This is a genomic window from Ralstonia sp. UBA689 (assembly GCF_002298975.1).
In the GTDB taxonomy this organism is placed as follows: Bacteria; Pseudomonadota; Gammaproteobacteria; order Burkholderiales; family Burkholderiaceae; genus Ralstonia.
In genome coordinates this window covers 1-41,264 of record NZ_DBMV01000003.1, presented here as the reverse complement: position 1 = coordinate 41,264, position 41,264 = coordinate 1, and the positions used below count along the sequence as shown (strand labels likewise).

The 41,264-nt window shown below is 62.6% G+C and carries 40 protein-coding genes and 5 pseudogenes; 18 read left to right on the top strand and 27 right to left on the bottom strand.

The annotated features are described in order from the left end of the window. Nucleotides 1–175 precede the first annotated feature (175 nt). Together B4F51_RS02725 and B4F51_RS02720 are read left to right on the top strand one after the other, a co-directional pair. Nucleotides 176–1,210, top strand: a complete 1,035-nt coding sequence (locus B4F51_RS02725) for an IS110 family transposase (protein WP_296223555.1) — start codon at nt 176–178, stop codon at nt 1,208–1,210. A 262-nt stretch (nt 1,211–1,472) separates the two neighbouring features. Next, nucleotides 1,473–1,853 (top strand): annotated as a pseudogene (locus B4F51_RS02720) (transglutaminase-like domain-containing protein); the annotation flags it as partial. A 15-nt stretch (nt 1,854–1,868) separates the two neighbouring features. Here B4F51_RS02720 and B4F51_RS02715 read toward each other — a convergent pair. Both B4F51_RS02715 and B4F51_RS02710 read right to left on the bottom strand, forming a co-directional pair. Beyond that, a complete protein-coding gene (locus tag B4F51_RS02715) occupies nt 1,869–2,129 on the bottom strand; it encodes a hypothetical protein (protein ID WP_296223554.1) in 261 nt (86 codons plus the stop codon). A 510-nt stretch (nt 2,130–2,639) separates the two neighbouring features. Then, entirely contained in the window at nt 2,640–3,104 is a 465-nt protein-coding gene (locus tag B4F51_RS02710; RefSeq protein WP_296223553.1) for a hypothetical protein, read from the bottom strand. 270 nt (nt 3,105–3,374) lie between these two features. On the opposite strand from B4F51_RS02710, the gene B4F51_RS02705 reads away from it, so the two are divergent. Then, complete coding sequence (locus tag B4F51_RS02705; protein ID WP_296223552.1) at nt 3,375–4,664, top strand: NRAMP family divalent metal transporter; 1,290 nt, start codon at nt 3,375–3,377, stop codon at nt 4,662–4,664. Nucleotides 4,665–4,759: 95 nt separating this feature from the next. Here the strand turns inward: B4F51_RS02705 and B4F51_RS02700 are convergent, their stop codons facing one another. The 6 genes and pseudogenes from B4F51_RS02700 to B4F51_RS02675 all read right to left on the bottom strand — a co-directional run bounded on the left by B4F51_RS02700 (nt 4,760) and on the right by B4F51_RS02675 (nt 8,221). After that, the gene (locus tag B4F51_RS02700; RefSeq protein ID WP_296223551.1) at nt 4,760–4,975 is read right to left on the bottom strand and encodes a hypothetical protein; all 216 of its coding nucleotides are present in this window, start codon (nt 4,973–4,975) and stop codon (nt 4,760–4,762) included. A gap of 699 nt (nt 4,976–5,674) precedes the next feature. Continuing rightward, the gene (locus B4F51_RS02695; RefSeq protein WP_296223550.1) at nt 5,675–6,562 is read right to left on the bottom strand and encodes a slipin family protein; all 888 of its coding nucleotides are present in this window, start codon (nt 6,560–6,562) and stop codon (nt 5,675–5,677) included. A 90-nt stretch (nt 6,563–6,652) separates the two neighbouring features. Next, on the bottom strand, nt 6,653–6,910 hold the full coding sequence (locus B4F51_RS02690) for a hypothetical protein (RefSeq protein ID WP_296223549.1): 258 nt from the start codon (nt 6,908–6,910) through the stop codon (nt 6,653–6,655). A 72-nt stretch (nt 6,911–6,982) separates the two neighbouring features. Continuing rightward, on the bottom strand, nt 6,983–7,141 hold the full coding sequence (locus B4F51_RS02685) for a DUF3309 family protein (RefSeq protein WP_080693786.1): 159 nt from the start codon (nt 7,139–7,141) through the stop codon (nt 6,983–6,985). A 273-nt stretch (nt 7,142–7,414) separates the two neighbouring features. Further along, complete coding sequence (locus tag B4F51_RS02680; protein ID WP_296223548.1) at nt 7,415–7,609, bottom strand: hypothetical protein; 195 nt, start codon at nt 7,607–7,609, stop codon at nt 7,415–7,417. A 21-nt stretch (nt 7,610–7,630) separates the two neighbouring features. After that, nucleotides 7,631–8,221 (bottom strand): annotated as a pseudogene (locus tag B4F51_RS02675) (BPSL1445 family SYLF domain-containing lipoprotein). Between the two features lie 372 nt (nt 8,222–8,593). Between B4F51_RS02675 and B4F51_RS02670 the strand changes: the two are divergent. After that, nucleotides 8,594–8,776: a CsbD family protein gene (locus B4F51_RS02670; protein ID WP_296223547.1), complete on the top strand. Its 183-nt coding sequence runs from the start codon at nt 8,594–8,596 to the stop codon at nt 8,774–8,776. Nucleotides 8,777–8,849: 73 nt separating this feature from the next. Here B4F51_RS02670 and B4F51_RS02665 read toward each other — a convergent pair whose 3' ends face one another. The 3 genes from B4F51_RS02665 to B4F51_RS02655 form a co-directional block, all read right to left on the bottom strand. Next, nucleotides 8,850–9,569: a Crp/Fnr family transcriptional regulator gene (locus tag B4F51_RS02665; RefSeq protein ID WP_296223546.1), complete on the bottom strand. Its 720-nt coding sequence runs from the start codon at nt 9,567–9,569 to the stop codon at nt 8,850–8,852. A gap of 78 nt (nt 9,570–9,647) precedes the next feature. Continuing rightward, entirely contained in the window at nt 9,648–10,700 is a 1,053-nt protein-coding gene (locus tag B4F51_RS02660) for an AI-2E family transporter (protein ID WP_296223545.1), read from the bottom strand. Between the two features lie 45 nt (nt 10,701–10,745). After that, nucleotides 10,746–11,267: a hypothetical protein gene (locus B4F51_RS02655; RefSeq protein ID WP_296223544.1), complete on the bottom strand. Its 522-nt coding sequence runs from the start codon at nt 11,265–11,267 to the stop codon at nt 10,746–10,748. A 378-nt stretch (nt 11,268–11,645) separates the two neighbouring features. Here B4F51_RS02655 and B4F51_RS02650 point away from each other — a divergent pair. Beyond that, nucleotides 11,646–11,744: pseudogene (locus tag B4F51_RS02650) on the top strand (transposase); the annotation flags it as partial. A 58-nt stretch (nt 11,745–11,802) separates the two neighbouring features. Further along, a pseudogene (locus tag B4F51_RS02645) lies at nt 11,803–12,063 on the top strand (transposase); the annotation flags it as partial. Between the two features lie 261 nt (nt 12,064–12,324). On the opposite strand, the gene B4F51_RS02640 reads toward B4F51_RS02645, so the two are convergent. From B4F51_RS02640 to B4F51_RS02630, 3 genes are all read right to left on the bottom strand, one after another. After that, a complete protein-coding gene (locus B4F51_RS02640) occupies nt 12,325–12,618 on the bottom strand; it encodes a transposase (RefSeq protein ID WP_296223543.1) in 294 nt (97 codons plus the stop codon). A 4-nt stretch (nt 12,619–12,622) separates the two neighbouring features. Next, a complete protein-coding gene (locus B4F51_RS02635; protein ID WP_296223542.1) occupies nt 12,623–13,378 on the bottom strand; it encodes a helix-turn-helix domain-containing protein in 756 nt (251 codons plus the stop codon). A 261-nt stretch (nt 13,379–13,639) separates the two neighbouring features. Continuing rightward, nucleotides 13,640–14,296 (bottom strand): BON domain-containing protein, encoded by a 657-nt coding sequence (locus B4F51_RS02630; RefSeq protein WP_296223541.1) that lies wholly within the window; start codon nt 14,294–14,296, stop codon nt 13,640–13,642. Nucleotides 14,297–14,810: 514 nt separating this feature from the next. On the opposite strand from B4F51_RS02630, the gene B4F51_RS02625 reads away from it, so the two are divergent. The 4 genes and pseudogenes from B4F51_RS02625 (at nt 14,811) to B4F51_RS02610 (ending at nt 16,879) form a co-directional block, all read left to right on the top strand. Further along, on the top strand, nt 14,811–15,029 hold the full coding sequence (locus B4F51_RS02625; RefSeq protein ID WP_296223540.1) for a hypothetical protein: 219 nt from the start codon (nt 14,811–14,813) through the stop codon (nt 15,027–15,029). Between the two features lie 193 nt (nt 15,030–15,222). Beyond that, nucleotides 15,223–15,504, top strand: a pseudogene (locus tag B4F51_RS02620) (hypothetical protein); the annotation flags it as partial. Nucleotides 15,505–15,590: 86 nt separating this feature from the next. Continuing rightward, nucleotides 15,591–15,965: a hypothetical protein gene (locus B4F51_RS02615; protein ID WP_296223539.1), complete on the top strand. Its 375-nt coding sequence runs from the start codon at nt 15,591–15,593 to the stop codon at nt 15,963–15,965. Between the two features lie 374 nt (nt 15,966–16,339). Beyond that, complete coding sequence (locus B4F51_RS02610; protein ID WP_296223538.1) at nt 16,340–16,879, top strand: PadR family transcriptional regulator; 540 nt, start codon at nt 16,340–16,342, stop codon at nt 16,877–16,879. 4 nt (nt 16,880–16,883) lie between these two features. Here B4F51_RS02610 and B4F51_RS02605 read toward each other — a convergent pair whose 3' ends face one another. The 7 genes from B4F51_RS02605 to B4F51_RS02575 all read right to left on the bottom strand — a co-directional run bounded on the left by B4F51_RS02605 (nt 16,884) and on the right by B4F51_RS02575 (nt 22,955). Beyond that, the gene (locus tag B4F51_RS02605) at nt 16,884–17,888 is read right to left on the bottom strand and encodes an NAD(P)H-dependent flavin oxidoreductase (protein ID WP_296223537.1); all 1,005 of its coding nucleotides are present in this window, start codon (nt 17,886–17,888) and stop codon (nt 16,884–16,886) included. 52 nt (nt 17,889–17,940) lie between these two features. Continuing rightward, nucleotides 17,941–18,384: a nuclear transport factor 2 family protein gene (locus B4F51_RS02600; protein ID WP_296223536.1), complete on the bottom strand. Its 444-nt coding sequence runs from the start codon at nt 18,382–18,384 to the stop codon at nt 17,941–17,943. Nucleotides 18,385–18,499: 115 nt separating this feature from the next. Beyond that, nucleotides 18,500–18,967, bottom strand: coding sequence for a universal stress protein (locus B4F51_RS02595; protein WP_296223535.1), 468 nt, complete (start codon nt 18,965–18,967; stop codon nt 18,500–18,502). A 91-nt stretch (nt 18,968–19,058) separates the two neighbouring features. Next, nucleotides 19,059–19,958, bottom strand: a complete 900-nt coding sequence (locus B4F51_RS02590; protein WP_296223534.1) for a LysR family transcriptional regulator — start codon at nt 19,956–19,958, stop codon at nt 19,059–19,061. Nucleotides 19,959–19,986: 28 nt separating this feature from the next. Next, the gene (locus B4F51_RS02585; protein ID WP_296223533.1) at nt 19,987–20,298 is read right to left on the bottom strand and encodes an AtuA-related protein; all 312 of its coding nucleotides are present in this window, start codon (nt 20,296–20,298) and stop codon (nt 19,987–19,989) included. Nucleotide 20,299: 1 nt separating this feature from the next. After that, entirely contained in the window at nt 20,300–21,652 is a 1,353-nt protein-coding gene (locus B4F51_RS02580) for an acyclic terpene utilization AtuA family protein (RefSeq protein WP_296223532.1), read from the bottom strand. 4 nt (nt 21,653–21,656) lie between these two features. Then, entirely contained in the window at nt 21,657–22,955 is a 1,299-nt protein-coding gene (locus B4F51_RS02575; RefSeq protein WP_296223531.1) for a CitMHS family transporter, read from the bottom strand. A gap of 198 nt (nt 22,956–23,153) precedes the next feature. On the opposite strand from B4F51_RS02575, the gene B4F51_RS02570 reads away from it, so the two are divergent. Further along, complete coding sequence (locus B4F51_RS02570) at nt 23,154–23,702, top strand: RBBP9/YdeN family alpha/beta hydrolase (protein WP_296223530.1); 549 nt, start codon at nt 23,154–23,156, stop codon at nt 23,700–23,702. A 46-nt stretch (nt 23,703–23,748) separates the two neighbouring features. Beyond that, nucleotides 23,749–26,100, top strand: coding sequence for a heavy metal translocating P-type ATPase (locus B4F51_RS02565; RefSeq protein ID WP_296223529.1), 2,352 nt, complete (start codon nt 23,749–23,751; stop codon nt 26,098–26,100). Between the two features lie 821 nt (nt 26,101–26,921). On the opposite strand, the gene B4F51_RS02560 is transcribed toward B4F51_RS02565, so the two are convergent. The 4 genes from B4F51_RS02560 to leuA form a co-directional block, all read right to left on the bottom strand. Then, complete coding sequence (locus B4F51_RS02560) at nt 26,922–28,481, bottom strand: DUF4139 domain-containing protein (protein ID WP_296223528.1); 1,560 nt, start codon at nt 28,479–28,481, stop codon at nt 26,922–26,924. Nucleotides 28,482–28,638: 157 nt separating this feature from the next. Beyond that, entirely contained in the window at nt 28,639–29,127 is a 489-nt protein-coding gene (gene cadR / locus B4F51_RS02555) for a Cd(II)/Pb(II)-responsive transcriptional regulator (protein ID WP_296223527.1), read from the bottom strand. A 17-nt stretch (nt 29,128–29,144) separates the two neighbouring features. After that, nucleotides 29,145–29,531, bottom strand: coding sequence for a four-helix bundle copper-binding protein (locus B4F51_RS02550; RefSeq protein WP_296223526.1), 387 nt, complete (start codon nt 29,529–29,531; stop codon nt 29,145–29,147). 127 nt (nt 29,532–29,658) lie between these two features. After that, on the bottom strand, nt 29,659–31,371 hold the full coding sequence (leuA, locus tag B4F51_RS02545; protein ID WP_296223525.1) for a 2-isopropylmalate synthase: 1,713 nt from the start codon (nt 31,369–31,371) through the stop codon (nt 29,659–29,661). 579 nt (nt 31,372–31,950) lie between these two features. On the opposite strand from leuA, the gene B4F51_RS02540 reads away from it, so the two are divergent. The 4 genes from B4F51_RS02540 to B4F51_RS02525 all read left to right on the top strand — a co-directional run bounded on the left by B4F51_RS02540 (nt 31,951) and on the right by B4F51_RS02525 (nt 35,829). Next, nucleotides 31,951–32,409, top strand: coding sequence for a (2Fe-2S)-binding protein (locus B4F51_RS02540; RefSeq protein ID WP_296223524.1), 459 nt, complete (start codon nt 31,951–31,953; stop codon nt 32,407–32,409). Between the two features lie 20 nt (nt 32,410–32,429). Then, a complete protein-coding gene (locus B4F51_RS02535; protein WP_296223523.1) occupies nt 32,430–34,673 on the top strand; it encodes a xanthine dehydrogenase family protein molybdopterin-binding subunit in 2,244 nt (747 codons plus the stop codon). 125 nt (nt 34,674–34,798) lie between these two features. Then, on the top strand, nt 34,799–35,233 hold the full coding sequence (locus B4F51_RS02530; protein ID WP_296223522.1) for an organic hydroperoxide resistance protein: 435 nt from the start codon (nt 34,799–34,801) through the stop codon (nt 35,231–35,233). Continuing rightward, entirely contained in the window at nt 35,233–35,829 is a 597-nt protein-coding gene (locus B4F51_RS02525) for a nucleotidyltransferase family protein (protein ID WP_296223521.1), read from the top strand. The genes B4F51_RS02530 and B4F51_RS02525 overlap by 1 nt, the downstream gene beginning before the upstream one ends. Nucleotides 35,830–36,140: 311 nt before the next feature. On the opposite strand, the gene B4F51_RS02520 is transcribed toward B4F51_RS02525, so the two are convergent. Continuing rightward, nucleotides 36,141–38,831: a putative bifunctional diguanylate cyclase/phosphodiesterase gene (locus tag B4F51_RS02520; protein ID WP_296223520.1), complete on the bottom strand. Its 2,691-nt coding sequence runs from the start codon at nt 38,829–38,831 to the stop codon at nt 36,141–36,143. Nucleotides 38,832–38,950: 119 nt separating this feature from the next. After that, nucleotides 38,951–39,322, bottom strand: coding sequence for a hypothetical protein (locus B4F51_RS02515; RefSeq protein WP_296223519.1), 372 nt, complete (start codon nt 39,320–39,322; stop codon nt 38,951–38,953). 462 nt (nt 39,323–39,784) lie between these two features. Here B4F51_RS02515 and B4F51_RS02510 point away from each other — a divergent pair, with 462 nt between their 5' ends. Together B4F51_RS02510 and B4F51_RS02505 are read left to right on the top strand one after the other, a co-directional pair. After that, nucleotides 39,785–40,075 (top strand): H-NS histone family protein, encoded by a 291-nt coding sequence (locus tag B4F51_RS02510; RefSeq protein ID WP_296223518.1) that lies wholly within the window; start codon nt 39,785–39,787, stop codon nt 40,073–40,075. Nucleotides 40,076–40,166: 91 nt separating this feature from the next. Continuing rightward, nucleotides 40,167–40,895 (top strand): GntR family transcriptional regulator, encoded by a 729-nt coding sequence (locus B4F51_RS02505; RefSeq protein ID WP_296223517.1) that lies wholly within the window; start codon nt 40,167–40,169, stop codon nt 40,893–40,895. Nucleotides 40,896–41,264 lie beyond the last annotated feature (369 nt).

The window sequence follows — 41,264 nt, the reverse complement described above, 5'->3', positions numbered from 1 at the left end:
GCGCGGCCTGCGCGCGATGATCTGGCGACGCAGCGCGATCGAGCCGGCCATCGGGCAATGAAGGCTGACGGCAAGCTCGACTGGAATTAATGGAATGGACGCCCCCACCCGAACCGGCATCAGTGTGCCAAAGTGGAAGTGTTATGCGACCACTTAAACGAGGAGAGCGCCCAACATGAAGATTACGACAATCGGCATCGACCTGGCGAAAACCGTCTTTGCAATTCATGGCGTGAACGAACATGGTCGAGTGGTACTGAAGAAGATGCTCAGACGTGATCAGATGGCAGCGTTCTTTGCCAACCTACCGGTGTGCCTGATCGGAATGGAGGCGTGTGGTAGCGCCCATTACTGGGCGCGCAAGCTGCAGAGCATGGGGCATACGGTGCGGCTGATCGCCCCGCAGTTCGTGAAACCGTACGTGAAGACGAACAAGAACGATGCGGCGGATGCAGAGGCGATCTGCGAGGCCGTCGCGCGACCGAACATGCGCTTCTTGCCGGTAAAGAATATGGAGCAAAAGTCGGTGCTGTCACTACATCGTGTTCGGCAAGGCTTCGTGCGGGCGCGTACCGCTCAAGCCAATCAGATCCGTGGTCTGCTGAGTGAGTTCGGGCTTGTCGTTCCACAGGGAATCACGCACATCGCCGGCAGAGTCCCGGCACTCATCGAGGATGCAGCTAACGAGTTGGCGGGATCATTTCGACTGCTGATCCAGCGCCTGATTGAACACCTCAAGGAGCTCGACCGGCAAGTCCGAGAACTCGAGATGCAGATCCAGGTCTGGCATCGAGAGAACGAAGCTAGCCGCAGGCTTGCTGGCATACCGGGCATCGGACCAGTCACGGCGAGTGCTCTGGTCGCATCCATCGGTAATGCTCGAAGCTTCGCAAATGGACGGCAACTCGCTGCCTGGCTTGGTCTGGTGCCCCGGCAAAATTCCAGCGGTGGCAAAAATGTGTTGCTGGGCATAAGCAAGAGAGGTGACAGCTATTTGCGAACGTTGCTGATCCACGGTGCTCGATCGGTTATACACGCAGCTACCCGTCGAGAACAGAAGACTGGCTGGCTGTACAACGTGCTTCAGCGACGAAATCGGAACATCGCAGCAGTGGCGCTCGCCAACAGGAATGTCCGAATCGTCTGGGCACTCTTGGTTCATGGGCGCGAATTCCAGCCCGATTACATGGCGGTACCGGTGACGGCGTGACATAGTAGCGACCCGCACCATCAGGCAAGCAGCAGGAACCTTCATCAGATTGCTCAGGCGATCATGACGTGATGGCAAGACAGGTAAGACTGTGGTCAAGAAAATCTGCTTGAGCCTGTGTGCAGAAGAGCACGCAAAATTGACGAGATCTTGACCAGCAAATTCCATCAGGGACCGCCGGCCACGCCGGACATGAAGTCCGGATGCATGGCTGCAATCTTTACCTTCACACCATCGCAATTGAGAGCTTGGCAAACCGGGGGCGTCCATGCATGAACGCAAGGGTGTGTGCCGCGACTATGCGCACCTCATGATTGCCTTGTGCCGCGCGCTGAGCATTCCCGCGCGCTTTTGCAGCAGCCTCGACTACGGTGCCGACCCCGGCTTGGGGCCGGCAGACTACCACGCGTTCGTGGAGGTGTTCGTGGGGCAGCGCTGGTACCTCGTCGATCCGTCCAACGCCGCGGTGCCCATGGAGCTCTTGCGGATCGGGACGGGGCGCGACGCAGCCGATATTCCCATCGCCATGGTCTTCGGCAACGTGACGCCATCGAGACCGCTGGTGCAGATCGAGGCCGTGGCGAGCATTGCGCCGGGGTTCAGCATGCCGGTGGACACCGCGCAAGGCATCAGCACCTGGTAACGGCGTGGCTCGGGCTCACCACTCGTCAGTGGACGGCTCCTCTTCCTGTACGCCAAGGATGACGTCGATCGCCGCCCGTCCTGCTAGCTCGCCAACGAGGTGCGCCCAGCGCCGTGAGAAAGGCCCACCGTGAACCTTGATGCGCTTACCGATGGCCGCGACGCCCACAGGCTGCGTCGGGCCCTCGATGGAAAACCACAAGTCGAACATGTCCTTGGATCGGCCCACGAGTTCCATGTGGATCTGGTAACCACGGTAGTCGATCGTACGTGTCATTGATGACGTCTCTGGTGTGTCGTGATCGTGCTCCAAGGGTGGGGCCATGCGCGACAGACGCAATGCGTTTCATGGAAAGCTCCAGGATCTTTCTGCCGCTGACTGCTGCCCTGAACCGGCAGCCGCGACCGCAACCTTGTGCGGGCAGTGATCTTCACGGTTGAGGCGTAGCGCTCAACTTTCCAGCAGCGGAATGCGAGCCTCGAACTATGGCGTTCGAATGTCCAAGGCTGAGGCGAGACCCTCGGACAGTGAAGCGTCGACTCTGCAAGCGTGAAGTGCGAAGCGTTGTCGGTGCGACTCGATGGTCCGCCCGTGACGTTTGATACCTGGCTCGTCGAAATCGATAGTCAGAGCGTCGGACGCGACTCTCAAAGCGTGAAGCTTCAGCGTCTGCGTGTCGAGCTTGACCCGCGGTGGGTGAGGTTCGGGGATTTGAGGGTGGAGCCGATCGCTCTTGCAGCGTGCCACGCGAAGCAGAAGTTGACCGAGGGGGGGCTGCAACGGGCGTCACCCTGCAAAGGACTTGGCAAGGCATTCCACGACCAGGTCACGCAGAGTGTTCGCGGCAAGCTCCCGCAGATCAAAGGTTGTTTCCGAGCTGGATACCATACCACTATGGTTGGAAACGACCATGTGCGCGTGAATCTTCTGGTCCAGTGCGTCGCCGATCAGGGTGATCTTCGGGTATTGGGCGGCCCGTTCCGAAAGAGATGCCGGCTGTTCTTTGGCGTCGGGAAACACATGGAGCGTCGCGCTGAGGGCGGTCATCTCGACCTTGAAGCCGTGGCCGCGTTTTTGCAGGTGTGCGCCGATATCCTCAAACACAGGATGCACTGTCTTCGTCCGGAACGCCGCAAACTCGGCCCGGAATGTTTCCGCTGCACTCTGCTTGTCTGCAGCCTCTTCCTTGTCCTCGGCTTTGCGCTTTTCGAAGGCATTCAGTGCGGCATCAAGCTTGTCGTAAGCGCCCATGTTGTCTCTCGGTAGAGAAGCGGTGGCGTCCAGAGCGCGCGCCCGTTCCTAGTAAAGAATAGTGGGATTAGATGCGCGTTCCAAGCGCCATATCGCAGACAATGTCGGAAGCAAGACCACAGTCCGGCGATGCTGCGCATCACCTCCGCTTGTCTGGGGAAACCCCCATACGCTGATACATGAGCAAGACGCAAGCCGCCCCAGGATCCGGTACCAGAACATCGCGACGATCAACTCCAGCCCAGCGCTGGTGGACGAGAGGAAGCAAAAATGGACGGCAACGGAGAGGCCCGGCCCAATCTGTATCGCGCTTTGCGGGCGCGCTTGAATGCACATCCGTTGTCCCATGTCGGGCCCGGGCTGATCACGGGCGTAGCCGACGACGATCCGAGCGGAATCGCGACCTATTCGCAGGCGGGGGCACAGTTTGGCCTGGAGATGCTGTGGACGATGCCGCTCACGTTTCCGTTGATGGCGGCCATGCAGTCCATGTGCGCAAACATGGGACGCGTCACGGGGAAGGGACTTGCGGCCAATATCAAGGACGTCTTCCCGCCGATTGTGTTGCGCGTCGTCGTGTTGCTGTTGCTGATCGCCAATACGCTGAATATTGCCGCTGACGTTGCGGCGATGGGCGAGGTCGCTGAACTCGTTTCCGGGACCGACCGTCATGTCATGACGGCGTTGGTGGTGTTCGGCACCCTGGCACTGCAGATATTCGTTCCTTACCACCGATACGTATTCTTTCTAAAGTGGCTGACAGCGTCTTTGCTGGCGTATGCCGCAGTCTTGTTTACCGTACACGTGCCGTGGAGCCGCGTGGCGCTGCACACGGTGTGGCCCACTGTCAGGCTCGATGCCAGTGCCGCGTCCATGGTGGTTGCCGTGTTCGGTACCACCATCAGCCCCTACCTCTTCTTTTGGCAGGCCTCCGAAGAGGTTGAAGATATGCGTACGCGCCCGTCGTTGAAAGCCGATGGAGCCAAGGCCCGCACCGAGCTCCGTCGCATTCGCTGGGACACCTGGAGCGGCATGCTTTACTCCAATGCGACCGCCTATTTCATCATCCTGGCTACAGGCGTGACCTTGCATGTTTCTGGCGTGACCGACATCACGACCGCGGCGCAGGCGGCCAGTGCATTGCGACCGCTTGCAGGAGACTTTGCGTACGTGCTGTTCACCGTCGGGATCCTGGGGGTGGGGCTGATCGGTGTGCCTGTGCTCGCAGGCTCAGGCGCCTATGCCCTCTCCGAAGCGATGGGCTGGAAGGAAGGGCTGGAGCGCAAGGTGAGCGACGCCCGTGGCTTCTACAGCATCATCGCCTTGAGCGTACTCGCAGGGCTGGCAATCCAGTACTCGCCGATCCGACCGATGAAGGCGCTTTTCTGGAGCGCGGTCATCAATGGTGTGGTGGCGGTCCCGCTGATGGCGGTCATTATCCTGCTCGTGTCGAAGCCCGCGGTGATGGGTCCCTATACCGCAAGCCGGACATTGATCGTCTTGGGTTGGTCTGCTACGGCAATCATGGGTGCTGCCGCCATGGCGATGTTTCTGCTGTAGGTATCGGCACGCAGGCAGGGTGCCTGCATGCCGATGTTGACGTCATGCAACGGTGCGGCGGCGTAGTCCCCTCGGATGGCACCGCCTTGTCTCCTTCACAAGGCGAGCTCCGCGCATTGTTGCCCCAGGAGTATCCCGGCGCTGAATGCCAGGCCGGAGGAAACGAATCCCTCCGGGATGGCAGCCGCTTCCCAGTCGGTGCCGCCTCCTTCACTGGACGTGAAGCGATACTCTGAAAACCATCGCCGGTCACTACGCTGCAGTGTGCGGATTTCAAGCGTTCCGTTTGGGAGGTCGAGCGAACTGATCATAGATATCCTCGTTGCGGTTACCTCGGTATGTCGGAAAGTGCCGATTCACTGTTATTGGAGACTGCAGCGTAAGGTCGGGGCGAAACGTCGTCGGCTCGGTACCGTACAGATCTCGGCCCGTATGTACGGTGAATCACGCAGTCGGTCCGCCGCTTGACCTCAGCGGTTGCGCACCTGGGCAGGTGACGACTGCGTCTGCCACCGTACCGACACACGTCACGCGAGCGAGGATCCTGCTTGTCGGGACGTCCGCGCGACAGTCACGCTCACGTGCTGACGCAGGGATGCCCCGATGGGCTGTACGCCGCTTGTGGTCCGTACAGAAAATTCAAGTCCTGGTTTTGCGTTCTCCGCAACAGCACGCGGTGGTTTGCGATCGGGGCGGAGGTGCACAAAATGCGCAGCAATCGGATAACACGACTGTGCGGCGCGATGCTGGTGGTCGTGACGCTCGCGGGTGGGTGTGCCGGGATGTCCCGGCGAGGTACGGACACTGCAATCGGCGTCGGTGTCGGTGGTGTGGCAGGCGCTGTCTTGACAGGCGGTAGTGCAGTAGGGACAGTGGGCGGCGCAGTCGTCGGTGGCGTCGTTGGCAATCAGGTTGGGAAATGATTGCGGACAGGGAAGGCGAAGCGGCATGCCCACACTAATGGGGCATGCCGCTTTCCAACCCGTTCTCATGAATCGAAGGCGTATGGCTTAAGCGGCGGCCGCAGCCGCAGCCGTCTTGAGTGGCAGGACAGCGCTGGTCTGCTCCGTGCTGCCGGAAACCCCAAAGGCAACCGCAACGGGATTCATGCTGTCGACCATTGAAGTCGGCATCAGGATCGTGGCGCCACGCTCTTTGGTGGTCTCGTAGATGATGTTCATGGCACGCAGTTGCAGCGCTTGCGGATGGTCTTCGTACATGCCCGCAGCCTCGACGAACTTGGCGGCGATGGCCGCTTCCGCAGAACCCAGGATGACGCGGGCCTGTTTCTCGCGTTCGGCCTGTGCCTGCCGGGACATTGCGTCCTGCAGCGCCACGGGGATGGCCACGTCGCGCACTTCGACTGACGATACGGTCACGCCCCATGCTGCAGTCTTCTTGCCGATCTCGGCGCGCAGTTGCTCGTCTGCCGCTTTCCGTTCGGATAGCAGTGCCGACAGCATCGAGGCGCCAATCATTTCACGTAACGACGTCTGAGCGACGCGGTCGATCGCCTCGCGGTAGTCGGTAATGGCCAGCGCGGCCTTCTGCGCATCGTGAACGTGCCAGAAGATGATCGCGTCGACATTGACCGGCACGGTGTCTTTCGTCAATGCTTGCTCGGCATTGAATCCGGTGGTTTGGATGCGCTCGTCAATCACCGCGGTAACACTGTCTACGATCGGCAAGATCACGAACAGCCCGGGCCCTTTCACGCTTTGCAGCTTGCCTGCGCGCAGGATGACGAACTTCTGCCAGGCGTTTGCCATCTTGAGTGTCGATGCGACGAGGATCGCAGCAATCACAAACACGGGCGCCAGCAGAACCGATATGAACATGCCGGCAGCGCCCCCCACAACCAGGAGAAGGACAACGATGAATGCGGTGATGGGATTCATATGGCGCCTCGTCAGCAAGTGGCAGTGCAAAGGATGAGAGACCAGACCAGGTTTCTGAAGACGGCCGCTCGAAATGTCTGCGTAATGTCTTTATCCGAAGACGTGTGACCGGATGTCGTCTTCAAAATCGACTGTCCATTCAGGGCCATGGGCACCGTCGTATTCCCGCATGGTCTTGCCCATCCGAACGATGACGCTACGGTCCAGCGCCTCGGAAGGGGAGTCGCACGAGAAGTGTTCGGTGGAGGACACCTCAAATCCGTCTGGCGCGAGGCCGTTGCGCAGGCACACCTCGCGAAATGCATCGCGCTCCCCTTCTGGGAATTGGAGAATGGTTTGATCGAACATCACGTTGTCCTCATTCTTCTGGTGTGCCACCGCCTGTGCTTTAGGGCCTTAGGGCGGGTCGCATCATGGGCTTTAAAGTCGGCCCATGAGCAAGAGTACGAGAACGATGAGCAGAACCACGCCGAGCGCACCGCTTGGCGCGTAGCCCCACCCGTTACTGTAGGACCACCTTGGGAATGCCCCAACCAACAAAACGGCTAAGACAATGAGAAGTACGAGTCCGAGAGACATGATGTCCTCCTTGTTTTGTAGATTCCCCCCTACTCCGTGTGCCCGAGCCAGGCAAAAAGCGCCCCACGGTTGTTTCATCATGAGGTTGACGCGCGAAGTTTCCTGGGTGTTGCCCGAGCGAATTAAGCGTCTCTCATCATCTCGAAGAATAGAGTAGTGCCGGTCTGAAAACGGTCCGGTAGCGTACGCACTGGCATGTCAAATGCATGTCTCGCGCGGGGCGCAAAGCGGCGATCGCCCCCTGGTCAGCGGGAGCTGCAAATAACGGCTTCGCTAACGATGATCACGGTCTCCTCTATCACCGTGGGCATCCTCGTAGCCGCCGTGGCGATTACCTTCGTAACCGCCGCGGTGGTCACGTTCATAGCCACCCTGCGGGCCGTCGTTGTAGCCGTCGTCAGGAACCCAGAGGCAACCGGCCAACGAGGTAATACATATCCCCAACACCGTATAGATAATGGCGCGCATGACGGCCTCCTTGGGGTTGCACTACAGAGATTTGAGTTTGGTGACTTTCGTGCCCTCGAGCGTCACGCGTGCCATCAACCCACTGTTTGTGAGAACGAATGCCTCAATTGGTCCCGTCGTGGTCGAACTGTCGATGTTGTCGTTGGCACACATTTTCAGGACGGCAACCGATGCGTCACCGCCCGCGGACTACCCTTCGCTATTGCGAAGTCGGTCGAGAGCCTCCTGTGTCAAGAAGAGGAAAATGATTGCTTTCGATTGGGCGCCAATCTGCAATCCAATCGATGCCGTTGTCGTGCTGTAGTACCCAGACGTTCCTCCGCCCACGCGCAATGCCTCCTCACCATACTGGCCGCCCATGCTAAATCCGGCGGCAATGACCGATGGAAACACCAATACGCCACGGGCCTTGCCGACCAGTTCGCGAGACCCGCTGGCCGTGGTATGGAGACGTGCAAGCGTCGAGTCGGCGGCTGTATTGATCGAGTGTCGCTTGTCGGCTTGATGGGCGACCGAGTCAGCCGTTCCGGCCGTTGTACAGTCGGGAGTCATGAGTCCGAAGACTGCGGCAAAAGCCATCGCCGTCATTGCTGGGAGATGCTCTTTTCGCATCTCTGCCTCCATCGTGGACGAGCTATCTTCAGCGTACGTCAATGCGGAGTGCGCTACGGTACGACAGCGTGCGGAGAAGCGGGGCGGGGTGAGAAGCGTCAGGGATGGCGGTTCGCTATGCTCGGGCGGATCCGGTACATCGCAGCTTGCGACGCGGTTCAGCGAATTTGCGTGGGCGATTGCACCGTCCCCCTCGCGTTAGTTCACTACCGTACAGACGGCACTGCGTCTGCGGAGAAATCATGCGCTTTCGTTGGGCAAGGTCTTGTCTTGGTATGCGCATCGCCGGGTAAGGAAATGGTCCGAGCGCGGCGCGTCAAGGCACGACATCCCCCACGACCAACTGAGCGCCGAAAGCGTAGGAGCATTGTCATGAACAAGGATCAAGTGAAGGGCCGTCTTGAGGAAGCGAAGGGCAAGTTGACTGAAGCCGTTGGCAAGGTCACCGGAAAGGACGCCACGGCAGCGAAAGGAAAGGTCGAACAGATTGCCGGGAAGTCGCAGGCCGCGTATGGCGACGCCAAGGAAGCGCTCAAGAAGCAGCCGAAGCCTTGAGCGAACGTCGCGCCCATCGCTGACATGCCGACCCGCCGAATGCGGGCGCCACACCGGGGGGATGGGAGGAAGGTCAGAGCGCCTCGAGGTCTGGAAGCAGGCGATCAAACTCGCGCTTGACTACGGCATAGCATTCGCAGACGCGACGCTCGAGGCCGGGGCGATCCAGGACTTCGATGGTTCCGTGGCTATAACGGATCAACCCGGCGGTCTGCAGCTTCAGCGCGGCTTCGGTGACACCGGACCTGCGCACCCCCAGCATGTTGGCGATCAGCTCCTGGGTCATGCGCAGCTCGTTGGAGGGCAAGCGGTCCAGGCTCAGGAGGAGCCAGCGACACAGTTGCTGGTCGATCGAGTGGTGCCGATTGCAGACAGCGGTCTGGGCCATCTGTGTAATGAGTGCCTGGGTATAGCGCAACAACAGGCGCTGCATGGCGCCGGCGCGGGCAAACTCCTGCTTGAGAGCGCGGGCACTGAGGCGGTAAGTGCCGCCCGCACTCTGAACCACGGCACGGCTGGGGGTGGTTTCACCGCCCATGAAGATGGCGATGCCCACCATGCCCTCGTTGCCGACGATCGCGATCTCGCCCGATGAGCCGTCCTCCATGACATAGAGCAGGGACACGATGGACGTGACGGGAAAGTAGACGTATTCGGGGCGGTCGCCCGATTCATAAACGACGTGCCCGAGCGGCATGTCGACCCAAACAAGCTCCGGCGCGATTCTCGCCCATTCCGCTGGCGGCAGCACGGATAGCAGACGGTTTAGCTTCGGATTCGGTAGAGCTTTCATGGCCGCCTCCTTTCCAGTGGTGGTGTGGTATCCGGGCCGTCATTTCCCCGGGCTGCTGAGCATGGTGGCGGCTGCGCATCAGTGCGCCTCGTGGCCCAGGCAATGTGCCGCCCAAGCGCGCGACAGCACAATCTTGAGCGCGGCGATGACGGGCACCGACAGGAAAATGCCCGCAACGCCGCCCAACTGCTCGCCTGCAAGCAACCCCACAATGATGAGGAGCGGACTGACCTTGACTCCTTCGCTCATCAGGTAGGGATTCAGCACGTAGTCCTGGAATAGGCGGTAGACCACGATGAATCCGATCAGCCAGAACAAGTGCGGATACCCGCTGAACACGGCGACGGTGACGATCGCCACCACGGCGGCCAATGGCCCGGCAAACGGAATGAACTCCAACACCGAGGCGGTGGTTGCCAGCAACAGCGGATATGGCACGCTCAGCAGGTAAAAGGCGATGCTGTAAAAAACCAGCGTGGCAAGCGACAAGAGCAACAGTGCACGCACGTAGCGCGACAGGAGCGTGTCCAGATCGTCGATGATGTTTCCCCACAGGCGCTTGTCCGAGGACTGTATCCATGAAAGCAGCGCGGCGTGGATCGAGGGCGCTTCATTGATCATCAGAAAACTCATGATGGGGATGAGCACAAGATAGACGAGATTGCTGGCTGCGCGCATGACACCCAGGCCGATATTGCGAACCAGCGGCATGGCCTGGTTCGAGCTTGTCGAGAGCTGCTCGCGGATGAATTCCAGAATGCGCGCGCGCAGCGGCTCCAGGAAGCTCGGCAGGGTAAGGCGATCTGCCATGGTGCTGGTATCGAGCAGCTTCGGGAGTTGATCGGCAAGCCGTCCCGCTTCCTCCTGCACCGTCACGCCAAACACCGAGCCAGCCACGATGGCCACCACCACGACGAGGATGAACACGATACCGATCGATACGCTGCGCGGCACCTGTCTCGGCATGCGCCGTTCCACTTTTTCGATCAGCGGGTACAGCAGGTAGCTGAAGAAGACGGCAAATACCGTGACCAGCAGCACGGACGCGATCTTGCAGATGATCAATACTGCCAGCGCAAAGAGAAAAACGGTCCAGACGATTCTTCCGGTGCGTGGGTCAAATCCGAGCATGACGATCCTCCCCGTCGGAGTGATGGCACGGCGAGCCCCGGTTGACTAGATCTGGCTCACGTGTGCCGCGATGCTGTGACTGGTTTTGGTGATTGCCGCTTGGACTTTCTCCAGGGTGTCGAAGAACTCGCTGAAATGCGTGGCGTCCATACGGTGATGCGTGGCAATTGCATTGGCCAGTTGCTCTCTGAACTGACGGATGCTGGCGAGCAACGCAATGACATCGCGCACCAGTTCTGGGGTACTGAGGTTGTGCAGTTGAATGGCCGCGATCGCGGCCTCCAGCTCATCGATTGCGCGAATGTCGAAAGGCTTCTCTCCTGCAGCGATCGCACTCACGGCCTGCTTGTCGGGTAGCTCGCTCATAACGGTTCGTACCAGCGCCTCTGCTGCCATGGCAATTTCGCTCACCGCGTTGGCCACCGTGCGCCTCTCCGTGCGCCGTTCGCTGCGCTGAAGCAACCAGCCTGCCAGCCACGTTCCCGCAATCGCAACAATGATTGCCGCTGCCTGGACCCACGCAGCCAAGGCGGGGTGTTTTTCGATCCAATCCAGAAGGCTGCTCATGAGGGATATCTACCCGGTGGCGAGGCTCACAGTGCTTCCAGTGGCTTTTCACCACTGGCGCTTGCTCAAGTTATCTAACATCCGGCGCCTGTTTGCACCCTTTATATGGCATTCGTTGAGCCGACTCAGCCGTCTTGTTGAGGCGGTCTAGCCAAGGAGAACGCAATATCCACTCCAGTGTGATGGGGGGAACGCTTCGTACCTTTGCTTTGCGTTCAATCAGACTGGCGCGATGGCTCGGCAGCGCCCAGGGCGACGGGGCCAAGGAATCAGAATCCCGGCATCAGCCCGTTGGCTATGATTCCTCCGCTGACCTGCCCCCAATAAACCGGTCCACCAGGAAGCTAATAGAGTCCGTTTTCGAAGAGGAGGACGGACATGAAGGAGAGGTTTACGGAAGAGCAAATCATCGGGTTCCTGAAGGAAACCGAGGCCAGCGTGGCGGTCAAGGAGCTGTGCAGGAAGCATGGTTTGACCTTGCCCCCGCGAAACGAATCCCTTGCTGAGTCGATAAATTCAAGCAAGGAGAGAAGCAATGACAAGCAAGGCAAAGCGTGCGCGGTACACGCTCGAATTCAAGCTCGAAGCGGTGCGGCTGGTTAAGGCTGGGCAAAGCATGGCGGCGGTGTGCGCCACGCTAGGCGTGGCGGACCAGACGATATTCAACTGGGTCAAGGCTGAGCGGGAGGGGCGGCTGACTGGCGTGGATACGAAGCCGGTGAGCCCTGAGCAGATGGAGCTGGCCCGCTTGCGAGCGGAAGTGGCGCGCCTGAAGATGGAGCGCGACATTCTAAAAAATGTGTGGTCTGCCCCGATTTTGCAAGCTGTCTTTGCCGACGTCAGAAGCACGTTTTGCGTCAATGTATCCGGCCTACGCTTGGGAACGATGGTCCCTGGCCTTGATGGAATCCGCGCGCGCCTTGCCTCATAAAGCGTTCAGTCACGAGGGACTGCTTTTTTAGCCAGGCTTAAGGTGCGCCGGTCAACGGTTCTGTCATCAACAATCGCGGCTCGCAAAAACAAGACAGTGTTGCTTCCTTCGGAGGTTCGATGGTGCTCAGGCTGTCATCGGTGCATTCGGAAACGGTCGGTACGGTTCACCGCTGACGAGCACCTTCCAGCAAATGCGGGCGATCTTGTTCGCCAGAGCAATCAGCGCGACATGTGGATGGCTACGCTTCTCGGCTTCCTGAAGCCATTGCCCCATGTGAGATCGCTCACGCTTCATGTGGATCATCAGTGCACGCGCACCCTGGATCAGAAGCATGCGCAAGTAGCTGTTGCCTCGCTTGCTGATGCCGCCGGATCGAACAACCTCGGCACTGCTGAATTGCCCATGTCTGCATCTCACCCTCCTACACGCGGTTGAGGCTGGCGAAATCGAGAATATAAATTCTCTTGCCCTGCATCGAGACAATCCCGCTCGATTGAAGCTTCGAAAACGCCCGGCTGGTTGTCTCTAGCGTCACGCCGAGATAGGAGCCAATCTCCCCCCGACTCATCTGCAGATTGAACTCAACCGGTGAATAACCACGAGCCTCAAAGCGGCCTGACATGTCGAGTAGGAACGCCGCAAGACGTTGATCAACCGACATCGTGCCGAGAAGCAGCAGCAGCCTGGATTCCCGCACGATTTCGCTGCTCATCGCCCGATGCACAAGTTGCCGAATCGTCCTCACCTCACTGGACAGGTGTTCTAAAAGCTTGAAGGGAATAATGCGAACACAGCTGTCTTCAATCGCGACCGCCTCACATCTGTGATGGTCAGCGAAAACGCCATCAAGACCAAGCGTGTCCCCAACGAGATGAAACCCCGTAACATGCGGGAAGCCGCTGACGAGCATAACGGCCGTCTTGAATGTCCCTGCATGGATCGCGTAGATGCTGCCGAACGGATCGTTCTCTCGGTAGAGTGCAGAGCCCTTCTTGACTATCCGCATCGATGAGGTGACTGAATCGATGCACGCAAGGTCCGCAGTCGTCGAAAGGCCCATCGGCATGCTTGCCGAGCGCATTGCAGCCCCAGTGGCACGTAAGCGCGTACGTGAAGGGGAAAGCGTGAAGCCGGACTCGTTGCCGGGGTGCAACAACTTATCGACACCGACTTCCATGTTTGCACTCCCGAAATCTCCACAGGACGGGGCATCCGGCGGGCTTGATGATCAAGGGCAAACTTAGAATGATGATCGGCGTGCAAAGGCCGAATACGATTCGTTCGATAGCAACTCGAAGACCCTGCCTAACTTTTTATACGTGCCGCGATTCATCGAGTCAATCAATGAATTGTGCGCCATAGCCCCCTGGTCACGAAGGTTGCCTTGGCATTTGGGGGCAGTTACCTTACGCGCCTGGCGAGGCTATGGTATTGGCACTCATCCATCGTAACGCACTGATAGGTGGTTTTCGACCGCGTTCACGCTCGGCGCAGACCAGGCTGCCGCCTCCGCTTCGTCTCGTTCGGCCATGGATCGGACAGTCCCCTCGAGCGTCGCAATATGATTATGCACTCTCACAGAGATATGGCCGGCATCGATACGTGCGTTGTGCGCCAGCGACTCGGCAATCCTGTCGCTAACATCTTGTGCGTCTGAATGGTTTTCAACCACGATAGAGTCTCTTACACCTTTGACCCCAGGCAGGTATCGAACAGCGTCGGCAGCGGCGTCCTTCTGATAGTGCCATTGCACTGTCCCTTCCAGAGTGATCCAGCCATTGCTGACGATCGGCCTGATCTTGTCTTTGGGAACGGCAACGTGCCATCTGAGTGAGTTCAATGCCATTTCCGCCAGATCGGTGTCATCGAGGGTCGCACCGCTAAGAGTCACGTCCAGATTCTCTGCAATCCCCGTGACGCCCAAGATGCGCTTGACATCCTTGATTGCTTGCCATTTATCGAAGTACGTTGGCACTTCACCAGTGAGTGTTACCACACCGTTCTTCGCAAACACCGCGATCTTACTGTGGTCAACTTGCGGATCCCACGCGAGTTGTCTCTCCACATCTTGGCGCAGTTCGAGATCGGTCATCATGCTCACTCCTGTATTGGGCCCTCTTCAAGAAAGGGGGACATAAAAAAGCTAGCTTCCAGGGAGGTTTTTGCATTGATGGGGATCAAGCAATCGCACGGTTGAGGTTCGTCGCAGGTGTCGTGGTTTTCCCATCTTCTCCCCTCGTCCGATATGCAGCCTACCTCGGGGGGCATGGAGGATGACCTTGGCCGACACGCCCGACGGGTTCTGTCGCTCCTCTTCGCCTTTCGGTTTGACTCGCCCCGCCACGGAGAGCGCACAACATGTTGTGCGGTACTTTGAAAAATAGTGATATCGCCGTGCAATTATGGGAGTACAGTGAGTCGCCGACCACAGCGCGCCGGTTCTTGCATCCGTTTATATAAGAGCATTTCTATCCGCACTTGCGATTAAAGCGCTTGATGACGCTTCCTGCGCTGGATCAAGTCCTGCACGCTGTCATCCTCGCCAGTTCCGCACACGGACGCTTGCCTGTTGATGCTCCGACTCGCGATGTCAGTTGTGGAGATCCGTGATGCTCAACCTTGTCGTGTTTACCAAGCCGGTGCTCGATGAAATTACCGGGCAGGATGTACGGACCTGGAATTCCGGTCCGAGTGTGCTGGCGGCAAACTGGCAGGTACCAGAATTTGGCGGCCGCATCTGGCGAGTGAGGACGTTCACGATTGCATTCACGCACGATGTCATGAATCAGCTGCTGCACGCGGCTCGGCAAGATCTTTGTCAGCTCTAATGCATGCTTGACCGCGTACTACGGGCGCGTCTGGGCATGCAGGTCCAGACGGACCTGAGTGATCGGCCGCTTGTCATTGCCGTCGATCATTTGGGGGGATTCGTAGCTGCCCGGTCCACTCAGCAAGATGGCCATTCACAGTCGCTGTTGGCGCGTTACCGGGAATCGATCGCGCCCACCATCAGTTCGAGCGATGGATGCAAGCCCGTCAGCCACGTACAAAGGTTTCGACCCGTATCCATTTGTGCACAGAACCGAAGCCGTCCAGTCATGGCCGCGAAAGTGCCCCGACCACACATTCAACGCGTCCGTGATGATCTGCCGCGAAGCTCATCAGCCTGGAACAGAGCACTCACGCGTTTTCTGCGTGACGCTTGCCGCTTGGGAGAACGTCGGTACGGCGAAGCGGGGAGCGCTGAAGTTTGGCGAAGAAGTCATCAATGATCTGGTGCCGGGCGAGTCGGTGGCGTCGCTGTATCGGGCGCGACATGTTTCTGTAGCCGTGCTTTTTGATATTGCTTTGGCGAGGCGTGTTGCTCGCATGACCAGCCAGGAAACAATATGACGCAAGCGTCTAACAAGACGAGCTTTCTCTGCACACTCCCCGGAGTGGCAGAAGGCATGCCGTATTCCATTACTGTGGGCTTTATCTGCGATGGGCAACCAAACTGTGTGCAGTTCACCAGTTTCGTAGGTGAAGGAAGACGGTCCTTCAGGGTGCTGGCGAGCGCGTCAGATATGCAATCCGCTTCTACGCGCAGCGTTGAAAACTTTTGTCGCTTGGCGATCGGACAAGTGATTCGGGACAGCCTCTATGCTAAGACTCTCGCGGGTGACCATATTCTCGACATCTGCGCACAGCCCTGGGAGGGCGAGCTCAGGCTGGCGGGATCGAGGGGCTCGAAAAGGCCGCTGCGCGCGCACTCGCTTGGCTGAGCGCGGATTCTCAGCCCAATGGCTACTGCAGACGCCCAGTGGAGTCGGAGAACGTGCAACGTGTGCCAGGAATCCTGCCGTGGAACGGGCCGTCGACGAATGGAGATCGACGTCAATTGACCGAGCTACAAGACGCGCGATGCGTTGGCAGACGTCAGCACTACAGAAACTGATATGCAATTTGTTCAACTTAACTCGTAAGGCGCGTTGGAGTTAGTCAAGCCATTGCAGCGATGGGAATGTAAGGGTGTTCAAAACGCTATCCCCAGTCATTGATTCTATTGCCTTGCAAGGTCTCGTTTTCGGTGTGAAAATTCCGGCGAAAATCGCTGATTTTTCTCGCAAAAACAAAGACTTGTGTCAAATCTTCGCTCATGTCCATCCAACACGCGCTGCTTACGTCCCTGCTCGAAAAGCCCTCGTCCGGCTATGAACTCGCCCGCCGCTTTGACAAATCCATGGGTTATTTCTGGAGTGCCACGCACCAGCAGATTTACCGCGAGCTTGGCCGCATGGCCGAGGCCGGCTGGGTAAGCGTGGAAGAAGAGGAAGACGGCCGCAAGAAGACCTACACGGTCCTGCCGCCGGGGCGTGACGAACTTGCGCGCTGGGTGTTGGAGCCGACCGTGTCGTCGGACAACCGGGAAGAAGTGCTGGTGAAGCTGCGTGCCGAGGCGGTGATCGGCCCGTTGGGTTTTGCTGACGAGATGCAGCGCCTGATCGAGCAACACCGCATGCGCCTGAACACCTTTCGCGAGATCGAGCAGCGCGATTTTTCCGGTGCAAACCTCACGCGTGCGCAGCGGCTGCAGCACGCGGTGCTCCAGCGCGGCATCGTCTATGAAGAAGGCTGGCTCGCGTGGGCAGGCGATGTGCTGCCGTTGCTGGAGCCAGCCTCGGTGACGACGGCCTGACGATTTAGGCGGTTGCCTTATCGCCTGCCGGGGCGCGCAGCGCTTCGATGTGGTTCAGGCGACGGCGTGCCACCTCGAACTCCTCGGCAAAGCGCTTGACGAGTTCCGCTGCCGGCACCACGCGCTTGACCGCACCCACGCCCTGGCCGGCGCCCCAGATGTCCTTCCACGCCTTGGCCTTGGCACCGCCGCCGGAGCCAAAGTTCATCTTGCTCGGGTCCGATTCCGGCAGCGCGTCCGGGTCCAGGCCGGCGCCCACGATGCTCTTGCGCAGGTAGTTGCCGTGCACGCCCGTGAACAGGTTCGTGTAGACGATGTCGCTGGCGGTGGATTCCACGATGGCTTGCTTGTAGCCCTCGATGGCGTTGGCTTCTTCGGTGGCGATGAATGCGGATCCGACGTAGGCCAGGTCCGCACCCGCTGCCAATGCTGCGAGGATCGCATTGCCGTTGGCGATGGCGCCTGACAGCAGCAGCGGGCCGTCAAACCATTCGCGAATTTCGTGGATCAGCGCAAACGGCGAGGTCGTGCCCGCATGGCCGCCCGCGCCCGCCGCCACCGCGATCAAGCCATCCGCGCCTTTCTCGATCGCCTTCTTGGCAAATTTATTGTTGATGACGTCGTGGAGCACGATGCCGCCGTAGCTGTGCACCGCCTGGTTCACGTCTTCACGCGCGCCCAGCGAGGTGATGACGATGGGCACCTTGTACTTCACGCACAGCTCCAGGTCGTGCTCCAGGCGGTCGTTCGACTTGTGCACGATCTGGTTGACGGCAAACGGTGCCGACGGCTTGTCGGGGTGCTGCGCATCGTATTCGGCCAGCTCCGTGGTAATGCGCTGCAGCCAGGTCTCCAGCAGCTCTGCCGGTCGCGCATTGAGCGCCGGGAAGGAGCCGACCACGCCCGCCTTGCACTGGGCGATCACAAGGTCGGGGTTGGAGATGATGAACAGCGGCGAGCCCACCACGGGCACGGACAGGCGGTTTTGCAGGATCGGGGGCAGCGACATGGCAGTCTCCGTTGGAATCGTTATGGAATGAGGGAAAGGGGGCGAGCGGGTCTCAGGCTTCAGCCTTGAGCAGTGCGAGCTTGTCGCCCAGTTTGGCGCCCATGGCTGCTCCGAGCGCCTGCAAGCCGGTGGCCGGACGGACCATGACTTCGAACTCGACGATCTTGCCTTCAGCGTTGAAGCGCACCATGTCGATGCCCTTGAGTGCCTTGCCGCTCACGTTGGCGCTGAATTCCAGCACCACACTGGCGCCATCGTCGGTGGCGAAGCTGCGGTGGTATTTGAAGTCTTCAAAGACGGTGTTGACGGTGCGCAGCACCAGCGTGGTCGCCGTGCGCCCAGGGTAGGGCGTGTGCGCCACGGGCGAGCGGAAGACCACTTCGTCGGCGAACAGCCGGTCGAGATCGTCCATGTTGCCGCTGTCGAGCATGGCGTGCCACGCCTCGAGCGTGGCTTGCGCGGGGGCGTTCAATGTCTGGGGAATCGGCTGCGGCATGCTGGCTCCTGAGCAGAAAGTGCAACGGATTGCATCAACGTGGGACGCAACATAGCACAGCCAACTTTCTCTATGCAACAAGTTGCATAGTGAGGCCCTTCGACTTCAGCCGGTGTCAGCCGGCAGCGTTCTGGGGGTGCGGTGCACGCACCACGATGACGGTGCGGTGCGACAGGCGCGCCGTGCGCTCGGCCACACTGCCCAGCAGAAGGCGCGCGAGCCCGTGCTTGCCGTGCGAGCCCACCACGATGGTGTCGGCCTGCCACCGCTCGGCCTCGTGTTCGAGCGCGAGGCCGATGTCGTCGTCGGTGGAGTCGAGCATCAGCACGCCAGTTTCAGCAGCGGTGCCGTCAGCGTCGAACAGGCGCTGCAATTCGACCAGCGAAGCGCTGGCCGTGCGGTGGGCCTCGTCGCGCAACTTGTCGACGCTGTAGATTTCGCGCGACTCCGGCATGGCCGGCGATCCGATCGCCCACACAACCCGGACCCGGCCGTTGAATGCGCGGGCAAGGGCGGCGGCTTCCTCTACCGCCAAGTGGGCTTCATGAGTGCCGTCGAAAGCGGCAAGAATGCGTTGATGCATGGGGGCGCTCCGCAGAATCGGAATGGGAATGCCTCACTGTAGCAGCGCAGGTGGGCGATGCTGCACCCGGATGTGCCCGGGTTGCGCCGCATCAAACGGGCGCCGTCGTGCGCGCTGGGTGCGCGAGCAGCAAGTCGAGCAGCCCTTGCGCCGCCACCGACAGGCTGCGCCCGTCGCGTCGGATGACATACAGCGTACGCACGAGCCCTGGCAAGGGCAGCGGGCGCACCACCAATTCAGGCAGGCGAAACTGGAACAGCGCCAGCGCGGGAATGACAGTGATGCCCAGGTTGGCCGCCACCAGCGCGGCCGCCGTAGCCAGGTGTTCCACTTCCATGCCGCTGCGCAGCTTGGTCGGGTGCAGCGCCGCATCCAGGTATTGCCGGATGCTCGTGTTGCGCGCGAGGTGGATGAACGGCGTGTCGACGAGGTCGCCTACGGCCAGCGCCGGCTTGCGCGCCAGCGCGTGGTCACGATGGCAGACGAGGTGGAAGTCATCTGTGCAGAACGGCTGCGCGGTCAGCCCCGCCATGTCGGCGCCCATGGCCGCAATAGCGAAATCCGCTGCACCGCGCCGGACCATGTCGATGCATGGGTCCGACAACTGGTCGTGCAGCGCAAGCTGGATGCCCGGGTGTTGCGTGGAGTACGCCGCCAGCACGCTTGGCAGGATGCCCGCCGCAATCGACGGCAGCGCGGCCACCGTCACGCGACCCGTGCGCGCGGCGGCGCGGTCGCGCAGTTCCGCAAAGGTGGCCTCGAAATCGGCCAGCAGGCGCAGGGCGGATTCGGCAAAGGCCTCGCCCTCGGGCGTGAGTTCGACATGGCGTGTGTTGCGGTCGAACAGGCGCACGCCGGCATCGGCTTCCAGGTTCTGGATCAGCGCGCTGAAGGCCGACTGCGACAGATGGCAGGTCTGCGCCGCCTGCGTGAAGTTCTTGTGCTCGCGCAGCGCGGCAAATGCACGGAGCTGCTTGACGGAAAGGTTCATGGCGAAAGCCGGGGCGTGATGCGCCAGCTTAGCCCGGAATTTCCAGCGTGAGCAGCGCGCTCGACAGCGACTTGCCGTGCGCGTCCAGCGCCAGCGAGCGCGTCACGCCGCCAGCCAGCGCGCCGTGCAGCACGAAGTTCAGCGCGCTCAGTTGCGGCAGCGTGTAGCGCTGGACTTCGCCGTGCACCAGTTCAGAAAAATGCGCTCGCACGCGCTCGGCCGTCACGTGCTGTTCCAGCACGGCAAAGTCTTCTGCGCGATGCGCGATGACGGACAGGCACGAGATGTCGCCCTTGTCGCCAGCGCGGGTGTGGGCGAGGTCACGGAGGATGCGTGTCATGTCAGGTCTCCAGAATCTGCACGCGGTGCGGTGCAAGTTCAGCGGGAATCAACGTCGATGCCACGGCGATGATCTCGCGCGCGCTCTTTGTCGCGCCGCCGCCGCCGGAAGGGCCGCAGGTCAGCAGCGTCTCGACTTCGTTGCCGATGCGGATGGCCTCGGCCATCGACTCGGTGCGGGCGGCCACGCGCACGCGCACTTCGTATGGCTCGGCATCGGTGTGGGAGAGGGCAGGGCCGTGCAGTGCATCCACGCCGATCAGCTCGAAGCGCGTCTCCGTCATCTGCACGCCGGTCAGCGCCAGCCGTTCGCGCACGACGTCGAGCGCCAGCCTGCCGCGCGCCACGGCATTCGGGCCGGCGTAGCTGATCTGGCCTTCGCCGATGTAGCTGTCGAGATAGCCGATCGAAACCTTCAACTGGCCCGTGCGTGGCGTGCCGGTTGCGCCTTCGATGACGACGCGGTCGGTGCCGTCTGTGCGCATGCGCACGTTGGAGAAATCGGCCACCACGTCGGGCGTGAGGTAGCGTGCCGGGTCGTGGATCTCGTACAGCAACTGCTCCTTGCACGTCGCCTCGGTGACGAGGCCACCGGCTGTGGCCACCTTGGTGATGAGCACCGAGCCGTCTTCGCCCACCTCACCGATGGGGAAGCCCAGGCGCGCGAGGTTGGGCACGTTCTTGATGCCGGGGTCGGCAAAGTAGCCGCCCGTGATCTGGCCCGCGCATTCGAGCAGGTGCCCGGCCAGCGTGCCGCAGCCCAGGCGATGCCAGTCATCCATGCGCCATCCAAACGCGTGGACGAGCGGCCCGAGCGCCAGCGCCGGATCGGCCACGCGCCCGGTGATGACGACATCCGCGCCTTGCGCCAGCGCATCGACAATGCCCTGCGCGCCCAGATACGCATTGGCCGACACCATGCGCGCGCCGAGCGATGCCACCGGCGCGCCACCGTCGATCAGCGTGAAGTCGTTGCCGCGCGCCTGCAGCAGATCGAGCACATCGTCCCCGGTGACGGCCGCCACGCGCAGTTTGAGCCCAAGTTCGCGGGCGATGTCGCGTGTGCGTTCGGCCGCCGCCTGCGGGTTGGCCGCGCCCATGTTGGTGACGATGCGGATGCCGCGCGCCGCGCAGGCCGGCAGCACGGCACGCATGCGTGCTTCGAGCAGCGGGTCGTAGCCGTGCGATGGGTCTTTGCGGCGCACCTGCTGCGCGAGCGCGATGGTGCGCTCGGCCAGGCATTCGAACATCAGCACGTCGATGTTGCCGTGCTCTGCGAGTTCCAGCGCCGGTTCGATGCGGTCGCCGGAATAACCGGCGCCGCCGCCGATGCGCAGGTGTTGTTTGCGTTTCATGCCATCACCACGGAAGCACGCCCAGCACCACGGCCACTGCGGTCATCAGCAGCGAGGCACCGAACAGGAAGGGGATCGAGAATTTCTGGTGGTCGGCCAGCTCGATGCCGCACAGGCCCACCACGAGGAAGGTTGCGGGGGTGAGCGGGCTGACCGGGAAACCGGTAGTCATCTGGCCGAGCACGGCGGCCTGCGCCACATGCACCGGCGCAACCCCCAGCATCTTCGACGCTTCCGCCACAACGGGCAGCACACCGAAGTAGAACGAATCCGGATCGAACAGCAGCGACAGCGGCATCGACAGCACGCCCAGCACCACCGGAATGTGGTGGGCCATGCCGGGCGGAATGAAATCGACCGCCGTCTTGGCCATTGCCGTGAGCATGCCGGACTTGCTCATGATGCCGGTGAACACGCCCGCGGCCAGCAGAATACTCGCCATCATCAAGGCGGCCTTGGCGTGGGCGTCCACGCGTTGGCGTTGCTGATCGACGTTCGGGTAGTTGATGAGCAGCGCGGCCACCACGCCCAGCATGAACATCACCACCGGGTCGACCTTTCCGCTCACCATCACGCCCATCACCACCACGGTGAGGATGAGGTTGATCCAGAAATTGCGCGGGCGGCGCAGCGCTTGTTCCGCATCCGACAGCGGGCGCGCGACGACTTGCGCGCCACCAGCGTGGTTGGTGAGGCCCAGGCGTTTTTCTTCACGCTTGCCCAGCAGCCATGCGCACGCAAACACGAAAACGAGCCCGGCAATCTGCACCGGGATCAGCGGGTTGAAGATGTCTGTCACGGGCATGTGCAGGGATGCGGATGCGCGGATCATTGGCCCGGTCCACGGCAGGAAGTTCACGCCGCAGGCCATCGACGTCACACACGCCAGGATGCGGCGGTCCATGCCGAGCCGGTCGTACAGCGGCAGCATGGCCGGGATGGTGATCAGGAACGCCACCGCGCCCGAGCCGTCCAGGTGAATCAGCAGCGCCAGCAGCGCCGAGCCCACCACGATGCGCGGCGGGCGGCTGCCCACGGTGCGCAGGATGCGGTCGATGATCGGGTCCAGCATGCCGGCGTCGGTGACGATGCCGAAGTACAGGATGGCGAAGATGAACATCCCCGCGACGGGCGCGACGTCCTTGATGCCGCCGATGATGAACTTGCTGGTATTGAGCCCGAAGCCGCCCACAAGCGCGGCGATGACTGGAATGGCGATGAGCGCGACCAGTGGCGACATGCGCTTCGTCAGGATGACGACAAACAGCGCAACGATGGTCAGCAGCCCGAGCAGTGCGAGCATGGTCTCCTCCGAGTTTTTTGGATTCGGAATCCCTGTTGGCGGGATTTACGGCGACTGTAAAAGCTGGCGATCTGCCTGTGAAACAGAATATTTGGATCGATTGTGCGGACTTGTCGATGAGTGGCGCAGGCGCCGCCCGGAAAATCCCGGCAGAATGTGGCGTGTTCAACCCCACCTCAACCCTCTGCTGGAGACCATGTGAGCACTGCCCCGACCGTCCTGATCCTGCCCGGCTGGCAGAACTCCGGCCCCGAGCACTGGCAATCGCGCTGGGAGCGCCTGCATGGGGATCGCCGTGTGGAGCAGCGCGAGTGGTTCACCCCAAAACGCGCCGATTGGGTGGAGGCGTTGGAAGCCGCCGTGAGCGCCGCGCCGGGCGACGTCGTGCTGGTCGCGCACAGTCTGGGTTGCGTACTGACGGCGCATTGGGCCGCCGCCTCTGCCCGCACGGTGCGCGTGCGCGGGGCGTTGCTGGTCGCCCCGCCGCAGCTTGATCGTGGTGACGCGCCGCTGGAACTGGCCGATTTTCGCCCGGTGCCACAGCAGCGCCTGCCGTTTCCGGCCACGCTCATCTTCAGCACTAATGACCCCTTCAGCGATGCCCCGTGGAGCCGCCAACAGGCTGACGTATGGGGCGCCCAGCCCATCGATCTGGGTGCGCGCGGCCATATCAATGCTGAATCGGGCCTGGGCGACTGGCCGGAGGCGCGCGCCATCGTTGCTAAGTGGAGCAAAAGCATCACCTGAAATGCGGGCTTGACCCTAAAGCTTCTTCAGGGTTTTGAATGGAGGCATGAAACCAGAACTCGCCTCCTTCAAGCCTTCCCAAGACCAAGCCGCCAAGCCGGAAGCGTCCGGCTGCGGCGGTTGCTGTGGCCACGATCAGCCGGTTGCGACAGACACCTCCCGTCATGCTCATGACCACGATCACAGCCACGCGCACGAAGCGGATGCGCCTGTTGATGCCGCCGCACGCGCCAGGGCTACCGGCCGCACGACTGTGCGCATCGAGCAGATGGACTGCCCGACCGAGGAGCGCATGATCCGCACCAAGCTGGGCAGCGCCGAGGGCGTGGTCGCGCTGGATTTCAACCTGCTGGAGCGCCATCTCACCATCCATCACACCGTAGATGACGTGACGCCCTTCCTCGAAGCGTTGCGCGCCATCGGCATGGGCGGCGAGGTGCTGGAAGCGCACGATCGCGCGGTCGCCGCGCCTGCAGAACCTGCCGGCATCTCGCGCCGCACGTGGCTGCTGGGCACGGGCGGCGTGGCCGCGTTTGGCGCCGAGGCCATCGCCTGGTCGCTGGGCGATCATGCGTGGCCGGTGCTGGCCTTGGCGCTGGCCTCCATCGCGCTGGCCGGCGGGCCGACGCTGCGCAAGGGCTGGATCGCCCTGCGTGCGTTCACGTTCAACATCAACTTCCTGATGGCTGTGGCTGTCATTGGCGCGCTGCTGATCGGCAAGTGGGCGGAGGCGGCCATGGTGATCTTCCTGTTTGCCGTGGCTGAAGCGATCGAGGCACGCGCGCTGGTGCGTGCCCGCGACGCCGTGCGCGCGCTCACCGCCATCGCGCCCGACACCGCCGAGTTGGTCGATGGCAACGGCGGCTGGCGTGACGTGGCGGTCGAGACGGTCGCCATCGGCGCGCGCCTGCGCGTGCGCACGGGCAGCCGCGTGCCGGTCGATGCGCGTATCGTCAGCGGCCGTGCCGCGCTGGATGAATCGCCCGTCACCGGCGAGAGCCTCCCGGTGGAGAAGACCATCGGCGACATCATCCTCGCCGGCACCATCGTCACCGATGGCGTGATCGAAGCCGAAGCCACGGCGGTGGCCGCCGACAGCACGCTCGCGCGCATCGCCGGGGCCATTCAGGAGGCACAAGCGCAGCGCGCGCCCACGCAGCGCTTCGTCGACAAGTTCTCGTCCATCTACACGCCCGCGATGATGCTGCTGGCGCTGGCGGTTGCCGTGATCGGCCCGCAGGTGACGGCCGAAGGCTGGCTTGCGTGGACCTATCGCGCGCTCGTGCTGCTGGTGATCGCCTGCCCGTGTGCGCTGGTGATCTCCACGCCGGTGACGGTGGTCAGCGGGCTGGCTGCGGCTGCGCGGCGCGGCATCGTGGTCAAGGGCGGCGTCTATCTGGAAAGCGGCCGGCGCCTGCGTGCGTTGGCGCTGGACAAGACCGGCACCCTGACGGCTGGCCGCCCGGTGCTCGACGCCGTGGTGTTGCCCGATGGCACGCGCCGCGCGGTGGCCGAGTTGAGTGCCGCAACCGATGGCGCACACTTGCGCGCGCTGGCCGTGGCTGCGGCGCTCGATGCGAACACCACGCACCCGATTGCCGTGGCGATCGTGCAAGCCGCTGGGGCGCATGGCGCGGTGGATGCGGGTGCGGTGGAAGACCTGTCGGTGCTGCCGGGCCGCGGTGTGGCGGGCACGCTTGGCGGCGTGAACTGGCACCTCGGCAACGCAGCGCTCGTGGCTGAGCGCGGCTTCGATACGTCGGCCTGGCGCGCGGCTGCCGAAGCGCTGCAAGCCGAAGGCATGTCGGCCGTCACGCTGTGCGACGCAACCGGTGCCGTGGCGCTCTTCGGCGTGCGCGACCGCGAGCGCCCGGAGTCCGTCGAAGCCATCGCCGCGCTGCGCGCCCAGGGCGTGCAGCCCGTCATGCTCACCGGCGACGATCGTCGCGCCGCACAGGCCATCGCCAAGACCGTTGGTATCGACAACGTCCACGCCGAGCAGCTTCCCGCCGACAAGCAGCGCGTGGTGGGCGAGCTTGCCACGCAATACGGCTTTGTCGGCATGGTGGGCGACGGCATCAACGATGCACCAGCGCTGGCGCGTGCCGACATCGGCTTCGCCATGGGTGCCGCCGGCACCGCCACCGCACTGGAAGCCGCCGACGTCGCCATCATGGACGACGACCCGCGCAAGCTCGCCAGCTTCATCCGCATCAGCCGGCGCACGGTGGCCGTGCTGCGTCAGAACATCGTGCTGGCACTCGGTATCAAGGCGGTGTTTCTCGTACTGGCCGTGATGGGCGATGCAACACTGTGGATGGCGATCTTTGCCGATGTGGGCGCGAGCCTGTTGGTGGTCTTCAACGGGCTTCGGGTGATGCGTGCGCGCACCGATTGACCGCTTTTTTCAGATTGATGGCCGCGGGCAGGCGCAGAGGGGTGGGCGAGCACAGGCAAGCCAGCCAGTACGGATGCTGCAACATCGGTACGAGCGAGGCCGTTTGATGTCTGGCCCGCCCGTAAAGTCAGCTTGGCTGATCCGGATGTTCCGGCGCGTTCACTGCGTTGTTGGCAGGTAGGTCGTCAGGCGGGGTGTCTGTTTGCCTGACTTGCAACAAAGCTTGTACGGCGCGCAGGAATACGCATGCAGAACGCGCGCCGTGCAGATACGCGCGGCTCGGTGTGCAAGTGGCGGGGGGAGGGGGCAAGCGGCTCATCGGGTTTCCTTTCGCGTGATGAACGGAACCGCGCTCGCCCTGAAAAAAGGGGGTGGGCGAGCACAGGCAAGGTGGAAAACCGATCAGCAACGGTCGGCGCGGTCGAAGCCGCTCATGCCTGGCTCACCCAATGAGGGTGACGAAGCCAGGCCATAGCACTTGAGGACAAGCACCTATGCTCGGCACTTGCCCGTTGCTGACGAGGTTTCCACACCTCGACCACTTTCTCTATGGCACCGAAAGTGATGCGCCAAAGTGTAATGACCGCTGCTTCGTTAAAGCAAGGGCGCAACTATAAATCAGAATTGTCCGATGCCCCGGCGACCGCCTTGCCGAGGCGTGATCCCTGGAGGGGAGTCAGCCGGACCCAGTCAACTGGAATCCGCTGGCGGTGATGCGGGCGCGCAGGCTGTAAGCGGTTCTCATGAAAAGAACGACATCCGTACCCTTGCTCGGAGACGGGCCGAGGGAGGCCAACGCCATCTCGTGCCGGGAACGTCGATCAGCGCAGACCGGTAACGCGCGCGTCCTTCGGATAGGTGATCAGATAGTCGGCCGAGAAGCGCGCGCTTTCGCCGGCCGGGATCGTTTGCTCCCACGCGATCACGCCTGGGCGATGCTCCCAGTCTCGCTTGGCGGGCTCCGGCGCGAAGGTGGCGCGCACCTTGATGTCGTCGGACTGGCTGACGGGCGTGGCCTCCAGGATCTGCACGTCGATGGCGTCGCGGTGCCGGTTGCGCACGGTGTACAACGCGCCGAGCTGACGCTCGTTGCGGTTGTCCAGCAGCCCCACGCTGCGCTGGAAGGTCTTGGGCGTTTCCACCACCACGGTAACGAGATCGTCGCGGCCGAAGGGCAGCGTGACCTTCTGGTCTTCGCCTGCCGGGTTCCATTGCGTGGTTCCCACCACCGCGCCGTCGCGGCGCAATTGCAGCGTGCCGGCCGGCCAGATGCCTTGCGGGCGGTCCAGCGTGGCGATCAGGTAGGCGGACGTGTCCATGCGCGGCGTGCTGCGTGCAGTCAGCTTGGCCGGTAGCGTTTCACTGGCCAGCGTGAAGGTCACCTTCTGCGCGTCGGAGGGCAGTTCCACCGTGGTCGGCACTTCAAACTCGGTGGCGAAGGCGGTCTGGACGGTGTTGACGTCAAACAGCGGGGTGTTGTCGCTCGAATTGCGTGCTTCGCGGGTGAGCACCTTTTCCATGGCAATTGGTGCTGGAGCCATTGCTGCCGCAGGTGCAGCCGGGTAAGGCTTTGCCTGGGGCGGTGGTTCGATCGCCAACTGCCACGCATACGGCTCCGGCCCGCGCGGTCTATTGCGTGGCTGGCCGGTCGACAGCCGCAGCCGTACGCCGCGCCAGTCTTCTCCGGTGGCCTGCGCAATGGTCGCCTGCCGCTCGACGATGACGCTCGAACGCACGGAGTCCACGCTCGCTTGATATGCCGGCCGCCAGCCCGCGCGTGACGTTTGGTAGCTGACGCGCAGTTCGCCGCCGCGCGGTGCCGCCACGGCAATGCGCACGGTGCGCAGCGTGCTTGATCCCGATCCATGCGTTTGCTGCAGCGCATCGAGCCGTGCCTTCAATTCGGCATCGCGCTTCTGCAGTTGCTCCTGGCGGGTAAAGACTTCCTGCGCGTTGCGCGTCAGCGCATCGGTGGCGCGGCCCAGTGTCGAGAAATCCGTGGCCGGCGCACGGCCGTCGCCACCGGTGCGTTCGCTCACTGCCTTCAGGTAGCTGGCCGACAGCGCGTTTGCCTTGATCTGCACATCGAGCGCGGTGCGCTGGTCCTGCAAGGTGCGGATCTGCGTTTCCAGGGCGGTCTTTGTGCAACCGCTGCCTTCGCTGGGCATGGTTTCCACACGCACGTCACCCACGCGGATGCTGTTATCCCCCTCCACGCGCAGGCTGTCCGCATCGAACGTCGGTGGCAGGCAGGTCAATTCCACACTGCGGGCACCCGGCGCCACGCTGGTCGTGCGCACGATGGTGGCGCTGTCCGGATACAGCGTGATCTCGGTGATGCGCGAGGGCGTTGCTGCGTGCGACAGCGAGGTCGCAGCCATTGCGATTGCGCAGAGCGCAAAGCGCGCCGCTCGTTGCTCGTGTTGGAAGGTTGCTGCCGGTTTCGTCGCCATTCGCCCACCCACGTGTCGTGAAATGCGGCGAGTATGCCACGCCAAGGTGGCACGCTATTGCGACGTGCCAGGCGGAGAGTGAGCGCTAGCGATGCACGCCGCGGATGTGCCGGTGCGCGTGCTCGGCGTCGCCATGATCGTTGCCGTGACTGTGGTTGTGGCCGTGGTTCTGGGTGGGCAACGGCTCTTCATGCAGTGACTGCAGCACGCCGCATTCGGCCACGGAAGCCGCCTTCGTGCAGCGCTGGCCAATCGCCTCGATCTGGCGCCTGAGCTCGGTCAGTTCGGCGATGCGCGCTTCGACGTGGCGCAGATGTTCATCGAGCAGATGGTTGATCTCTTCGCACGACGCCTGGGGGTTGGCTTGCAGTTCCAGCAGCCGGCGGATTTCGGTGTGCGCCATGTCGAGCGACCGGCACTTCGCAATGAAGGCCAGTTGCTCGGCATGCTCGGGCGTGTAGACGCGGTAGTTGTTGGCGGCGCGCGCCGGCGGGGGCAGCAGGCCCTGCGCTTCATAGAAGCGGATGGTTTCGATGCTGATGCCCGTGCGCTGGGCGAGCTCGCCAATCTTCATAGGCGTTGGGAAGGGGGTCAGAAAACGGTGGGTTCGGCGGTTGCGGTCTCAACGCCGGCGACTTTCAGGCAAGCGTCCATGCAGGCTCGGCAGGCGGTTGCACAGGCGCTGCAATGGCCCTGGCCGTGATGATCGCATTCTTCCGCGCACTGGTGACAGATCTCGGCGCAGTCTTCCAGCAGCAGTTCTGCGAATTCGCTGTTGCGTCCGAGGAAGGCGCGCGTGACGGTGCAGTATTCAGCGCAGTCCGTACAGAGCGCGATGCAGCGCGCCGTGGCTTCCGCATGGCCGTTTTTGCCGCATTCCGTCGCGCAGTATGCGCAAGCGGTCTCGCATGCGTGAAGCGCCTGGATCACACTGGCATAACGCTTGGCATTGTCTTTCGCGGTCGGACGATTGGTCATGTCGGTTCTCCTTTGGCAGTGGATGTACACGCTTTCGCGCATCGGAAAGGATGGGCCCGGGGTGTGCCCGGACCGCATCTCTCCAATTTAGCAACTGGCGCTCCACTGTGTGAGGCCGACCTGCGCCTTACGCGACCGCAGCCTTAGCATTGCCGCGACGCAGCATGCTCTTGCCGGCACGCGCGATCAGGCGATTGACGCCGCCCACCACCGCGCGGATCGAGGCGGTGGTCAGGTTGGCATCCACGCCCACGCCAAACACGCTGCCCGCCACGCCCGGCGCGGCCATTTCGGCAAACGCAATGGCATCGGCATTGGCGCCCTGGCCCAGGGCGCGCTCTTCATAGTGATGGATCGATACGGGCGCGGTCAGCACGTGCGACAGCGCATGCACCAGCGCATCCAGCGGCCCATTGCCGGCACCCTCGCAGATGTGTTCGTGGTCGTCGATATTGACGACCAGGCGGATGTGCTGGCTGCCGTCATCCTGCTCCGTCAGGCGGTGCGATACGTAGCCGATCGCACCGTCTGCGCGCAGATAGGTCTGCTGGAACAGCGCCCAGATGTCGGCGGCGGTGGCTTCTCGGCCGGACTGGTCGGTCAGCTCCTGCACGGTGCTGCTGAACTCCACCTGCAGGCGGCGCGGCATCGCAATGCCGTAGCCCGATTCGAGCAGATAAGCGATGCCGCCCTTGCCCGACTGGCTGTTCACGCGAATGATCGAGTCGTACGTGCGGCCCACGTCGGCCGGGTCGATCGGCAGGTAGGGCATCTCCCAGAGGGCGTCGGATTGCTGCACTGCAAAGCCCTTCTTGATCGCATCCTGGTGCGAGCCTGAGAACGCGGTGAACACCAGATCGCCCACGTACGGATGGCGCGGGTGCACCGGCAGTTGCGTGCAGTCTTCGCACGTGCGTGCCACGTCGTTGATGTGCGAGAAGTCGAGCCCCGGGTCGATGCCCTGCGAGTACAGGTTCAGCGCCAGTGTGACCAAGTCCACATTGCCCGTGCGCTCGCCGTTGCCGAACAGGCAGCCTTCCACGCGATCAGCGCCGGCCATCACGGCAAGCTCCGCGGCGGCCACGGCGGTGCCGCGGTCATTGTGCGGATGCACCGAGAGAATGATCGAATCGCGGCGCGCCAGGTTGCGGTGCATCCATTCGATCTGATCGGCGTAGATGTTGGGCGTGGCCATCTCGACCGTGGCGGGCAGGTTGAAGATGATCTTGTGCTCGGGTGTCGGCTCCCACATTTCCGTCACCGCATTGCAAACCTCCAGTGCGAAGTCCAGTTCGGTGCCGCTGAAGACTTCGGGGCTGTATTGGTACGTCCACTGCGTCTCGGGCATCGTTTCCGCAATTTCGCGGATCAGCTTGGCGCTCTGCACGGCAATGCGCTTGACGCCTTCGCGGTCGGTGTTGAACACCGTGCGGCGAAACACCGGCGCGGTTGCGTTGTAGACGTGGATGATGGCGCGCTTCGCGCCGCGCAGCGATTCCATCGTGCGGCGGATGAGGTCTTCGCGCGCCTGCGTGAGCACTTCGATGGCCACGCCGTCCGGGATGTGTCCGCCCTCGATCAGCTCGCGCACAAAATCAAAATCGGTTTGGGAGGCGGCGGGGAAGGCGGCTTCGATCTCTTTGAAGCCGATCTGCACAAGCATCTTGAACATGCGCATCTTGCGCTCGGCGTTCATGGGCTCGAAGAGGGCCTGGTTGCCATCGCGCAGGTCCGTGCTCATCCAGATCGGTGCACGGGTGATGGTCTTGCTGGGCCAGGTGCGATCGGGCAGGGCGATCGGCGGGAATGGTCGGTATTTGGCGGCGGGGTTCTTCATCATGGTGTGTGCGTCCTGTGAGATCGAGATCGGTTGAATACGACGGGGACAGCCGCGCGAGCGGTGTCCGGCGTGGCCGGCAGCGAATTGCGAATGTGGCGACCAGACAGCCACGGGCGCGTGGTCTGGCGGCCGAGCGGTAGTCGTAGCGAAAGCAGGATCGGGGCGGGCATGGGAGGCTCCAACGGTTCGGCGCGCAGGCTGCGCCACACAAGGCCGGTTGCCTGTTACGGCAGCGGACCGGTCAAACACCGGAACGAGGGGGGAAAGAGAGGTCTACGCGCTTACACGCGTAGTAGAGAAGCGGATAGCAGACCGCGCACGCACGAGAGGGTGCGGGCTTGAGCGCTGAGGAGGGCGGTCTGCTGAGAGTGCATTTGCGAATGGTGATGTGGGATGAGATTGGTTGTCAAGTTGTCTGGGCAGGTTTCTTTGCGCCTGCCCGGGGCTGCTCAATGTGAAGTACTCGCCAGCAGAACCCAATCGAACCTGCTTTAATACACCGGTCCATACCGCCAGCCCGCTATATCAAAGGCTTTATAACGGTAAGACTCCCTCATGCCCCACAAGGAGAACCCCACAATGGTCACGTTGAACATCAACGGCAAACCGGTGGAAGTTGATGCCGATCCGTCGACGCCACTGCTTTGGGCGCTGCGCGACAACCTTGGCCTGACCGGCACGAAGTTTGGCTGTGGCGTCGCGTCGTGCGGCGCGTGCACGGTGCATCTGAATGGGCAGCCCACGCGCAGTTGCGTGCTGCCGATTTCCGCCGTGGCCGGCGCGCAGATCACCACGTCTGAACACATCGCCGACGACAAGATCGGCAAGGCCGTGCTCGACGCCTGGGTCAAGCACGACGTGGCGCAATGCGGCTATTGCCAGAGCGGCCAGATGATGAGCGCGGTGGGTCTGCTGCGCAGCAAGAAGAAGCCGACCGATGCCGACATCGACAGCGCAATGGCCGGCAACCTGTGCCGCTGCGCAACGTACCAGCGTATCCGTGCGGCGATTCACGACGCTGCCAAGTCGCTGGCCTGAGCCTCACCGGAGAATTCACGATGCGTATTCGAAACCTTGAAGCGCTGGCCGGTGGCGGCGCGCAGCATCAACCGGCATCGGCTGACGCCGGTGTGGCGAAGCTCGATCGCCGCAGCTTTCTGAAGCTCACCACGCTGGCGGGCGGTGGCCTTGCACTCGGCATTGCGCCGGTGCTGGCGGGCGCGCAGGACGCGAAGGCCAAGCCGCCTTCGCCGCCGCAAGCCTTCATCATCATTGCGCCGGACAATACCGTGACGGTTGCCGTCAACCGCCTGGAGTTCGGGCAGGGCGTGCACACCGCGTTGCCGATGGCGCTGGCGGAGGAACTCGACGTCGACTGGCGCAACGTGCGAGGCATGCTCGCGCCGGCCGCCGACCCGTACAAGGATCCGGGCTTCGGCATTCAGATGACAGGTGGCTCGACCGCGCTGAACCACTCGTTCCAGCAATACCGTGAGTTGGGCGCCCGCGCCCGCGCGATGCTGATCTCCGCCGCAGCCGAGCGCTGGAAGGTTGATCCGTCGACGTGCCGCACGGCCAACGGCGTGATCACCTCGGGCAGCAACCGTGCGACGTATGGCGAACTGGCACAGGCCGCGATGGCACTGCCGGTGCCGGCGCAGGTTACGCTGAAGAACCCGTCGCAGTTCCGCATCGTTGGCAAGCCTACGCCGCGCCTGGACGCGCGCGCCAAGCTCGACGCCTCGCTCAAGTTTGGCCTCGACACGCGTCTGCCGAACATGAAGGTGGCCGTGCTGGCCCGCCCGCCGCGTTTTGGCGGCAAGGTGGCCAAGTACGACACGGCAGCCGCGAAGGCAGTGAAGGGCGTGGTCGATGTGTTGCAGATCCCGACCGATCGGGGTGGCACGGGTGTGGCCGTCATTGCGGATGGCTATTGGCCGGCCAAGATGGGCCGCGACGCGCTGCAGGTGAGTTGGGAAGACGCCGGCTCGAAGGTGTCCACAGCCGCGCTGATGGACGAGTACAAGAAGCTGGCTGGCCAGCCCGGCACGGTGGCCAAGGCGGCGGATGTGAGCGCGATCCAATCCGCCGCGCATCGCATCCAGGCCGACTACGAGTTTCCGTACCTCGCGCACGCGCCGATGGAGCCGCTGAACTGCACGATCGATGTGCAGAAAGATGGCGGCAAGATCAGCGGCGCGAAGGTGTGGGTGGGCTCGCAGTTCCAGACCATCGACCAGGGCGCCATCGCCAAGGTGCTGGGCGTAGCGCCCGAGAAGATCGAGCTGAACACCATGATGGCGGGTGGCGGTTTTGGCCGGCGCGCGATCACCACGTCGGATTACGTGGTGGAAGCCGCCAACGTGGCCAAGGTCTACGCCGCAGCGGGCCACGACGGCCCCGTCAAGGTGATCTGGAGCCGTGAAGACGACATCCGCGGCGGCTATTACCGCCCGATGCATCTGCACCGCGTTGACGTGGGCGTCGACAAGGGCGGCAAGGTGGTTGGTTGGGACCACGTGATCGTCGGCCAGTCGATCCTGAAGGGCACGCCGTTTGAAGCCTTCATGGTCAAGAACGGTGTGGACGAGACCATGGTCGAGGGCGTGGTCGAGAACGACTACGGCTTCCCGATGCAGTTGACGGTGCACCATCCGGACGTGAATGTGCCGGTGCTGTGGTGGCGCTCTGTTGGTCACACGCACACGGCATTCGTGATGGAGACGATGGTCGACGAGGTCGCGCACGCCGCCAAGCAAGACCCGGTGGCCTTCCGCATGGCGCGCTTTACCGGCAAGGAACATGAACGTCATCGCGCCGCGCTGCAGCTGGCCGTCGACAAGTCCGGCTACGGCAAGCGCAAGCTGCCCAAGGGCCAGGCGTGGGGCGTGGCGGTGCATGCTTCGTTCGAGTCGGTGATCGCGTATGTGGTTGAGGTGTCGGTCGACCAGGGCAAGCCGCGCGTGCATCGCGTCACGGCTGGTGTGCATGCCAACCGCGTGGTCAACCCGATGGGTGCGGAGGCGCAGATCCAGGGCGCCTGCGTGTTCGGCCTGGCGATGATCGCCCCGGGTTTTGCCATCGAGATCGAAAATGGCGCCACCAAGAACAGCAACTTCACCGACTTCCCGCCCGTGCGCATGCCGGACGCGCCGCCGGTCAACGTGTTCTTCGTGCCGTCGGAAGACAACCCGACCGGCTTGGGCGAACCCGGTGTGCCGCCGATCGCGCCGGCCGTGGCCAACGCGGTCTTCGTACTGACCGGCAAGCGGCTGCGCAAGCTGCCGTTCGACACGGTGTAGTCATGGCAGCGTGATGCGATCAAGGCCGGCATGCAGCGATGTATGCCGGCTTTTTTCTCTGCGGACCGTTTCTTGCGTCCGGGCAGTTTTTCCCGGCAGTTATCTCTTACTCACCGGAGCACGTCATGGCATTGAACATCCTGTACACCGCCCACGCCACGGCCACGGGCGGCCGCAATGGCCACACGCAGACCGAAGACGGCCAGGTCTCGCACGACCTGTCTGTTCCGAAGTCGATGGGCGGCCCGGGCAAGCCCAATACGACCACACCCGAAGACCTGTTCGCCGCCGGCTACGCTGCGTGTTTCGGTTCGGCCTGCGACTTTGTCGCCAAGAGCATGCTCAAGCTCAATCCGAGCAACATCGAGATTCACTGCGATGTGGGTATCGGTACGCGCTCGGAAGGCGGCTTCGGCCTGAAGGTTGGCCTGACCGCACGCGTCAGCGGTTTGTCGCAGGTGGATGCCGAGACGCTCGTGGCCAAGGCACATGAGGTGTGCCCGTACTCGAACGCCACGCGCAACAACGTGGAAGTCACGCTCAAGACCGAGGTGGTCTGATGCACCAGCGGCCCGTTGTTGGTGTCCTGCTGGCCGCGGGCCGTGGCAGCCGGTTTGATCCGGCCGGCGCAGCCAACAAGCTGCTGGCGCCGTTGCCGGATGGCACGCCGGTAGCAGTGCAGGCCGCCCGGCATCTGAAGCAAGCGTTGGGTAACGTGGTGGCGGTGGTGCCTGCCGTTGCCACGCATGGCGCGCAGATCGAGCCGTTGGCCGCATTGCTGGCCGAGGCCGGCTGCGATGTTCTGCGGTGCGCTGAGGCCGCGCGCGGCATGGGCGCCAGCCTGGCGGCGGGTGTGGCTACCCGCCCCGAAGCTGGCGGCTGGGTCATCGCCCTAGCCGACATGCCGTGGATTGCTCCCGAGACCATCGTCCGGGTCGCACAGGCAATCGATGCAAAGCATTGCGTCGCGCCGTTCCATGCCGGACAGCGAGGCCACCCCATCGGTTTCGGCGCCGATTTCTTCACCGGATTGACAGCGCTCGACGGCGACGAGGGCGCGCGGCGCCTGATCGATCCGGCCACGCTCGTCCGCATCGACGTCGACGACGCCGGCATCTTGTGCGATGTCGATACGCCGGCAGACCTGATGCGCTGATCAACTTGTCCACAGCAGCAGGTAAACCGCTTGCAGAACCGAGTGCAACCGATTGATGCACAAGGGTTTGTTGCGTGATGCGAACTGCGACGGCGCTGTGGATAACGGCACCGCCGCGCAACCGTTTTACGTTGCCGACATATTTGCGTGAACCCGTCAAGCCTGTTGTTGCACCAAGGTCTTCCGTCCCGGCGGGTTATGCACAGAACATGTGGATAAGTCTGTGGGAAACCTCATCCGACCCGCATGGCGACAGGTCCTGATCGGCGTTGCTCGGGAATTTGGCACACCCCGCGCAACGTTGGATGCTTTCACACCTGCGCGCGGCTGTGTAAACGTAGCAACCGTTCCAGCGCGGCAACTTCCAATGGCCGGCCGAACAGGAAGCCCTGCACTTCGTCGCAGGCATGTGTTGCAAGGAAGGTTGACTGCTCCGGGGTTTCCACACCTTCGGCTGTGACGGTCATGTTCAGTGCATGGGCCATCGCGATGATGGTCTTGGTCAGTGCCACGCAGTCAGCCACTGCCGGCACGCCGCTGATGAACGATCGGTCGATCTTGATGTTGTGGATCGGCAGGCTGCGCAGATACGACAACGACGAAAAGCCGATGCCGAAATCGTCGAGCGAGATTTGCACGCCGCGTGCGGCCAAGCTCATCAGCAGACGCTGCGTCGACAGGCGGTCAGCCAGCAGCACGCTTTCGGTCAGCTCCAGCTCCAGCCGGGTCGGGTTCAGGCCAGAAGTCTTGAGCGCTTCGTCCACGTCGCGCTCGATCACCCCGGCATCGCATTGCTTGGCGGAGACATTGACGGAGATGCGGCCAGTGAAGCCGAAATCGCGCTCCCAAGCCTGGCCCTGCTCGCAGGCCTGCATGAGCGCCCAGCGACCGAGTTCGAGAATGTAGCCGGACTCCTCAGCCACGGCGATGAACTCGGTGGGCGAGACCGCGCCTAGCTCCGGGTCCGACCAGCGCATCAGGGCTTCCACTGCCACGAGTTCGCCCGATTCCAGCGCGTACTTGGGTTGATACACCAGCCGTACCTGTCCGCGCGCCAGTGCGCGCCGCATCCGTTCGTTGAGCGTGAAGCGGCGCAGCATCTGCGTTTCCAGCGCGCGCGAATAGCGCGTGACGCGGTTGCGGCCGTTTTCCTTGGCGCGGTACATGGCCGCTTCGGCGTGGCTGACCAGCGCATTGGCATCGTTGCCGTCTTCCGGAAACGCCGCGATGCCGATGCTGGCCGACAGGTGCACTTCGCGCTCGCCGCCGGTGAAGGGCTCGGCCAGCGCGTCGAGCACTTGCTGGGCGAGTGTGTCGGCGGAGCTTGGATCGTCGATGGCCACGCAGAACTGGTCGCCGCCCAGGCGTGCCAGCAGCGCACGTTGGCCGGCCTCGGCGCGGATGCGCTGCGCCGCCAGGTTCAGCACCTGGTTGCCGACGTGGTGCCCCATCGCTTCGTTGACGGTCTTGAAGTGATCCAGCCCGATGTAGAGCAACGCAGATTGGCCGGTGGACGGCTGTGTCAGGCGCGCATCGAGCCGCTCGATGAAGGCCGCGCGATTGGGCAGGCCGGTCAGCGAGTCCTTGGTCTCCAGCAGGCGTAGCTGTTCGTGGGTCGAGCGCTCGGCCGTAATGTCGGTGAAGATGGTCAGCACCGCGTGCGGCGAGGCGCTTTCCGGCGAGAACATCGGCAGCACCGTTTCGCGCAGCCATACGATCTGCCCGTTGCCGGCCGGCACGCCCACCACCACGTTGCTGATGGCGCGCCCGGTGCGGGCGGCCAGCGTGGAGGGCCACGCGGCGCGCGGCAGGATGGCGCCGTCCTCGCCGAGCATCATGTCGCTCAAGGCCATGCGCGGGCGGCCTTTCCACGACGTGCCCGACAGGCGCAGGATCTCTGCGGCGCTGCGGTTGTAGGACAGCACCCGGCCATCGGTGGAGAGCGTCAGGACGCCTTCGCTCAAATGGTTGACGACCAGCCGGTACTGATCGCGCAGCTCGCGTGCCTGTCGGTACTCGCCTTCCAGGCGCAGCAGCTTGACCAGCGCCCCGACGACGCTGCCGCACGCGGCGCGCAAGGTTGCATCGTCGGGTGGGGTGTCGGCAGGCGCGGCATAGAACAGACAGAGCAGATCGTCGCCGAGGGCCGCACCGCCATGCTGGGCCGGGATACGGCTCAGCCACGCGGGCTGTGCTGCGCCCAGCGCGTGCGTGAGTGCCTCGCGCAGGGCGGTGGGCGCATTGGTCAGTCGGATCAGTTCGATGGGCGCCACCTCGGCGAGCAGCGGGGCAATTTGGGCCATTCTGGCCAGCTCGGCATCGAGTTCGCCGTGCTCCGTGGTCGTGGTGCTCAGGTGGGCTGCCTGGTCATCGCGCAGCGCCAGTTGCGTGCGTGCCGCTCGCGTGCCATAGAGCCGAACGCGCCCGGAAACGACGCGCACCACCAGGCACAGCGCGGACGGCAATGCCGCTTCAAGCGCGCGCAGCACGGCGTGCAGCCGCTCGCCGAGCGAAGCCGCTGACGGCAGCGCGGACAGCAGGTGATCGAGGTGCTCGTGTGGCAGCGCCGTGCCGATGGCTTCGACACTCAGGATGCGCTCGCTGGCCTTGCCAGGCAGTTGTGCGTCGAGCGGCAGAGGCAGGCCATGCACGACCACCTGCTGCGCTGGCAGTCCATCGAAGCGCGTAGGCGTGACAGTCAGCCGAACCGTGACGGCTGGGCTGGAACCCCCCAGCGATATGGCAGAGATGAGTTCCCCCGCCGGCACGTTGGCTGCGTTGGGCATGACAGGATCAGTGTCCGTTGCAGCATGTGCGCGCAGCAGCGCTGGCACATCCAGGAAAAAACGAGAGAACGGTTCGCCGAGCAACTGGTCGACGGAACGTGCACGCACCATGCAAACGCCTGCCGCATTGGCATACACGATGCGGCCTTCAAGGACCACGTAGAGCGGAACGGGCAGGCTTTGTGCCGATAGGGGGTAGGAAAGTTCGTCTTGCATCCCACACTCCAACCAATGTATTGCCCTAGACCTTGCGCCACGCATGGACCCGCGGGCGGCGAAACAGGAGCTGGCCAGCGGAAGCGGGGACAACGGGCTTCATGATGCGCAAAAGTTGTCTATCGCGCAAATTGTTGATTTGTGGTCAATGCAACACATTCCGCATCGGGCTTGTCGATGTCGCAGTCCTCTGCTTGCGGTGCGGAGGATGGCAAAGCGATCGTCTCCGAATTGGTTGCGGCCGATGCATGCGTGGCCGTATCCGGTATGTGTTCAGTGGGGGTGAAATGCTGATCTGTCTCGCCATGCGTCAGCGCCAATCCGGCTGCGCACATCAACACGCAGGCGCCCATTGTCAGAATGCAATAGGCGCTTAGACGTCCGATTGAATGATCTCCAAACAAAAAGGCTGCGGCACAAAACAGGCTGCATACCAGCAGGCCAAAGAGCAAAAGCAGAGAGCAAAAACGACATCGCGAGGGTGGATTCATCGTTGTCTCATCCAACTCACAACTGAGAAGTGCGTGCCGTTTTGAACGGCTTTACTGCCTGCCGCAAACCGGTATGCGATGGCGGTGCACGGCGTTGGAGATGCCGGTGGGCGCCGTTCTGCATGTGAATCGGTATTGCGTGTGCGGTACTGCTGTGGTGCTGCGAATGATGATGGCAGAGATGCCACGGAATTGCGGGACCCGGCAACGCTTGCTATGGTGATGGCACTGAAATGCAGCGGTGCTGGCTTGCGGCCTTGCATGATCGCTACGTTAATCTGATACGTCAATCCGACTTTCCGATTGAATGCGAAACATCCGACGCGTTTGAATTGATTCGATGCATCGTCATGCGCGTGATGGCAAGTTGTGGCACAAGATCATAAATCTTGAAATTTCATTTCAGTTATGAATAAGATTGATCTAATATCTGATCCACACCAGACTTTATTGGGAGCGCATATGGCGACATACAAGGAATTGATTGCACAAAAGGCCAAGCTGGAAGAGCAGATCGAAACGGCTCGTGCCAAGGAGCTTGAGGCGGTGATCCAGCAGGTGCGCCAGACGGTTGCCGAATATGGTCTGACCGCCGAAGACCTGGGCCTGGCACCGCGCCGTGGCCGTCGTGCTGGTGCCAAGGCACCGGTGCCGCCGAAGTACCGCGACCCGAAAACGGGCGCAACGTGGTCCGGCCGTGGCCGTGCACCGGCCTGGATCGGCAAGAACCGCGACAGGTTCCTGATCGCCTGATCTGCCGGATCGCGTTTCGCGCGCATGACGGCCCACCTGCCCTGGTGGGCCGTTTGCATTGGGCGAACGCGGCTTCCTGTATAACGTCGGCATGACGCCCCGCCTGCCCAAATACCTTGAACTGGCCGATCGCATCCGGCTCGACATCCTGCATGGGGCGTTGCCGGCCGGCAGTGTCGCCCCCAGCGAAAATGAAGTTGCGCAACGCTACGGCGTGTCGCGGCTGACTGCGCGCCGCACGCTCAATGAACTGGCCGCGCGCGGGCTGCTCAAGCGCTCACGCGGGCAGCGCAGCGTTGTGCTCGACCGCGTGGGGCCGCATCGGCCGGTGCTGTATGCGCCGGGTCAGTCCGACGCGGCGCTCGAATACGTGCCGGGTGCCGTCTATACCGTTAGCGCGTTCCGGCTGGAGCAAACCGATGAAACCGTGGCCGCCGCCCTCGGCCTGGACGCAGGCGCGCAGGTGGCGTTCGTGGAGCGCCGTGCACAGGTGGATGGGCAACCCATCATGCTGCTGCGCACCTGGCTGACCTCCCGGCTGGCGGCCATGCTTGAGGCGCGCGACTTCGAGGACCGCCTGTTCGTGCAGGTGTTCCAGCGAGCCAACTTGACCATCGCGCGCTCGCGCGAGGCATCGCTGGCATGCGTGGCCGACGCTCACCAAGCGAGTCAACTCAACGTGACAGCAGGTGTGCCGCTGGTGCGCGTGCGCCGCATCGGCTACAGCGTGGCCGACGTGCCGATCTCGCTCACCTATTGCGATTTTTCGCCCGAGCGCTATACGCGCGAAGTGGACATCCGCGTGCTGCAGAACGATTAGGGTCTGGTCACGCATGCCGCTGCGCCAGCGCGGTGCAGAAATGGCGCCACACACCCCTGTGCGGGGACTTGTCTGCCTGGGGTATTCAAGCTAGTCTGCGCCCCTTCCCGAGAAAACGTATTCATTTGCGAAGCTGCGGCTTGCCGACAACGTATTGGCACGGCTGTTGCATTCACTTGCGTCGACCTTGGCGAGGTAGGAGAGCCACCTGCCGCCGCCAAGCCCATTCAGCTCATTCAACACAACGGAACCACAAGAGGGAGAAATCAACGATGCAACTCAAGCGACGTTTCAAGCTGGCTGTGCTGGCCGCCGCCGCTGGTCTGACCGCAGGCGCGGCCCAGGCCCAATCGTCCGTCACGCTGTACG

Bases quoted from the DNA above. Each gene is read 5' to 3' on its own strand.
- B4F51_RS02680 (WP_296223548.1), bottom strand. From the start codon at position 7,609: ATGCGCGCCATTATCTATACGGTGTTGGGGATATGTATTACCTCGTTG.
- B4F51_RS02600 (WP_296223536.1), bottom strand. From the start codon at position 18,384: ATGCCGCAGCCGATTCCCCAGACATTGAACGCCCCCGCGCAAGCCACG.
- B4F51_RS02585 (WP_296223533.1), bottom strand. From the start codon at position 20,298: ATGACACGCATCCTCCGTGACCTCGCCCACACCCGCGCTGGCGACAAG.
- B4F51_RS02560 (WP_296223528.1), bottom strand. From the start codon at position 28,481: ATGGCTGCGACCTCGCTGTCGCACGCAGCAACGCCCTCGCGCATCACC.
- B4F51_RS02700 (WP_296223551.1), bottom strand. From the start codon at position 4,975: ATGATCAGTTCGCTCGACCTCCCAAACGGAACGCTTGAAATCCGCACA.
- B4F51_RS02505 (WP_296223517.1), top strand. From the start codon at position 40,167: ATGACGCCCCGCCTGCCCAAATACCTTGAACTGGCCGATCGCATCCGG.
- B4F51_RS02690 (WP_296223549.1), bottom strand. From the start codon at position 6,910: ATGTTCGATCAAACCATTCTCCAATTCCCAGAAGGGGAGCGCGATGCA.
- B4F51_RS02520 (WP_296223520.1), bottom strand. From the start codon at position 38,831: ATGCAAGACGAACTTTCCTACCCCCTATCGGCACAAAGCCTGCCCGTT.
- B4F51_RS02580 (WP_296223532.1), bottom strand. From the start codon at position 21,652: ATGAAACGCAAACAACACCTGCGCATCGGCGGCGGCGCCGGTTATTCC.
- cadR (WP_296223527.1), bottom strand. From the start codon at position 29,127: ATGAAGATTGGCGAGCTCGCCCAGCGCACGGGCATCAGCATCGAAACC.
- B4F51_RS02605 (WP_296223537.1), bottom strand. From the start codon at position 17,888: ATGTCGCTGCCCCCGATCCTGCAAAACCGCCTGTCCGTGCCCGTGGTG.
- B4F51_RS02615 (WP_296223539.1), top strand. From the start codon at position 15,591: ATGACGCAAGCGTCTAACAAGACGAGCTTTCTCTGCACACTCCCCGGA.
- B4F51_RS02725 (WP_296223555.1), top strand. From the start codon at position 176: ATGAAGATTACGACAATCGGCATCGACCTGGCGAAAACCGTCTTTGCA.
- B4F51_RS02625 (WP_296223540.1), top strand. From the start codon at position 14,811: ATGCTCAACCTTGTCGTGTTTACCAAGCCGGTGCTCGATGAAATTACC.
- B4F51_RS02710 (WP_296223553.1), bottom strand. From the start codon at position 3,104: ATGGGCGCTTACGACAAGCTTGATGCCGCACTGAATGCCTTCGAAAAG.
- B4F51_RS02635 (WP_296223542.1), bottom strand. From the start codon at position 13,378: ATGGAAGTCGGTGTCGATAAGTTGTTGCACCCCGGCAACGAGTCCGGC.
- B4F51_RS02530 (WP_296223522.1), top strand. From the start codon at position 34,799: ATGGCATTGAACATCCTGTACACCGCCCACGCCACGGCCACGGGCGGC.
- B4F51_RS02715 (WP_296223554.1), bottom strand. From the start codon at position 2,129: ATGACACGTACGATCGACTACCGTGGTTACCAGATCCACATGGAACTC.
- B4F51_RS02655 (WP_296223544.1), bottom strand. From the start codon at position 11,267: ATGAGCAGCCTTCTGGATTGGATCGAAAAACACCCCGCCTTGGCTGCG.
- B4F51_RS02525 (WP_296223521.1), top strand. From the start codon at position 35,233: ATGCACCAGCGGCCCGTTGTTGGTGTCCTGCTGGCCGCGGGCCGTGGC.
- B4F51_RS02660 (WP_296223545.1), bottom strand. From the start codon at position 10,700: ATGCTCGGATTTGACCCACGCACCGGAAGAATCGTCTGGACCGTTTTT.
- B4F51_RS02705 (WP_296223552.1), top strand. From the start codon at position 3,375: ATGGACGGCAACGGAGAGGCCCGGCCCAATCTGTATCGCGCTTTGCGG.
- B4F51_RS02540 (WP_296223524.1), top strand. From the start codon at position 31,951: ATGGTCACGTTGAACATCAACGGCAAACCGGTGGAAGTTGATGCCGAT.
- B4F51_RS02510 (WP_296223518.1), top strand. From the start codon at position 39,785: ATGGCGACATACAAGGAATTGATTGCACAAAAGGCCAAGCTGGAAGAG.
- B4F51_RS02590 (WP_296223534.1), bottom strand. From the start codon at position 19,958: ATGAACCTTTCCGTCAAGCAGCTCCGTGCATTTGCCGCGCTGCGCGAG.
- B4F51_RS02550 (WP_296223526.1), bottom strand. From the start codon at position 29,531: ATGACCAATCGTCCGACCGCGAAAGACAATGCCAAGCGTTATGCCAGT.
- B4F51_RS02630 (WP_296223541.1), bottom strand. From the start codon at position 14,296: ATGATGACCGATCTCGAACTGCGCCAAGATGTGGAGAGACAACTCGCG.
- B4F51_RS02695 (WP_296223550.1), bottom strand. From the start codon at position 6,562: ATGAATCCCATCACCGCATTCATCGTTGTCCTTCTCCTGGTTGTGGGG.
- B4F51_RS02565 (WP_296223529.1), top strand. From the start codon at position 23,749: ATGAAACCAGAACTCGCCTCCTTCAAGCCTTCCCAAGACCAAGCCGCC.
- B4F51_RS02665 (WP_296223546.1), bottom strand. From the start codon at position 9,569: ATGAAAGCTCTACCGAATCCGAAGCTAAACCGTCTGCTATCCGTGCTG.
- B4F51_RS02685 (WP_080693786.1), bottom strand. From the start codon at position 7,141: ATGTCTCTCGGACTCGTACTTCTCATTGTCTTAGCCGTTTTGTTGGTT.
- B4F51_RS02670 (WP_296223547.1), top strand. From the start codon at position 8,594: ATGAACAAGGATCAAGTGAAGGGCCGTCTTGAGGAAGCGAAGGGCAAG.
- B4F51_RS02610 (WP_296223538.1), top strand. From the start codon at position 16,340: ATGTCCATCCAACACGCGCTGCTTACGTCCCTGCTCGAAAAGCCCTCG.
- B4F51_RS02595 (WP_296223535.1), bottom strand. From the start codon at position 18,967: ATGCATCAACGCATTCTTGCCGCTTTCGACGGCACTCATGAAGCCCAC.
- leuA (WP_296223525.1), bottom strand. From the start codon at position 31,371: ATGATGAAGAACCCCGCCGCCAAATACCGACCATTCCCGCCGATCGCC.
- B4F51_RS02535 (WP_296223523.1), top strand. From the start codon at position 32,430: ATGCGTATTCGAAACCTTGAAGCGCTGGCCGGTGGCGGCGCGCAGCAT.
- B4F51_RS02575 (WP_296223531.1), bottom strand. From the start codon at position 22,955: ATGCTCGCACTGCTCGGGCTGCTGACCATCGTTGCGCTGTTTGTCGTC.
- B4F51_RS02515 (WP_296223519.1), bottom strand. From the start codon at position 39,322: ATGAATCCACCCTCGCGATGTCGTTTTTGCTCTCTGCTTTTGCTCTTT.